Below are 55,678 nucleotides of genomic sequence, written 5' to 3'. Positions count from 1 at the left end.
ACCGTGCTTGGGGAGGCCGGTGCGTATTCGCTGATGCGCAGGTTCACCTCGCCTTCATCGGTGAATTTGATGGCGTTGTTGAGCAGGTTGATCAGGATTTGCTTTAACCGGTTGCTGTCGCCATTTAAGACGGGTGGCGTTTGCTCAGGCGCATCGGCGATACGCAATGTCAGACCTTTCTGCAGAGCCAGCGTTGTGAACATGGCGCGCAGGTCCAGCAAGGTTTCTTGCAGTTGGAATGGGCGCTGTTCCAGTTCAAGCTCCCCGGCTTCAATTTTTGAAAAATCAAGCACGTCGTTGATCAGTGCCAGCAAGTTTTTGCTGGAGGCGTTGATGGTGGCCACATCACTGCGTTGTGTGTCGGTCAAGCCATCCAAGCCCAGCAAATAGCTGGTGCCGATGATGGCATTCAACGGGGTGCGAATTTCATGGCTCATGATGGACAAAAAATTGCTCTTCGCATGGTTGGCCGCCTCAGCGGCCATGCGGGCTTCTTGTAGCAGTTTTTCCTGATGTTTTAGTGTTGTGATGTCGCTTGCTGTGCCCCTTAGGTACACCGGTTGCCCATTGGCGTCTAGCACTCGCTCCCCACGTGCCAGCATCCAACCCATGGAGCCATCACTGCGGGTAAATTGCAGTTCAATTTCATATGGGGTGCCATCTTCTACGGCGCTTGCAATGGCGGGCTCCAATCGTTGCCAGCTCTCTGGGGTAAAAATGGCGGCTTGTTGTTCAAGGTTCAGTGCAGGTCCTTTTGGGTCGGCGCCAAACATTCGGTAAAGCTCTTCTGACCATTCCACGTGTTGCTTGTTGATGTCGAAGCGCCAACTGCCGACCTTGGCGATTCGTTGAGCCTCTTTTAGGTCGACTTGGGATTGCCTTAGCAAGGTAACGTCCTGGTTCAGACCCACAACGTGGGTTGCAGCTCCAAGCTCGTCTCGTTCAAGAAAAGCGTTGGCCTGAATGTAGCGAATGCTGCCGTCGGGTAAAATGATACGGAACTCCGGGTCATATAGACCTTTGTTCTCGAGGAGGTTTTTCACACGGCTTTCAGCCATTTCTAGGTCGTTTGGGTGAACCCTGCTAGCCCACATGCCGTAATCCACTGCTTGCGACGTAGCCAGATGTGGAATGCCATAGAGTTCAAACATTCGCTCATCCCAAATAAGGGTGTTGTCGCGCAGGTCCCAAATCCAAACCCCAAGCGACGCGGCGCGGGTGGCCTTAAAAAGCCGTTGGCCTGATCGCTCCGCCAGTTGCGCCAATTCCCGGTGCCTTGCTTCGCTTTCTGACAAGCGTTTGGTGCGCTCTTCAACTTGCTGTTCAAGCCCCATGCTGTAGTGGTCCAGCTTGCGCGCACCCCACAGCAGCAGGCCCATCACCGTGCCGCTTAAGGCCAGCACCAGTGCACCAGTTTGCCGCCAGCCCGCTTCAAACGGCTGCATGCTCAAGCCCACCGAGAGCCAAAAGGGTGAAGTCGACAGCTTTTGATATACGTAGAGCCGTTCAATGCCGTCCAGTTGCGAGGCGGCTTCAAAAACAAGCTGGTGTTGGTCGGGTGAGTTGCCCAACAGCTCTGTAACTTTGGTGGGTACTTTTTTATTGCCTACGCCTAAGGCATCGCCTTGGGCGGGTGGGTAGCGCACCACCTGTGACAAATCGTCGGTGCGAAGGTTGATTACCCCGTTCTCGCCCAGCTCAGCCATCTCAAAGCCCATGCCCAGCCGCTCGGTGGGCAGTATGGCAATCACCATGCCCTGAAAATCACCCTGGCTACCCACCATGGGCCGCGCCATGATGATGGACCAGGTGGCATCCAGTTTGGCGGGTACCGGGCCTTCGTACATCAAGCCGCGTTCGCCGGCAATGGCGCGCTGGTAAAACTTGCGGTCGATCAGGTTGGGCAGGTTTTGCTGCTCATCCCGCGCCTTGCCCGTGTTTAACAGCTGCTCCCCCTTGGCGTTGGCTACCACAATTCGAAGGGCCACTTGGTAAAAGGGCAGCTCGCGGCGTATCTGGCTTTCCAGGTTGTACAGCGTGTCTTGCGATTTGCTGGGGTAGTCGCGGTAGCGCTGCGCCAAAATACTCAGCAGGGTGTTGATGTCATTGAGCGACGATTCAATTCGCGCGGCCGTGATTTCTGCCGTGTTGGCGGCATTGTTTTTGAGCAGCGCATAGCCCTCTTGTTTGTGGTGCCACACCAACGTAAAAGCGAGGCCGGCAATGGCCAAGCCAGACAAGGCCGCCAAAGACAGAAAAGAAAATTTTCTTCGAAGGGCATTGGGTATCATCCGGCTACGGTACACCTTTTTGAGGTTGGGAATTGAAAGAATAGATTTAAAAAACCGGCTGTGCTTTTAGTTAACAATTGTTGAACAAGCCCCGCGTTTGTGGGGCAGGTCATGGCTGGCCTGGTCGGTGTTGCTGGCGATAAGTTTTTGGAGTTTGGGCGCACCAGCGCTTAAAGCTGCGGCTAAAATTGGATGGGTCTTGAAAACCCACGGCCAGGGCCACTTGGTCCACCGGGGTGTCGGTGTTGGCCAGCAACCACTGCGCTTTCTGCCTGCGAAGTTCATCGGCGATGGCCTGGAAGCTGGTGTGCTCAGCGGCCAACTTTCGCATCAAGGTGCGCGGTGTAAGGTGCAATTGCTGAGCCACTTCGTTCAAGGTTTGGCCAAGGCCCTGCGGTGAATTTTCGAGTAGCACCCGAACCCGGTCACGCAAGGTCTCCCCGGCGCACACGCGGTGCAGGGCCAGTTCGCATTCGCGAAGGTGCATGGCCAGTGCGCTGGGGTCGGCAGCCAGGCTTGGGGCCTGGGCAATGTCAGCCTGTATGCTCACCCGCAGCGTGGGCGCATCAAATTCGTTGCTTGCCGCCACGCGCTGGTATTGCGTGTGCCAGGGGGGGCGCGCAAAAGGCCATTGCACTTGCAGGTGGGCTTGTAGTTCTCGTCCAGTCAGGGTGCTAAACAGTTGCAGCAGCCCAGCCACCAATTGCCCATACAGGTACTCGGCCATGTCGCCCAGTGGGGTGTGCGGCACCAGTTCAATGGTGTGTAGTTCGCCGGTGTCAATCACAATGTCAGCCAGGTTTTGTCGCAGTCTTGCGAACTGCTTCAGCAGCACCACTGCATGGGCCAGGTTGGGGCTGGCCATCATGGCGGCACCCAACACGCCATGGGCGGCCGCTTGGGTTTTAAAGCCCACTTCCAGCCCAAGCCAGGGGCACTGGGTTAATTGCATGCCTCGCAGGGCGAGGGCGCGCATGTCGTTGGCCGATACAAATTGGTTACCAAGGTGCAGGGTTTCCCAGCTCAGCGTAAGGCCTTCGAAAATGGCCTGGCGCGAGTGCCCCTGGCGTTCCAGCTCTGCACACAGCAAACGCGGGTACACGGGGTGAAGCGCTGCCTGGGTGAGCCAAGGGACAGGGGGCATGGGCAATGTTTGCTCAGGGCAAAGGTTTGTCAGTAAATGACGAATTTATGCCACAAGATGGCGTGGTCTTGCACCTGTTTTTTTTCTATTCTGAAAAAAAATCACAAGGAGACCCCCATGAGTGCCTGCCTGCCCCCGGTCAACCAACCCGTGGCCTACCGCGACAGCAAAAAATACCTGTGGCTGTTGTCGGTGATTGCCCCTGTGGCCGCACCTGCTGGCCCATTGTTGTACATGGCCACTGGCAACACCACCTGGCTATGGATATTTTTGGCCCTGTTTTATGTGGGTTTGCCCGTGCTGGACTACCTGTTTGGCGCTGACCGCCAAAACCCGCCAGAGTCTGCCGTGCCCCAATTGGAGGCCGACCGTTATTACCGCTGGACCATTTACGCCATGGTGCCCGTGTTAACCGCCTGCTTTGTATTCAACATTTGGTTTTTGGCCACCCACAGCTTGCACCCCGTGTATTGGCTGGCCGTGGCTGTGACCACCGGCAGCATGCTGGGCTTTGGCCTGAATGCCAGCCACGAGTTGGGCCACAAAAAGCGCAAGCTCGACCAATGGTTGGCGCTTTGGACACAGTCGCTGGGCGCGTATGGTCATTTTTCGATTGAACACAACCGTGGGCACCACCGCGATGTGGCCACGCCTGAAGACCCCGCCAGCTCCAAAATGGGTGAGAACATTTACCGCTTTGCGCTGCGTGAATTGCCTGGTGCCTACCTGCGAGCCTGGCGCCTGGAGGCCGAGCGGCTTGAGCGCAAGGGCTTGAGCGCCTGGCATTGGAGCAACCAAATTTTGCAGGGCTTTGCTTGCACGGCGTTGGTTCACGGGGCTTTGCTGGCGGTCTTGGGTTGGGCTGCGGTGCCCGCCCTGTTGGTGGTGTGTTTGTGGGGGGCGTTTCAACTGACCTCGGCCAATTACATTGAGCATTATGGTTTGCTTCGACAGCGCCTGGCCAATGGCCAGTATGAGCGTTGCCAGCCCCACCATTCCTGGAACAGCAATCACTTGGTGAGCAATTTGGTGGTGTTGCAGTTGCAGCGCCATTCCGATCACCACGCCAACCCGGCCCGTGGCTTCCAAAGCCTGCGTGACTTCCCCGATGTGCCCAGCTTGCCATCGGGCTACTTTGCCATGTTTTTGCTGGCCTATGTGCCTGCGCTGTGGTTTGCGGTGATGAACCCCCGCTTGGTAAAAACCGTGCAGGGCCGAGCCAGTCACATCAACTTCTTAGACAGCAAACGCCAGGCGCTGGTTGAGCAATATGGCTTGAAAGACTAAGCCGTTTTTGCCCCGGTCACGCCGGGGCCTTACCCTGTGCAGTGTCAGCACCCCGTCAGTTTGAATCCGTAGCTTGCCAAAAAAAGTAATAAAAACATAAACCTACTAAAACACGGCAAGGCAGGGAGACAACACAATGGGACAGTGGTACACCGGGTCAGCATTGACCATGGTTTCAGTCAGTATTGTACTGGGAGGATGTTTCGGGGGCGATTCTGCGCCCTCCAGCAGTGCATCAAGGGGCACGCCCACGCAGCCCAGTGAGCAGCCCCCCGCGGTGGTTCAAACCTCCATACCCAGGGCGCAGTGTCGCCCGGGCGATCAGCCCGAAACCGCTTTGCAAGGCCAAGTGCCTTTGGCCCAGCGCCTGGCCGGTTTTGCGGGCACCCATTGCAACATGGACCTGGTGGGGCAATACGAGGGCGAAGGCACCAGCTGGATGCATACCTCTTACAAACACTGCTCCTACTATGGCCAGGCTTTTGCCGCCACAGCGGTGACTTCGCCTTCGGTGCCACGGGCCAGCCTGCGACGGCCGGGCACGGTGGTGATGGATGTCAGCAACTCGGCTCAGCCCAAAGACGTGGGCAGGCTGACCAGCATTTCCATGCTCGACCCTTGGGAGTCGCTGAAAGTGAATGTGAAGCGTGGCTTGCTCGCAGCGGTCAATGGCACCAGCTCGGGCGGTGGGCCTGAGTTTGATGTGTACAGCATTGCAGCCGATTGCACCCAGCCACAATTGCTCTACAGCGGCCCGCTGGCCGATGACACGGTGATTGGCCACGAGGGCGAATGGGCGCCCGATGGCCTGACCTACTATGGCGGCGACCTCAACCAAGGGCAGTACTACGCCATCGATGTGTCCAACCCCTCGGCCCCTGCGTTTATTACCAAGTTCACCCCACCGGTGGGGGTGCATGGCTTGTCGGTCAGCCCGGATGGCACGCGGGGTTACGTCACGTTGTCGGGCACGGCCCGCAACGAGGGCAACAACACCAACGGCTTTGCCATTTACGATTTCACGCCCATTGCAAAGCGCCTGCCCGACCCCACGCCCAGGCTGTTGGCCGAGGTGTATTGGGCCGATGGTTCGGTGGCACAGCACACCATTCCAGTCAAAATTGGTGGGCGCGATCACCTCATCACCGTGGATGAATTGGGCTCAGACGGTGTAAACGCGGCCGCGAGCCGCATTGTGACCTGTGGCACTGACCGCTTGCCCTTCGGCATCCCCCGCATTTTTGATGTCAGCGATGTGAACAACATCAAGTTGTTGTCCAAGCTGACGCTTGAAATCAACCAACCCGAGAATTGCCCCGAAGCCTCGCAAGACACCGCTGGCCTGGCTTTGTTTGGCTACGACAGCCACTACTGCCAGGTGGACAACCCGGAAGACGCCAAGGTGCTGGCCTGCGGCTATTTCAATTCGGGGCTGCGGGTGTTTGATATTTCCAAACCCAATGCCGTGCGGGAAATTGCCTACTTCAACCCCGCGATGCGACCAGGACAAAAGGGTGGCTCCACTTTTAACGTGACAGGCAACTGTTTTGGGGCAGATTGGACCTCTTCACAGCCCCGCTTTGTGCTTGACAAAAACGAGATCTGGTTCACCTCCCAGTGCGCCGGTTTCCAGGTGGTAAAAATTGACCCGGCAGTATGGCCCCGTTAAACCCCAGGCTTTGGGCCATTCCTTTGTTGTGCTTTGCCTTGGGTTTGGGGCTGGGCTGGGGCATGGCCACCTTCCTGCCCCAGTGGGTGAAACCCGCTGAACCACCTCCAGCCCAGCCAAGCCTGGACATCGACCTTGGCTATGCCCAAAGCATGCTGGTGCATCACCAACAGGCTTTGGTGATGGCAAGCCTGATTCTGGAAGAGGTGGAAGGCAGTGAGCCTTCACCAGTGCAAGGCTTGGCCAAGCGGATTCGGCAGGCTCAGGCACTGGAGATCGAGAATATTCGCGGGTGGTTGGCGGGCCAGGAAGAGGCTGGGCTGCCTCCGGATGGCGACCTCATGGGCTGGATGAAGCGGCAGCGCGACCAATTGAATGTGAACGAAACCCTTTACCTGGCGCGCTGTGAAGCCAGCCCATTGGGCATGGCCGGGTTGGTGGATTCTGCCAGCGTTAAAAAGCTGGGGCGTCTTGAAATACCTCTGCCTCAACGTGAGCAAGAGTTTTTAAAACTGATGATTGAACATCACGAAGGGGCGGTGCAAATGTCGACCTTGCCCGCCCGCGCGGCCACCACCAGCTTTATTCGGCACATGGCCAAGCACGTGCTGCAAACGCAAAGCCAAGAAATTTTGCAGATGCGACGCTGGTTGCAGGCGGCTGGGCCAGGGTCTTAAGCGGCTCTGGCTTGCGTGCTTCGCGTTAAGGCCAAACCCTTTTGCAGCAACAGCTTGGCCTTTTTTTCGTCGCCAAACCCAAATGGGGCCTCGGGGGCTTTTTCGTACAACAGCCCCAAATACAAGTGGGCCAGACCATCCTTGGGGTTTAGGTTTAATGCGGTTTCAAGTGCCTGCCGGGCGCGTTCCAGCAATTGCAAGGCGCACAATCCACCCAGTTGGCGCGCATAGCCCGAGAGCACAATGCCCAGCCAAACATGCACTTTGGCGTCTTGCGGGTGTTGGTGTGCAAGTGCTTCTGTGGTTTCTGCCAAATGGCCCAACAAGGCCATGCGCTTTTGCCCGTGTGGCTCGCGAAGCGCCTCTGCCCAGGCGTTTTGAATGGATTCAAGGCAATCGTTGGGTGCAACAACATGTCTCATGCTGAACTCCTGCAGGGTGGTGTTGCCTGTGTTCGGCAACTGGAATAGTTTTGCTTTTAACGGCCCTGCAGGGCTGAGGGAATACAAACCCTTGAATTGGGTTTACATGGGCATGTCCAGCGAGCCCACGGATTTGGGAGCCACCACCACGCCCCAGGGCATGTGGCCTTCGGGGATTTCTTTCACCAGTTCGCCCGTGGCGTAGTTCAACACCAGCACATTGTTGCTGCGGCCGCAGGCCACAATCAGCTGTGTGTCATCGGGTGTAAAGCTGAAGTGCCAGCAACGCTCGCCCACGGGCATCTCGCGTTTAAGCATCAGGGTTTGAGCATCAAACACCTGGATCATTTTGCCTCGGGCCAAGGCCACCACAATTTCTGATCCGTCGCGCGTGTAAGTGACCCCATAGGGCACCTCGCCTGTGGGCGCCTCGCGAATCACGTTGTAGTCTTTGTCCAGAATCAGCAGTTTGTTGCCATATTCCAGCGTGACCACAAAGCGTTCACCATCGGGCGAACGCTTGATTCCCCGTGGGCGAATGCCATACTCGCGGGTGTCGATCTGCTTGATTTTTTCGCCGGTTTGAATGCTGTGCACCGACACGTTTTCATCGGCCTCGTTGGTCACAATGATGTGCTCGCCGTTGCCAGAGAATTCGATGCCTTCGGTCTCAAACCCGGCGGTGATTTCTTTCACTTTTTCACCCGTGGCAAGGTCGATGATGGCCACCTGCGCTGGCAGCTCATCGCCTTCCTCGCGCTCTTTTTCAATGGCCTTGGCTTCAGCAGAGCCCGGTTTGGGCGGGGGGCCGCCCTTGGAGGCGGGCTCGTAGGCCACAAAGGCCCGGTTGCCCAACACCCTCACAAACTCTGGGTTAATGCCCACGGGCACCCGGCGCACCACCTCGCGCGTGGCGGTGTCAATAATGGCGAGGTCTTTGGTTTCTTTCACGGCCACCACCAGCAGCTTGCCGTCTTCGCTCAAGCCCACGCCACGGCCACCTTCGCCCACATTGATCTCGCCCACCTTGCTGTAATCGGCCAGCGAATACACCGTTACGGGGCCGTTTTGGTGGGTTACATAAAACACGCCGGGGCTGGTGGCCTGAGCGCTGGTTTCCTGGGTGGTCTCGGCGGGGGCGCTTGCTTCGGGTGCCACCACGTCGTTTTGTTTTGAACAGGCGCCCAGCCCAACGGCCAAGGCCAGCATGGTGGCGGAGCACGCCCAGCGCATTGAAGTCATTTCACAATCTCCTGCAATTTTTATTCTAAAAGTAAACCCGGTGTGCCCATGTTGTCTCGGGAAAACTTCCTGAAATATGAACCGTCATTGTGACAGGTCATCTTGGCAAATCCCTCCAATCGCTGATTTGCGCGCCTTTCAATGTATTTTTTGAACCTTTGTGACGCTTGGGGTTCACTAAACTCTGAAGTGTTGATGAATCGACTTCCTTTTGTAACAAAGCCAAAGCCCATGAACATGCCCGCCTCAAAAACCAGTCGTGTAGTGCCCAAGGTGGCCTTGTCTGCCTCCATGGGTTTGGCGGCGTATTGGAGCTACCTCTACTTTAGTCAAACCAAGCATGTGTTTTGCCCGGCCTACAAAGCCTTGATTGATGAGTCGATGGAGTGCGGCGCAAGTACAGCACCATGCGATGAATTGACCGAATTGCGCCTGCAGGTGGCCCCGGGCATCGAGCTGGAAGGCTGGGTGCGCTTGCCTGCCGGTCAGGGCAACCCAGGCGACCGGGCGCCCTGTGCCATTTATTTTGGTGGGCGCAGCGAAGACGTGCGGTGGTTGCTCAAAGAGGCCCGCGGTTTTAAAGATTTGCCCTTGGTGTTTTTTAATCACCGCGGTTATGGCAAAAGCCAAGGCAAGCCCGAAGAGCGCCACCTGGTGGCCGATGCACATGCCATCTACAAATGGGTGGCGCAACAGCCTTGGTGCAACCGTGAAAAGATTTCGGTGATTGGTCGAAGCCTGGGCACTGGCGTGGCCATGCAACTGGCCGCCAGTGCCCCCATCCACAAGCTGGTGTTGTTTACGCCCTACGACAGCCTGGTGAACATTGCACGGCGCAAAGTGCCCCTGGCCCCTGTGTCGCTTTTGTTGCGCAGCAAATTCAAAAGCCATGAGTGGGCCACGCAGGTGCACAACCCCACGTTTGTGCTGCTGGCCGAAGAAGACCCCGTGGTGCCGCACAGCTCATCTCTTCGCTTGGTGCAGCACTTTGCCGTTAAACCTTTGGTGGCCACAGTCAAAGGAACCAACCACGTCAGCCTGCCGCACGATGTGGATGCACAGGGCCTGGTGGCGCAGTTTTTGTTGGCCTAGTCGGCCCCAACCCATTGCCTGTATTCGCTGGGCGTTTTGCCCGTACGCCGTTTAAAAGCCCGGGTAAAGTTGGCCCGATCCTGGTAGCCCACGCGTGCGGCAATGTCGTCGACCGTCAGCCGGGTGGTCTCCAGCAGCAGGCAGGCGTCACGCTGCACCACCTCGCCCAACAGCTCAGTGAAGTGTTTGCCTTCAAGCTGCAATTTGCGCTTCAAGGTTCTAGGTGACACGTGCAGGCTTTGCGCCACTTCGTCCACACTGGGGTAGTGGCCGTTTCTGCAAATCATTTGGTTTTTAACCCGCGTGCCCCAGTTTTCACCAAAACCCAACAAAGCCATTTCCTGCTCGCATTGTTCAATCACCATGTGCGCAGTGGCCGCATTGGCGGTGGGCAGGGGCAGGTCGGTCCAGCGTTTGGGTATGCGAATTTGATTGCCCGGCGCATTAAACCTGCACTTGGGCAGGCTGCTTGCAAAGCTTGCGTAATAGGGCGGCTGGGGCCAGTCAAACCACAGCTCAATGCCGCTTTGTTCGCGGTGTTGGCCCGTGGGGTCAAACAGGTTTTCAAACAAACGCCACACCTCCACCATAAAATTTTCTATGGCGAATTTGCGCACCGGTTCCAGCGGCATGGCCTCTCGCACATGGCAGGCCAAGGTGTGCTCGTCCTCCGTGGTGTCTATGGTGTAGAAGGGCACCTTGGTGGGCAAAAACCGAATGCCCAACTCAAGTGCTTCGCGCAGGGTGGCGCAGCTCATCAGGCCAAATCCAATCATGCCCGCCTTGGTCAGGCTGCTTTGCAAACCTATGTCGATGGCAATGTGCTCGCTTTGGAACAAGGCAAGCAGGTTCATCACAATCTGGCCATGCTGCGCAGCCGGTATGCGTGCGCCGGGTACTTGCAATTGCGCCAGTGAAAGCTCCGTGCCATGCAGCACCTGGGCTGCACCAAAGCCACGCTGCACCGCATAGTTCACAAAAAACAGCGGGTAGGCCTGTGCAACGGTGGTTTGCTCCAGGCGGCGGGCTGCAGGCGTTTGGCGCATGGTCGGATAATTAGCCCACGAAGCCCGGCACGGGCGGCACATTGCCCGGGTAGGCCCAATAGGCCAGCACGGCACCGGCCACCAGCAATTGCACGGCGTTGATGGCCACGCTAAGCCTGTGCTTGGCATTAAAAGGAGCGGCGGCTGTTTTATCGCCAGCCAATTCGCGGTCGCGCAGTGCGTTGATCTGCGGCATCAGCACCTGCCGCGTGTACACGCCGGCCAGCCCCACCACCGCGGTGGGCAGCAGCACCCAAATATTGGCCCCGGCCAGTGCCGCCAGCACGGTCCCCAACAGACCCAACACCACAATGTAGAGGTAATACCAAGGAAACACTGCCCGTATAAACGGCCCAGCGTGTTCCATGGGCAGTTTGGTAAACACCAGCGGCGCAAACACCGCAGAGAACATCAACATTCCGCCAAACAAGGCGCCCAGCGCCAGGGTTGTTGCCACATTGAACCAATCCATACATCACCTGCTTTAAAACAACTGCAAGCACCCATTATGGCCCAAAATGACTCCAAACTCGTCCCCCACGGCCATCACTGGGGGCGCAGCTGCTCACCTACACTAAGCGTCATCCTTTCCAACTCTGAGAACAACACACCATGGCTTCCACCCCCAACCTTGTTTTAGAAGTGGCCATTGTCGGCGCCGGCGTGTCTGGCCTGGGCATGGGCATCCAACTGCTGAAAGCGGGCGAGAAAAATTTCCGCATCTTTGACAAAGGCCACGATGTCGGCGGCACTTGGCGCGACAACACTTACCCCGGCTGCGGTTGCGACGTAAAAAGCAGCCTGTACAGCTATTCATTCGAGCCCTGGGCCGAGTGGAGCAATAGCTACGCCAAGCAGGGCGAAATTTATAAATACCTGCGCCACTGCGCCACCAAATACGGTGTGTACCCCTACATCCAATTCAACACCAGCGTAACGGGCGCCAGCTACGACGAGCAAACTGGACTGTGGAGCATCACCACCGACCAGGGTCAAACCGTGCAGGCCAAAAATGTGGTCACCGCCGTGGGCCCGTTTGCAGCGCCCAAAATGGCCGAGTTTAAAAACGCAGGCGCTTTCAAAGGCAAAGTGATTCACACCGCCGCTTGGGATCATTCGGTGGACCTGAAAGGCAAGCGCGTGGGGTTAATCGGCACGGGCGCAACCGCTGTGCAGGTGGGGCCAGCCATTGCTGACCAAGTCAGCCAACTGGTGGTGTTTCAACGCACCGCCAACTGGATCATGCCGCGCCCCGACCGCCGCATCGAGGAGCGCGAGAAAGCCCTGTACCGCAAAGCACCCCTGAACATGAAGCTAAACCGGCTGGGCGTGTATTGGTTTAACGAGATCACAGCACCGTTTTTGATCTTGAAGTACGACGCCTTCAAAGCCCAGCCCGAAAAAATGGCCAGCAGCTACCTGCGCCGCAAGGTCAAAGACCCCGAGCTTCGCAAAAAGCTAACGCCCAACTTTAAGTTTGGCTGCAAGCGCGTGCTGGTAAGCTCCGACTGGTACCCCACCATGCAAAAGCCCAATGTGCACCTGGAAACCACGGGCATTGAGCAGTTCACCGAGAAGGGCATACGCCTGGCCGATGGCACCGAGCACGAGCTGGACGTGGTGATTTACGCCACCGGCTACGAGGTGCGCCACACCGGCTCACCGATTGATGCCAAAGGCATTGGCGGGGCCAGCCTGCACGACAAATGGAAAAACGGGGCTGAAGCTTACCAGGGTATTACCACCGCAGGGTTTCCAAATCTGTACTGCTTGGTGGGGCCATTCACCGGCCCGGGCCACACGTCAGTCATTGCCTATGCCGAAGCGCAAATCAACTATGTGATTCAAGCGGTAAAGCTTCGCAACGCTCGCAAACTGAAAGCCATCGAGGTAAAGCCTGAAGTTGAGCAGGCCTTTGTGAAGGTGATGGACAACCGCAGCGAGCACACCGTGTGGAAAAGCGGCTGCGCCAGTTGGTACCTGAGCCCCAACGGGCGAAACAACACCCTGTACCCCGGTTTGAATGCCGAATACCGGCTGCGCATCGCTCGATTTAACCCAGCTGACTACCGTTTGGTGGGCAAAAGTGGCAAAGAGTTAAAGCCCAGGCTGGCCGACCACCTGCGCACGGGTGTGCAGGCTTTGAAGGTGATGTAATTACTGAAAAAGAATAGCCTCGAGGCGTGCCTGCACATCGTCGACCACCCATTGAGGCACGCCCTCTTTTTTGCTGGCTTTACGGGCGCGCCAGTCGAGTGCTTTTAATTGGTGACAGTGCACAGCGCCCTGCGTGTGGGTGCCGCTGCCCATCAGTGTAACCACGGTGCCAAAGCTGCGCTGGCTTGCGGCCACACCCTGCGAGATGGGGCACATCATGGCCAGACCCAACTGGTTGAAAGGCTTTCCACTGACCACCAAGGCATAGTGGGGACCTTTCATTTCCTGGCCAGTGGCGGGGTCAAATTGCAGGTGAACAATATCACCGCGACTTGGTACGTAGGCCATCAAACCTTCTCCTGTCCAAGGTCGGGTATTTCGTCCCAGCCTTTGACCATGGGCAGCCCTTCAGTTTGGGTTTCTTTCAGCAGGTCGCTTAGTTTGTAGTGGGGGCGCGAAGGTACCTCCACCACCATTTTTTTGCCGCTCATTGCCAGTTCCACTTGCGAGCCTTCCTTCAGATTGTTGAGGTTTACAAAAGCCTTGGGAATGGTCATCACCAAGGAGCCACCCGCTTTACGTAAAGTTTGTTTCATGCAGGTTCCACCTATATTTCACGATAGATAAATCACAAACAAAGTAGAACAAAAATAAAACAAAGTCCAGGCCCGAAATAAGCCTTGATTTGTGCATCAAGGTTTGTCACATTGTTAGTCAACCCACGCAAATGCACATGCGTTTAGCGAGGGGCTAACACAACGACATACATTTGCCATGGCTTTGAAGAAACTTCACATTTCAGAGGTTACCCACCTGCTGCGCACCCGTCGCCGCGAGTTGGGCCTCACCCAAAAACAGTTGGGCGAATTGTTGGGCATCGATCAACGCACCGTGTCCAGCCTGGAAAAAAATCCAGGCTCTATCAGTGCCAATCGCTTGTTCAATGTGCTCAGTGCTTTACAAATTACGCTGTATGCGTCATCGGATGCCCGGGACGAATCCAGCATGTCGCGCGTCACAGTTGACCAACTGTTCCGCAACGCAAAAATTTTGTAAACGCTGGCTTATTCGACCGAAAAACTGGAGCCACAACCACAGGTGGTTGTGGCTTGAGGGTTGTTAAACACGAAGCGGGCACTCAACGTGTGCTGCTCGTAGTCAATTTGTGTGCCTTCCAGGTAGGGGGCGCTGAAGGGGTCCACGTACAACTTGATGTAGGGGTTAATTTCCACCTCAATGTCGTCATCGTTTAGCTCTTTTGCCATGTCGATTTTGTACTCAAAGCCAGAGCAGCCGCCCCCCTGCACATACAAGCGAATCATGGCTGGCTTGTGCATGTTGTCACGCAAATCCAAAATGCGCTCTTGTGCGGCATCGGTCAAAGTGATGTTGCAAGTGGGGGTGTGTACGTCGGCTTGGCTCATGTCAAATCAGTTGGGTGGCCGCCTTTTCGGTCTCGCAGCTAGAAATTTTCCAACCGCCCTCGGCGCGTTTTTCCAGCACGTAGTATACGTTCCACAGGGTTTTGTGGCGGTCGGTCATCTGCAGCACGTGTAGAGCGTTGGCTCCATCGCTTTCAAAGCGCACAAAGCGCACTGCATCAGGCCGGTACACCACATCGTAGCCCTCGCGCACCATGTTCATGAAGGTGGCCGCGTCGCCAAACATGGTTTGAATGTTGGGGGTGGCGTAAGAAAATGCCTTTTTGCCGTCGTTGGCCTTGAAAGCGGCCAGTTGAGCTTCAATCACGGCGCGGGTGTCGCGTTGGTCTTGCTCGGGGTTGGCCAGTGCGCTTTTGGTAAAGGCAGCCGCCAGGCCAATGGTAAAAATCAAAATCCAAAGCTTCCAGATTTTTTGCTGAAAAGCCCGTTCCCGTTCCAGGTAACGCTTGCTACTGGGGGGCTCTGCGGGGCGATCGTTCGATGAACTGGGCATGCCTGCATTCCTGTACTACCAAGGAAAAATGAGTTTGCATAAAAAACAGGCGCTTTGCAACTGGGCCAGAAGCGAGGGTCGGCTTGACCTCGGAGCACCATTGCTTTTAAATAGAAGCGGTGTGGAGCATATCCCGTCTGCATATCCCACTCCATTAACCTCGGGTGTTTCATGGCCAAATCAACAGTGTTCACAAGCAGCCGCTCTCAGGCGGTTCGTATTCCCAAAGCCTTGGCGCTGCCAGCCGACGTGAAGGTGGTGGAGGTGGTGGCAGTTGGGCGCACGCGCATCATTTCGCCCGCTGGCGAGGCATGGGTGGCGTGGTTTGAGGGCCCAAGCGTCACAGATGATTTTATGCAAGACCGCGATCAGCCAGGCATGCAAGATCGGGAAAGCTTCTGATGCTTAAGTTCATGCTCGATACCAACATTTGCATTTACACCATTAAAAACAAACCCCCAGAGGTGCGCGAAAAATTTGAAAAACATGCCGGGCAAATGTGCATTAGCAGCGTTACCCTCATGGAGCTTGTTTACGGTGCAGAATGCTCTTTGAACCCCGATCGAAACCTAGAGGTGGTCGAAGGATTTGTGGCCCGTCTGCAGGTTCTGGACTTCGATCATCATGCAGCCGTGCATGCGGCACAATTGCGAGCGGAACTAAAAAAGGCTGGCCAACCAATCGGTGCTTACGATGTGCAGTTGGCTGGTCACGCTCGAAGCCGCGGCTACATCATGGTCACCCACAACCTCAAGGAATTTGCCCGTGTCCCAGGCTTGCGGCACGAAACCTGGATTTCATGAATGTTTCAAACTGTTAAATATTACAGTCACAAAACTCTCACCGGGCTGTAACACATCCTCCTCACAATCCCACGGGTTTAACACGGAGGTAGTGATGTCCAACATGTCTCAAAAAGAGCTGGAAATTCTGTCCAGCCCCACATTCCAAGAAATCATCAACACGCACCTGGACAACCCGGGTCGCCGCACCATTTTAAAAGGCTCCATGGGCGTGGCCGCCTTGGGCTTTTTGGGCCTGGCCGGATGTGGTGGCGATGGTGTGGCCGCTGGTGCCAGCGGCACCGCACAGCTCAGCGCCGTGGGCTTTAGCTCCACCCCGTTGAGCCTGGCCGACTCGGTGCAAGTGGCCCCGGGCTACCAGTTTCAGGTGCTGTATAAATTGGGCGACCCCATTGCCAACGGCATTGCAGACTACGCCAACGATGGCAGCGATGCGGCCAACAACCCTTCCGAATTCCAGTTCCGCAGCGGCGACCACCACGATGGCATGTACTTCTTTGGTTTGGGCGCCAACAACACCTGGGACCCGAATGTGAGCGACCGGGGTCTGCTCGTGATCAACCACGAAGCCATCACCCCTTTGTTTTTGCATGCCAATGGCCCCACCAGCACGGGCGGCGTGCGCAACGCCAACGAGGCCTTGAAAGAAATGTACATTCATGGGGTGTCCGTGGTTGAAGTGCGCCGTGGCAGCAATGGCCAGTACAGCGTGGTGAAAGGCTCTCCATTCAATCGCCGCGTGCACACCTTCACCGACATGGAAATCAGCGGCCCCCTGCGCGGCGTGCCAGCCATGGTCACCAAGTATTCGCCCAACGGCACCCGCACGCGCGGCACCATCAACAACTGCGCCAGCGGCTACACCCCTTGGGGCACCTACTTGGCCTGCGAAGAAAACTGGGCAGGCTATTTTGGCAACACCAACAACACCGGGCGCAGCAGCAACGACCAAGCCTCCATGCGCCGTTATGGCGTGCGCACCAGCGGCGCTGGCCGCGAAGGCTGGAGCACCGGCAGCGATGTGGGCCAGGTGGGCGAACCCTTTGGCCGCTGGAATGTGGCCATTGCAGGTGCCACCGCGGCGGATGACTATCGCAACGCCCATTTCACCTACGGCTACAACGTTGAAATCGACCCTTTCCGCCCCAACAGCACCCCCAAAAAACGCACCGCCATGGGTCGTTTTGCCCATGAGGGCGCCTGGGTGGGCCCCGTGGAAGCTGGCAAGCCCGTGGTGTTTTACATGGGTTGTGATTCCCGTTACGAGTACATTTACAAGTTTGTGTCCACCGCCAACTGGGACCCCGCCGACATGATGGGCGGCCTGCAAGCAGGCGACAAATACCTGGACTTTGGCAAACTGTACGTGGCGCGTTTTGATGCCGACTTCACCGGCGATTGGCTCGACCTGGCCACGGTGGCCAACGGCACCGTGGTGAACACCGTGCGCGGCAGCGGCTCGCTGTCCACCGCGGCCATCACCTACACCGTCACCGATGCCAACGAGCAATTCCTCAACACCCGCTTGATTGCTGACATTGCAGGTGGCACCCCCATGGACCGCCCAGAATGGGGCGCCGTGAACCCTCGCAATGGCGAGGTGTACATGACACTGACCAACAACACCAGCCGCACCACGGCAGACCCAGCCAACCCGCGGGTGTACTTCGACCGCGACGACGATGGCGATGGCATTGGGGATTCGGGGTCTCGCGGCAACGTGAACGGCCACGTCATTCGTTGGCGTGAAGACGGCCGCAACCCCGCTGCGGTTGGCTTTGCATGGGACATCTACCTCTTTGGTGCCGAAACCGACGACCTCACCAACCCCAATGTCAACATCTCTGGGCTCACCGCAGACAATGTGTTGTCCAGCCCCGATGGCTTGTGGTTCTCTCAAAAAACTGGCGTGCTCTACATTCAAACTGACGATGGCGCCTTCACCGACACCTCCAACTGCATGTTGCTGGCCGCTGTACCCGGTGAAGTGGGCGATGGCAGCACCCTCACCGTGGACAACACCAAAGCAAATGGCGGCGTGGTGACCACCCGTGCGGGCAACGTGGGCACTCTGCGCCGCTTGTTGGTGGGCCCGGTGGAGAGCGAAATCACTGGCCTCACCGAAAGCCCAGACGGCAAGGCCCTGTTTGTGAACATTCAGCACCCCGGGGAGGACACCGGTAACCTGACCGCCGCACCCACCAGCGCATGGCCCTACAGCCTGCCCGGTGGCGGCTTCGGCAACCCACCCGCGGGTGTAGTGCCCGTGGTGGGCAACCGCCCACGGTCGGCCACCATTGTGATCACCCGCGTGGATGGTGGCTTGGTGGGCCAGTAAGACGGGTTGCAGACCCTGGGCGAGTGCGCCTGGGGTTCTGTTGATTCGGGTTTTTTAGTTTCGGTCTTTTTTAGTCACCCCACTCGGTTTTAAAGCCCTGTGGGGTGAATCCTTTTTTGGGTGTGGCAGGTAATAAATCAAATAACCTGCTGGAGTGTAGGTCGTGCGCTGTTCGTGTTCTTCCCCCGTTTTGCCCTTGGCGGCCCTTGGTTTGGCCATGGGTTTCGTGTTTGCCGTGCCTGCGCAAGCGCAAATTCGTTCTGCCAAACCGCTTGCCCCCGTGGTGGCCGAGTTGCAAGACGCTGTGCCCATGCGCTGGATTGTGAACACCGGCGGCCTTGGCCCGGCAGAGCCGACCAGCGCCCAGTTGCAAAAGCAAATTCAAACCGCCGTGGGCGTGCCTGTGCGCGTTTTGCGCCCCATGCTACAGCCCGGCAGCGTGTTGGTCGAATTTCAGGATGTGCCAAAGCTTGGCCGGCTTCAAAGTGCACAGGCTGTGATGCAGGCGCTCAATGCCTTGCCCGGTGTGCGTTTTGCTAGCCCCGACCTGCCCCTGCGGCGCACGGCAGTACCCACCCCCAATGACCCGGTGTACAGCAGCAACCAGGCCATCTACATGGACAGCAATGCCTACGCCAGCCTGGGCATGCGCGGTGTGTGGCAACAAACCCGCGGCAGCAGCGGTGTGGTGTTGGCGGTGCTCGACAGTGGGGTGTTGTTTAACCACCCCGAGTTGCGCGGGCGCTTGTTGCCCGGCTACGACTTTGTTAGCCGCGCCACCCCACCCACGGGCCAGACCGAAACAGGCCGCGTGTTGGACAATGGCTCAAATGATGGCGATGGCCGCGACCCCGACCCGTCTGACCCCGGCGATGCGCCCCCACCTGGCTTTGCGTGCACCGATGGCAGCACAGACAGCTCCTTCCACGGCACCGCTGTGGCCTCGGTGGCGGCTGCGCAAAGCAACAACGGCACTTTTTTAACGGGCATGGACTGGAATGCAAAGGTACTGCCAGTGCGGGTTTCGGGGCGGTGTGGCATTGCCACCAGCGCCGACATTGTGGACGCCTTTTACTGGGCCAGTGGCTCGGGCCGTGTGGACCCCATGATCGGCTTCAACCCAAATCCAGCCAAGGTCATAAACCTAAGCTTTTCGACCAACACGCCTTTGTTGGGTGGGGGGGGCTGCACGGGCAGCGCGGCGGCCTCACTGCGGCAAGCCATTGGCGATGCGGTGGCGCTGGGGGTGAGTGTGGTTATTTCTGCGGGCAACAACCAAGGTGGGGCGGTTGAGTTTCCGGCCAGTTGCCCCGGTGCGATTGCAGCCAGCGCGGCCTTGTCCACTGGCCAACTGGCCACCTACACCGCCAAAGGCAGCACCGCCGAGGGGGCGCTAACCATAGCCGCGCCGGGCGATGCCAATGGCCGCTATGCGGGTGCCAGCAACCCCGGCTTGCCCAATGGGCAGCCCAACAACAATGCGCACAGCGCCGCATTGTTTGCAGGCACCAGCTTTTCTGCGCCCATGGTGGCCGGCACCATCAGCTTGCTCAAGGCCGTGCGGCCAACCTTAAGCCCAGCCGAAGTGGCCAACCTGTTGCGCAGCAGCGCCCGGGCCTACCCCGCCAACGCCGACTTTACGGGCACCTTGCTCGGCGGGGTTAGACGCACAGCCTGCACCCCGGCAAGTTGTGGCGCGGGCCTGCTCGACCCGCTTCAGGCGCTGCTGCAAGCCCGCGCCTTACCCAGTGCGCCACCCGTGGCCAACGTGCCCCAATCGATGGCAAGCACGGCCAACGGCGGCTTAAGCCTGGATGCCAGTTTGTCCACCAACAGCAATGGTGGTACCGCCAACCTAAGCTTTGCCTGGCAGCAGGTGTTTGGCAACCCCCTTGCTTTGGCTGGCACCACCAGCAGCACGGTGCAGGTGCTTGGCGGATTGAACAACAACATTGCCGAGCTGCAACTCACCGTGACCGACACCGCCACCAATCGCAGCAACACCGGCTTGGTGCGATTGGTGGGCACAGGTGCCAATGAGCAAACCTTCACCCAGGGTGGGGGAGGACCGCCAGTGGCTGGCTCCGGGGGAACGTCCACGGGCGCTAGCGAAACAGCGGGAGGCTCTGCCTCCAGTGGCGGTGGCCCCAACACGGGTGGAGGCGGTGGCGGCTCGCTGGCTTGGCTGGGGCTGCTTGCTTTGGCTGGTTTGGTGGGGGGGTGGCGCTTGCGCTAGCGGCATGGCTCGGCGTTTGTGTATTGTTATTGGGATAGAATCGCTGAAGTTCTGGTCATATCCCATTCAATAACAAAGCACTTTACGCACCCCATGACCACAGAAATCGAGCACAAGCCTTATTCCGTCCGTTGGGAATACGCCTGCGTGGCCGGCATTCTGGCCATTTGGGTCACCATGCTGTCTCTCAAAATCGGTGTGGGCCTCATTGCCGGCCTGGCAATTTTTGCGCTCACCCGGTTCACCAGGCGTGGCTTTATTCGCCTGCTTCAGCCCCACATCAACCGTTTCAAAGGCCGTTATTTAAGGGCTTTGTTTGGCTGGCTGCCCACGGTGCTTACGGTGGGGGTGGTGGCCTTGGCGGTGTTTCTGATTGGCGTGGGGTTTAACAGCGGCGTGCGCTTTGTGGTGGCCACCATGACCCAACAAGGCCCCCAACTGGTGGACGAAGCCCTGCGCAACCTGAACACGGTCACCGCCAGCCTGCCCGATGCCGTGCGCCAGCACATACCGGGCAAACCAAGCGACCTGTACAAAATGCTGACCAAGGAAGAAGGCGACGTGATGGGCTACGTGCGCAACTTTGGTGGTGCCAGCTTTTTTATTTTTTTGCAGTTGGTGTTTGCGCTTATTTTGGGGGTGTCGGCCGCACTCATGAGCAGCGCCGTGCCCACCCAAATGACCACTGCCGTCAAGCCCTTGGCCAATGCCTGGCTGGCCGCGCTAGAAAACTACGTGCGCAGTTTCACCCTGCTCATGGGCGCGCAGGTGTATGTCAGCATCTGGAACACCTTTTGCACAGCCGTGTTTGTTTACGGCATTCTGCCCACCTTCGACGTTATTTTGCCCTTCCGCGAGCTGTTGCTCATGTTCACCGCCGTGGCCAGCCTTATACCAGCGGCGGGCAACATCATGGCCAACACGCTGATATTGGTGCTCACCATTCGCTATGGCGTGCTCGTGGCCCTGGGCTCAGTGATGTACCTCTTCATCATCCACAAGCTGGAATATTTCATCAACGGCTTCATCATTGGCCGCAATGTGCGCGCCAGCGTACCCGAAATGCTGATCGCCATCATTCTGGGCGAAGTGGCCTTTGGCCTGCCCGGTCTGATTACAGCGCCGGTTACGTATGCATTTCTTAAAATGCACTGGCAGCGGTGGGGGTGGGTTTGATCGACCAAAATCACTCGAAAAAGCCCGTGGTGGTGAGGCTGGCCGGTGGCCTAGGCAATCAGATGTTCCAGTATGCGGCGGGTCTTGCGCTCGCCACTCGACTGGGTGCGCAGTTGCACATTGATACGCGTGAATACGAATCGTACACCCTGCATGATTTTGGTTTGTTGCAGTGGAATATCAGTGCGACGGTTGCGCCTCCTTACATTCTTTCCCAGTGTTCAACGCTTCGAATTCGTTTGGGTAACAAAATTCCATTGTTGTTAGGGCGCTGGCTCTTTTTCAAAGAACCCTCTCTAGCCTTTGATCCAGCCTGGCTTGAATTAAGAGACGGTAAATGGCTGCTTGGGTATTTCCAAAGTGAAGCATACTTCATGACTGTAAGGGCGAAACTACTGAAAGAATTCACCTTGCGAGACCCGCTAGGTGAAAGAGCGCGGAAGTACTTAGAAGCAATTCAGCGCTGCGTAGCAGTGGCAGTTCACGTGCGTCGTGGCGATTACATAAGCAACTCTGCCACACTTAGAATTCACGGCGTTTGCAGTCCACAGTATTATCAGCGCGCCATCCTTTCAATACAGAACAGGGTCAAGCTTGCGCGCTTCTTTGTTTTCTCCAATGACCCAATGTGGGCCAAGGCCAATATTGACTGGCCGGAAGCAACCGTGTTCGTTGAAACTGAAGATGGCCGGGCTGCCGTGGATATGGCCTTGATGGCAGCCTGTCAGCATCACATCGTCGCAAACAGTTCCTATAGTTGGTGGGGGGCGTGGCTTTCGCAAGCTGATCAAGGCATCAAGATTGCGCCAAAACCTTGGTTTGATGACTCTCGTTATAAGGAGCAAACTCTCGTGCCCACTCAATGGGAGCGAATTCAAAAGTGAAGGCCCCCTTTTTTAGCGTCATCATGCCTATTCATCGTTGGCATGAATTGCTACCGTTGGCAATTCAAAGTATTTTGAAGCAAACCGATTCGGATTTCGAGTTTCTAATTGCTGCAAACGGTCCGGCCTCTTTAGAGCTTGAAGAGCAGCTGACCCCCTTTGTTAAAAACGATGCGCGTGTGCGCATTGTCTCCACGCCAATGCCGGGATTAGTATTTGCCCTTAATTTGCTGATCCAACAGGCCCGAGGGGCTTATTTGGTGCGTATGGATGGGGATGATTTGTCTGAGCCAAATCGTTTGGAAACCATGCGTCACTTTCTTTTGCAATACCCTGAGACGGATGTGTTGGGCTCTAATTACCTCATGATCGATTCTCATGGAGACATAATCAAAATATCGAGTCTGCCGGAATTCAATTCGACGATTCGTCGGCTTTTACCGTTCAACTGCGTCCTAGCTCATCCCACTGTGGCCATGCGCACCTCCTTGGTTCTGTCATTGCAAGGCTACATGTATGGTCATGCTTCTGAAGATTACGATTTGTGGCTGCGTATGTTGCGGCGTAGACCAAAGGTTGTATTTCACAACCTAAGGGAGGCTGTTTTTCGTTACCGCGTGCATGCCGGGCAGTCTACTGGAGCCGACCGCATTGGCCTGTTCGTGGCCCACGATATCGGGCTGCGCTTGCGCGAATTTTTGCTAACCGCTAACCCCATGTTTATCGTCGGAATCTTTCGTTCGCTGGTGCAACTCGTGGTACGAAAAGTGCAGGCCTGGACAGGAAAACGCGCATGAATACGCCCGTCAAGCCTTCAATTGCGCTTATCACCACCACAGTATTGCAGGTAAAGTTTTTTCTCGTACCACATTTGAATGCCCTGGCTGAGCGCTACGAAGTCACCCTGATCTTAAAAAACGATTTTCCCGAGATTCTGGACAGTCTTCGTTTACCTGTGAGGTTTCATTTCGTTCCCATTGAGCGAGCCGTGTCGCCCAAGCGGGATTTGCGAGCATTGTGGTCTTTGTTTTGGTATTTGCGTAAAGAGCGTTTTGTGTTGGTGCATACGGTCAATCCTAAAGCAGGATTATTGGGAATTGTGGCAGCTTGGTTTGCTCGTACGCCCATTCGTATTCACACCTTTCAAGGCGAAATTTGGGCCAACAAAACTGGGTTATGGCGCCAAATCCTTCGGGGTATGGATTGGCTGGTGGGTCGCTTAGCCAGTCATCTAACTGTGGTTAGTGAATCGGAGAGACAGGTGTTAATTCAAGAGGGGCTGATTTCGGCCAGAAAGTCCTGTGTATTGGCGCATGGGTCAATTGGCGGTGTCAATCTTGAATTGTTTAAGTCAGATCAACAACTTCGGGTTTCGCAGCGTGCCGCCTTGGGCTACCGAGAACAAGATGTTGTATTCACTTATTTGGGCCGTTTGACTCGCGACAAAGGTTTGTTGGAGTTGCGCGAAGCATTCGGTGCGCTTGCGGCGGTGCACCCTCAAGCGCAGTTGCTCTTGATTGGCCCAGACGAGGATCAGATTGTGGAGCAATATCAGCCGCTGTGCGCCGCATACCCTGGTCGCGTACAATTTCAGCCCTACACCGCAACGCCACAGCTAGCACTTCAAACCGCGGATGTCTTGATGTTGCCAAGCCATAGGGAAGGATTTGGTGTCGTGATTATTGAAGCTGCAGCGCTGGGCATTCCGGCCATTGGTAGTCAAATTTATGGAATTTCTGACGCTATGGTTGATCATGACACCGGTTTGATGTTCCCCTGTGGAAACATCGAAGCCCTGCGAGAATGCATGCAACAGTTACTCAATGTAGACCTGCGTCGCCGTTTGGGGCTTGCAGCTCAAGTGCGCGTGCGTCGTGATTTTGACCAGCGAATGGTCGTGCAGGCGTTTTTAGAATACTACCAAGAGTTGCTGAGGGGGCGTTTGTGAGCAATCACTGGTTCGTCTTATGCCTCTTTGTGGGTGTCTTTGCCGCGGCTTTCACAGGTACTGGTTTGGTGCGTCAATATTCATTGCGCAAAGGTGTGATGGACAACCCCAACCACCGCAGCTCGCATGTATACCCCACACCCCGTGGCGGAGGGGCTGCGATTGTGTTCGCATTTCTGGTGGGTTTGCTAATTCAACAACTGTGGTTTGGTTTCAACGGGTTTTTAATCACGCTGATGTTAGGCGCATTGGCAGTAGCTGCCATTGGTTTTGTAGATGATCATCGGCACGTCCCAGCCCGAATCCGCTTTCTCATCCATGTATTGGCTGCTACGGTGGTCGTGTTGGCTGTGCCCAGTCCAGTTGAGCTTGATCTCGGTCTGGCCAGTCTTTATGTCACAGGCATGTTGCTTCCGTTGGTAGCGCTTGGTGTTGTGTGGTTATTGAACCTCACCAACTTTATGGATGGGATTGATGGAATCGCCGGGGTGCAAACCTGCGCTGGCTGCGGTTTGGTGGCTTTATTGCTTTTGACCGCCGGCGCGCCATCAGATCTGTTTTGCCCACCTGTGCTGCTTGCTCTGTCCTCGCTTGGTTTTCTCTGTTGGAATTTTCCGCCAGCCAAAATTTTTATGGGCGACGTGGGTAGCGGTACGCTAGGCTTGCTGTTTGGTGGTCTGGCCTGGTGGCACGCCAGTGCCGATTCGAAGTGGTTGTACGTGTGGCTTATTATCCTCGGAGTGTTCGTTGTGGACGCCACGTACACTCTGTTGCGGCGAGCTGCGCAAGGAGAAAAATTGAGCCTGCCACACCGGTCGCACGCCTATCAGCATGCCACCCAGCGCTTGGGTTCGCATCGCAAAGTCACTCTCGGTGTGCTGGCCATCATTCTGCTATGGTTGGCGCCTTGGGCCGCCTTGGTTGCATTTTCCGTTCTCAACGGTATGCTTGCATTGCTAATCGCCTATGCACCCTTGTTGGCTTGTGCCGTGTATTTGCGCGCTGGGCAAGCGGATTCCTTTAAATTTAATCACTCATGAGTCAAGCACCTTCTTTTTGGAGCAAGTTTTCCGGTGCAAGGGGCATGGCAATCGCCTTGCCACGAACCGCCAAGCAGTTTCTGTTGATAACGGTCGACTTCTTTGGGCTTTTCTTTGCCGTATGGGCTGCGTATGGGCTGCGTGTGGGGGAACTCCCAGTGCTTCCTTTGTGGCAGATTTTGTTGTTTGCTGCAGCTCCCGCATTTGCCATCCCAGTGTTTATGCTCAATGGCTTATACCGGTCCGTGATTCGGTATGTGGGTGAAAAAGCCCTCTGGACCATTGTTAAATGCATGTTTCTTGCAACCTTGCTGTGGGCGAGTTTGGTGTTCTTTCTCGATGTTCAGCGATTTGAAGCAGCGCCACGATCAGTGCCCATTTTGTATTTCATGTTGGGAACGTTGTTGGTGGCAGCGAGTCGTTTTGGTGCACGCTGGTTGATCTGGCTCCCGGTGCGTCGAGTCAACAGTTCTAGGCAAGTGCTTATCTTTGGCGCCAACGAAACCGGTATTCAACTCGCAAATTCGCTGGGGCAGGGTAAAGAAATGTTTCCTGCCGGTTTTGTGGACGATAACCCCAGTTTGATTCACAAAGATGTATCGGGTTTCCGCGTGTATCCCCCAGAGCGTTTACCCTTCCTGATCGATCATTACGAAATTGCCGACGTTATCGTGTGTCTACCCGACGCATCCAGCGCCCGCCGCCGCGAAGTGGTCGCTATGCTTGAGTCGCACCAGCTTAAGGTGCGGATCTTGCCTCCCCTCGCCGATATTGCCTCGGGCAAGAATTTGGTGAATCTGGTGCGCGAAGTAGATGTGGGCGATTTACTTGGCCGTGACCCTGTGGTTGCCGACCCAGCTTTATTGGGCAAGTGCATATACAACAAGGTGGTACTGGTTACCGGTGCAGGGGGCAGCATCGGAAGTGAACTTTGCCGACAAATTGCCCTATTGGGGCCATGCAAACTGGTTTTGTTCGAGCAAAGTGAGCCAGCACTTTATCAGGTACACCGTAAACTTTTACAGATGGGGACTTGCGAGGTTGTTCCGGTACTAGGTTCTGTAGTGGATCAATATGCGGTATCCAACCTTTTTAAAGCACATAGCATTCAAACGGTATATCACGCGGCGGCGCACAAGCATGTGCCTTTGGTGGAAAGCAACATCAGCGAGGGCGTAAAAAATAACGTGCTGGGCACCCAAAATTTGGCACGTCACGCCTGGCAGGCTTGTGTTGAAAGTTTTGTGCTAATCAGCACAGACAAAGCAGTGCGCCCAACCAATGTCATGGGCGCCACCAAGCGTTGGGCTGAGCTGGTGCTTCAGCAAGAATATGAGCAATCTATCCAGCAGGCCCAGCTCAATGGAAGTAACGGCACCGTGTTTTGTGCCGTGCGGTTCGGCAATGTGTTGGGGTCCTCAGGCAGTGTCATTCCTCTCTTTCGCGAGCAGATTCTGGCGGGTGGCCCAGTCACTGTGACACATCCCGAAGTGGTTCGTTATTTCATGAGTATTCATGAAGCAGTTGAGTTGGTCATTCAGGCGGGTAGCTTGGCCAAAGGCGGGGAGGTGTTTCTTCTGGATATGGGCGATAGCGTCAAGATCGTCGATTTGGCGCGCAATATGATCCAGCTGGCTGGTTTTCAACCCTTGGATCCTGTAACGGGGCAGGGCGATATTCCAATTCAGTTCAGTGGTCTTCGCCCGGGGGAAAAGCTCTATGAAGAATTGTTGATTGACAAGGAAAACGCGCAACCCACCAGCCACAGTAAAATTATGTCGGCTCATGAGTCGTTGTTCAGCCAGACCGAGTTCCAAGTATTGCTGGAAGAACTGCTCAGTTGCATCGAGCAAAACCAGATCGATCGAGCCAAAGCGCTGTTACTTAAGGTGGCTTGTCAATGAGTGCTGCAGGCCCTTCGAGTCATATCCAGCGCCCGATTCTCTACCACCTGCCAGCTTTGCTTCTGGCCTTGACTACGTTTTTTATTCCCATCAAACCAGCGCCAGCAAACTTATTTCTCGTTCTCACGCTGTTCTCGGTATTCTTAACAACCACGCACCGCTCTCAACTTCAAAAAACCTTGCTCAGTGCAGTGGGTTTGGCGTCGCTGGGTTTTTTTGCAATGTTAGTGATGTCGCAACTGTATTCAAATAGCACCTGGGCCGACGCGGGTGACTATCTATCGAAATACGCCCGGCTGGCTTACATCCCTTTTCTTGCGGCCGCCGTGCTAAATAGGCATCATGTTATTTGGGTGCTGGCCAGTTTTTCAGCTGGTATGTTGCTCACCCTGTTGCTTAGCTTCAGCATAGTAATTCATCCCGAGTCCTGTGACTTGTTAATGCTTCGAGGTTGCGGACCACAGTCCAACCCGACTGTATTCAAACTTCACATCACGCAGAACTATTTCATGGCGTTGGCCGCAGCTTTGTGGGCTTATTTTTTTCTTTTGCTGCAGGCCCGACCTCAAACTCGTACGTGGTCGCTTGTTGCGCTTGTGTTCGCAGCGCTGGCTTTGATGAATGTCTTGTTCATGGTTGACGGGCGAACTGGCTGGGTGGTCGTTGGTGTGTTGCTAAGCTATCTGTTTTATCAACGCTTTGGCTTGAAGGGTGCATTGGCGGGCGCGATAGTTACCGTATTTCTGCTGGTCTTGGCCCTTGTGCTGGTACCTGCTTTGCAACAGATTTTCGGAGCTGCCTTGCAGGAGTTTCACACATGGATGAAACACGGCGTAGCGGAGGGACGAAGCGGTATGCGCCTCACCTATTACACTCACGCGGTGCAGGCGATTGCCGAAAAACCTTTATTCGGTCACGGCCTGGGCGGTGTGCGCCATGCCCTGAACTTGGCTGCGCTAAATGACCCCAACTTTGCATTAAACAATCCGCACAACCAGTATTTGTTGTTTGGTGTGCAAATTGGTCTGCTTGGCCTCGCGATGTATTTAGCTTATTTGGGTTTTCTTTTCCGAGCTTCCATGCAGTTGCCTGTGGGTCGCAATTTGCCGACAGCTTTTTTACTCACCTTCGCCGTGGGTAATTTGTTTAATTCGTTTCATTTCGACATGAGTGAAGCCATGTTGTTTATGGTGAGCACCGCATTGGTGTGTTCAGGTTGTGCTGGTTCGCTTAAGGGGGCTACACGTGTCTGAAGGTGTGTCGATTCAAATCGTTTTACCTAACTTTAATTCGGTCAAATACCTTGCACGCGTGATCGATTCTTTCCTGGCTCAGCAATATCCCCACAAAAAACTTTGGATTGTGGATGGAAAGTCGAGCGACGACTCCCATGCCGTGATTGAGCGCTATGCAAAAAAGCACCCTGAAATCGAATGGATAAACCAAGCCGACAGCGGTATTTCCAACGCGATCAACCTCGCTTTGCCTCACATCGATTCGGATGCTATTTGGGGGTACCTGGGTTCAGACGATATTTTGTTGCCCGGCGTTTTTGAACAAGTGGCTCAGGCGTTTAAACTGGAACCGAGTTTGGACGGCCTTTACTTTGATTGCTACAGCTTCACCCCGGGGCGCAATATGCTTTACCAGCGTTGCCCCGACCTACCTTTCAGCGTTCGTTCTTTGATAAAGCACGGCACTCTGGTTGGTCTACAGAACATTTTTGTTCGAGCCGATCTGGTCAAGCGGTTTCAATTCAATGAACAAGCCCGTTACGGCATGGATTACGAGCTTTACTTGCGCTTGGCCGCTAATGGTCATCAGGTTTTTATGCACAAACCGGTTGCGTCTACGATCAATATCGCAGATGGCAATATTTCTACCGTATTCAGCGCCAAGGCCAATCGCGAGGCCCTGAGATTTGCTCTTGGTATTGCAGGGCCAAGTTTTTTACTGGCTTGGCGCTACGTAAGGCACTGGTTGATGTTGGTACTGCGAAGGGTGGTCAAGCGCCATGGTTAGGCTTGCCTCTTACGTTTCCTCGGGTGTGTTCAACAACGATGTGTTTAATCGCCAAAGTCCTAACAATCGAGACCACGGTTTTGAAGCCACTATTTTGCTAAAAGACTTGTTTGCTCAGCACGGCATCGAATTAAATACGCCCGATGTAAATGCCGGGAAGCTCGTGGAATTTGAGATCCATCTGGATGCAAGAGAGACTCCCTTTTCGGGGCCGAAGTACCTCATCAAACTAGAGACTCCCGCCATTCACAAAGCCAACGCCAACCCCCGGTTGTTGACCAGTTACCGCAAAATTTTCACCTGGAACGATACGCAGGTTGACGGTCAGCGACATATCAAACTGAATTTCCCGAATCTGCTGGAGCACTCGCCGTTTGTACCGTTTGCTCAACGCACCCGATTTTGCTGTGTTATTGCGGGCAACAAATCGGTGGCCAACCACGATGACCGTGAGTTGTATTCCGAACGGGTTAATAGCATTCGCTGGTTTGAACAACATGCACCCAGCGAGTTTGATTTATATGGCACGGACTGGAATTTTCCACCACCACCACCAGGCTTGTTAGGCAAATTGCATACCCGCTTTTGGCGTGTTTTCGCCCCTTGGCTCAAATTCAAGTTTTTTCCGTCCTACCGCGGGCGTGTTGCCTGCAAAAGCCAAGTACTGTCGAACACGCGTTTCAGCCTTTGTTACGAAAACGTACGTGATGTTCCGGGCTATATCACCGAGAAAATATTTGATTGTTTTCTTTCCGGCTGTGTACCGGTTTACTGGGGCGCCAATAACATCAGCGATCATATTCCTGCGGATTGTTTCGTCGACCGGCGCCACTTCAACACCACTGCAGAGGTTTATGCACACCTTCGCCAAATGGACGATGCAACCTACACTGGGTATCAAGAACGCATTTCGAGTTTTCTAGGCAGCTCGCGGGCCAAGCCTTTTGGTATCCATGCTTTTGCGAGCACGATAGTGCAGCACATCACAATGGAGCATCCCCTTGAAGGCTGACATCCTATGGGTGGCAGGTGGGCGACTGGTGGCCGCTTTGGCCACGCTGGTGGCTATACGAGTGGCCACGACCTTATTGGAACCCAATGAGTATGGTCTATTTACCGTACTCGCGACTTTCCAGATGTTTTGTGGTCTGTTTCTGGTCAATCCCGTGGGCCAATACATCAACCGGCACACCCACGAGTGGGGTGACGATGGCACCCTGTATGCCCGTTTGGCCCGTTTTCGTAGCTATGTGCTGGTTGTCGCAGCCATGGGTGCCTTGACCGCCGGCGTTTGGGCCGAAATGCGCCCCCCACTTTCCTCTTCCCAGCCTCTTGGCTACATGCTGGTTGTTTTTTTTATGGTTGTCGCTGCAACCTGGAATGCCACTTACGTGGTGCTGTTGAACATGTTTGGCCTACGGGCCTCCTCGGTGTTATGGGGGACGGGTACAGTGGTGCTGGGTTTGATGGCTTCTTCAGCTTTGGTACTTGTATTTGGTGGTGGGCTGTCCTGGTTCGCGGGGCAAGCTGCCGGCATGGCACTGGGTGCAATTGGGGCGCGGCGCATATTGTTCAAAAGTCGACCAAAGCCCGCAATTATGCCTCTAAAGCCTTTGCTTGAAGCTGGCGCTTTAAGGCATTACGTGGTGCCGCTTGCGGTGGCCACTGGGTTCATGTGGTGTTTGGTTTCAGGCTACCGCCTGGTCATTGATTGGCACTGGGGTCTCGCTGCATTGGGTACACTGGCAGTAGGGTTTACGCTGTCCACCCAACTGTGGGGCTTGGCTGAATCGCTTGGCATGCAGTATTTGTTTCCCTTGTATTACCGGCGCATTGCTAAAGCCGATAAAAAAGAGGGCGCTCAGGCTTTTTCCGATTTGTTGAACACTCTCGGCCCGGTGTACGTGGTGCTGGCGGCCGCCATATTGCCCTCGGCGGCTGCCTTACTCAAGGTCTTTGTATCGGCCCAGTACGCAAACGTGGTGCTTTTCCTGCAGTGGGGGGCACTATTTGAGTTTTGCCGGGTGGCGGGCAACCTGTTGGGTAGCGCCGCGCAGGTAGAGCGCCGTATGAATGTATTAATCTTGCCGTATTTGGCGGGCTCTGCAGTGCTGATCGTTGGATTACTGGCCCTGCGACAAAGTAATGCACAAATTGAAGATGCAGCCGCGTTGGTGGCGACCTCCGGTGCCGTCATGCTGGTTGTCATGGGATCACTCATGCGCTGGCGCCTACCCTATCGTTTTGATCCTGGACGTTGGGGTTTTGCAGGCATGGTGCTGGTTTGCAGTGTCGCCATCGTCTACAGGCTCGACTTTGCTGTTCAAAACATTCAAGAGGCGCTACTGCATGTGGCTGTTGTGGGGGTGTTCAGTTTGCTATGCCTGGTTGCTTTGTTGTGGAAAAACCCGGCACTCAGGCAGCTCATGGCAGTGCGCTTGTCCGATTCTGCACAATCTAACTAACTGCCGCACGCCCTCAGTACGTTCTTTAGGCTGTTCCACAGTCGATGTTTTACCTGGTCAGGGTGGTGCGTGTGCTCGGCCTCGGCCACTCCAGCGTTGGCCAATTTTGTGAATGCAACTTCGTCGCGCAAACGGTCAATCTCTAGGGCCATCTCTTGCTCACTTCGCACGGTGATGCCCCCCGCCATCAAGGGCAGGCAGCCAGTGGCTCGCGCAACAAACGGAGTACCCAGCGCCATAGAGTCCAGCACTGTTAGGGGTTGGCATTCAGTGTGAGAGCCGCTTAAAAACAGCCTCGCGTTTTGGTAGGCAGGCACCAGTTCGTGACTACTCAGGTCTTCTTTGAACTTCACCCACTTCGACTCAATGCCCAGTGAATTGGCCAAGCGTTCCAACGCACGCAGTTCGACAGTCGCCGACTGCCCATAAAAAGTGAGGGTTTCTCTGTTCTTGGCCTGGCTTTTCGCATAGGCACGAAGCACGAAATCATGGCCCTTGGTCCAGTGGTAGGCACCAATCGCGATAAGGCCTCGCCGCTTTTCCCAAGGCAAGTTGCTTGGCATGGAATTTAGAGTGTAGTCGGGCAGGGCGTTGGGTATCACATGAAACGGCACTTTTAGTCGTTTGGCCAGTCGAAGGTCGTCAAAACGACTGTCACAACCGTCTGGAGCAAGTACAAAAAAACCATCTAGTGTTCTCAGAATCCCTTTCAGCCTCCATGCGTATGGTCGCCACAAAACGTAGCGCGCCAAAGACCTAAACCAGTTCGTACTGGTCAGAATATTTGTCGCAAGGCCGTGGCTAAACATCACCTTTTTACCAGCGATGTCGCGCAGGTTATTTAACACAATGTCGGCAGCCCAGTTTTGCCAAGCGTTCATCAGGATTAAATCAAATCGGCTTTGCTTCAAGTATTGGGTGTAGCCACACACATCGCCTTTCAGTGGAGTGGCCAGAAAATTAGCACCAGTGACAGCAAATCGTTCAATTGAATATCCTTCGGGGTGTAGCAACGTTTCACGCCGTTCGCCGTGGGTCGCGATGGTTACCTTGACCCCACATTGGCCCAGCATCAAAGCTTGCAATCGCACCGCGTTGCCCAGTCCACTATTAAACGGGGGAAAGGTGGGCGTGGTAATCAAAATGTTCACTTTACGTCCTGCCTTTTCAGTTCAAGCCAAGCCAAGCGCAGTGCACTTTTTAGGGTAGCCAGGGTGGGGCGCTGTTGTTTCAATAGTTCTGCACCAAGTGTTTTGGCTTTTGCGCGGTGCAACGCTTTGGGCGATCTGGCGTAAAAACCGAACCACTTTTCACGCCAATGAGCCAGTGCTTCAGGGTACGCTTGTTGATCTTTGTGCAGATCAAGAATGTCACGTTCGGCTGCCCGCATTTTTTCAGGGTTACCAGTCAAATGGTTGTCGTGGCGGCGGTAATAGGCCAAAAATTCGTCCAAATACCCAATTTTTTGGGTTTTCGCAATTTCCAGCCACATGTACCAATCGTCAATGTAGTGCGCACCGTACTCAAACTGGGCATACACATCGGCGCGTATTAGCGCGCTCAAACCATTGATGTGAAAACGCCCGCACAGCAAGTCATCGAAGACATCACCACTGCGGCAATTTTCCCGAATGCGCAGCGTTTCGCGGGAATGTTCATCGACCTGAATCAGGTTGGAATGCACCATGGCGTACTGTGGGTTTCGCTCCATGAAATCCACCAGCCGCGCAAGTTTATTGAGATGGAAAAAATCGTCCGATGCCAATAGCGCCACATATTTTCCCGTTACAAGTTGCTTGGCCCGGTTCAGAGTGGTCACCACACCCGCATTGGGCTGATGCTCAAAGTAAAAACCATATTGGCGAGCCAAGTCAGCCAGAATGTGCGGACTACGGTCGGATGAACCATCATCAATCACGATGAGCTCAACATTGGGGTGGCTTTGGTTCAAAACACTGCGAACAGATTCCTCCACATAACGCTCATGGTTGTAGCTTGGCAACAGCACGCTGACCAAAGGCACATGTGAGCTGTTTGCTGGTGTCGTGCTTGTCATCGGGGTTACTGAGGCCTGAAGGTCTTGCAGGTTTGAATAACGTGGTTGATCATGTTTTCGGTCATTCCAGGCCAAAGCGGCAAACTGAAAACCTCGTTGTGAATGGTTTCAGTGATTGGAAGACATCCTGCCTGCAGGCCCATGTGCGCATACGTTTTCTGCAAGTGTGGTGGCACAGGGTAATGCACCACAGTTTGTACCCCATGATCAGCCAAATGCGCTATCCACCGCGCACGCTCCGGGCTGCGCACGACGAACAGGTGCCAAGCCGACTCCATACCCTGTGGTACGTCAGGTAGCACTAGTGCAGTGGCCTTAAGCTCCTTTTGGTAACGGTCTACAATGGCGCGACGCTTGGCTTGGTCGGCCTCGTAGTGGTTAAGGCGCACACGCAGCATAGCGGCTTGAATCTCATCCAGCCGGGCATTCAAACCCATTAATTCATGTTGGTACTTCACTTCACTGCCGTAGTTGCGCAGCATGCGCACTTTGCGGGCAAGCTCCGCATCGTTGGTGGTCACCGCACCCGCATCTCCCAATGCGCCCAGATTTTTTCCAGGGTAAAAACTGAAAGCAGCAGCTGTGCCCAGGGCCCCCGCCCGCACTTTCGCTTGCTGGGCTCCATGCGCCTGAGCGGCGTCTTCAATCAACGGAAGGCCGTGGCCGTCAGCGATTGCTTTCAGGGCCACCATGTCGGCGGGCACTCCGTATAAATGCACCGCCATAATGGCTTTGGTCTTTTCGGTAATAGCTTGTTGAACGCCGTCCGGGTCGATGTTGAAACCTTGCGGCTTCGGTTCCACCGGCACCGGGGTGGCCCCGCACTGGGTCACTGCAAGCCAAGTGGCCACAAAGGTGGTGGCTGGTACAATCACTTCATCGCCAGGGCCAATATCAAGCGCCCGCAAAATCAAGTGCAGAGCGTCCAGCCCGTTGGAAACCCCAATGCAATGCGCTACGCCACAGTAATTCGCAAATTCACTTTCGAATGCACTTAGCTCTTTACCTAGAACGTACCAGCCGGAGCGCATGGCACGCAACACAGCTTCTTCCAACTCCCCTTGGTATTGTCCGTTGACCGCTTTCAGGTCTAAAAAAGGCACGTTCACGTCAAATTCAACCTGTAAAAATCGTTTACCATCGTGTGGCCACCATAACTTTCCTTGAAGGCCACCAACCCCTCGTTTAGCACGTGGCCTTCCTGTTCGGTTGAAATTCCAAAGCTTAACCAATTCCGGTGGGCGTACTCGTGTTCGATCAGCTCCGCAATTAAACAGTCCAGTGCGCCAAAATCACGCCCCAAAGGGGAATTGGCCAAATACTGGGTGTGCACGGCTCGACCAAAATCAAATATCCAGCAGCCCGCCATCAGTTGTCCATCCAGAAAGGCGCCAAAAAGGCGAATTTCTTCTTCAAAGCGTTGCATCAGCAACATCATTTCGTGTGTGCTGTGTACCGGTTTTGCACCATGGCGGGCAAGTGTATTTTCTAGCAGTGCCAAAAAAGGCGCAGGGTCTGTCATGGCCCGAATTTCAACGCCAGTCTTTCTGCCTTTGTTGATGATCCATTGGCGACCCTTTCCCCACTTCGGCCGATTGGCCAAGTCCACCACTGTTGATGCGTCTCGCCTCACCAACTGCGCTCCCATGCGGCTTAATGCATACAGATCATCTTCACATGCGGTTCGGTGAAACACGCGTGGCACGGGCTTGTAAAGCAAGGTTCTTGCACCCCGTTGCGCATAGTGGCGTGTCATCTCTTCAAACAACCGCAGGCACTGGGTCTGCCCCACATTTTGATCTACCAGTAAGCCTCCAAATGTGAGGCCTCCATGGGTTTGAACCTCGTCTGCCACACGGTTCGCAGGTAAAACAGCGACCAACTGGCGCTTAGAGTTAAAAGCCAATAAGGAACAATCCTCAAATCGGTGCGCGTGGTAATCCATGAACCCGCGCTTGTGCAACAACGTTCCGTTCCTTGCCCGGTTGACGAATTCGTCCCAACGGGTTGAGTCTGAGGGCTCGTAGGGTTTCAGTTCCATATTCAAAATTAATTTTCGATATCAGCGACGGCCACACCGAATCCATCTAGACCCATGTTGTTGCCGTTGTAAAACATGTATCGCTTGTCCTTCACCGTCAATAAACTTGGGTAACACAGATGATTGCTGTCCCATCCCCGCCGGGACAGCGTCAGTTCAAAGGTCTCATCGTGGCGTTGCCATTGCACCCCATTGCTTGATAACGCTTTGCCCGGAAAATACTCACCCGTCGTGGTGCCCTTGGTGTAGTACATTTCAAAGCCCGTGAGGGTTTTGTACACCCGTGGCCTACCGATCCTGTATTCAGGTCGCCTCGGAGTGATGCACAACTGCCCATTGCGGGGCACTTCCAGTAAATCGGAGGCTTCGCAGTAACAAATCTCATACTGCGGGTAGGGTTTCCCGTCGATCATTTCCCAATTGTCGCCGCGTGCAAACCACAACTTCCAGCGGCCTTCGTCAAACATCGCGGTGTGCACCGCGCCAATGGTAGTTTGGCTTGCTGCTCGGCCCAAAATGGGTGCAGGGCTTACACGCTCAAAGTGCTCGCCCTTTGCATCGGCCAATGCCAAGCCAGTGAATGCCAAAAACTTCGCCTTCTTCACCAGCTGAAAACCCACGTAAAACATGTGCCATTGACCGTTGTGCCACACCACATCGCCCAAAATCACGCCGTTGTCGTCAAAGCAGCCATCTGTGCCAATATCCAGAACTGGTTGTTCAGAGACTTTCAACACCTCCAACGGATTGTCAGGGTTTAGGTCCACGTAGCCTATGCGGCTCACCCCTGCGTCATCGCGAAACCCGGCATAAACTCGAATATGGCCATCGGGGTGCAGCACGGGCGTGGGGGTTAAAGCCGAATGTTTGGCCCAATTGCTGGTGTGGTCACTGGTGCGAAACACCAACCCCAATTTCTGGAATTCCATTATTAAATGTCCGTATCCAGGCTGCTTTTTCCAGGAACAGGCCTGGCCGGGCTGCCAACCACAATGCGCTCGGGCTCAACACTTTTGGCGACTAGCGCCCCAGATCCTACCAGTGCAAGCGCACCAATCGTGATGTGGTCATTCAAGGTGGCATTGACCCCCAAAAAAGCGCTTTCCCCAATGGTGCAGTAACCAGATACCACCACATGTGAAGCCAAAAATGCGTGATCTTGAATCACTGTTCGGTGTCCGATGTGGTTGCCGCTCCACAGAATGCAGTTATTGCCAATGCTGACATAAGGTTGAATCACATTGTTTTCGAAAATAAAGGTGTTCTCACCTACTTTGGCGTTGCGCCAAACAAATGCATTCGAGCTTACGTAGCTTGCCAAAGTACAGCCACGTTCTTTCAGTTCAGTGTAAAAACGCTTTCTCACCGAATTCATCTTCGAGGCCGGAATAGCAACAAAAAAATGGTGATTGATCGCCGGAAAGTGGATTTCCAGTTCCTCGTAGGGGACCACGGGCAACCCTTCCAGGGTTTGATCTTTCAGGTAATCTTTTTCGACGGCAAATCCCACAACCTCGTAATCGGAATCGAAGGTGAAATATTGGTACGCAATCAGCGCAAATTCGCCTGCGCCAATCAACACCAGTTTCTTACTCATGACCGTGCTCCTTGCTTCACGCGTTCTAGAAATTCATCATGGTTGCGAATGTAATCGCTGGGGTCGTACAGTTTGCTGGCAAATACCACCAACACACAATCGTCCGTGAATTGGGTCATCTCGCGCCAAATCATCGGCCCTAAATAAAGCCCGGTGTTTGGCTGGTTTAGTTTAACTGTGTGGCGCTCCAAGCCGTTGTCCAGCACAAAATGGCAGCTACCAGAGACACACACAGCCACTTGCTCCAGATCAGCATGGGCATGAAAGCCCCTGTCAATGTGGGGTTGTGTTCCGTAAATGAAATACACCCGCTTCACCTCGAAAGGCAGCTCTTTGCCCACCTCGAGTGGTGTCAACCAACCACGCTCGTCGCCAATCGCTTTAAATGTCAGCAGTTTCGTATTTCTCATAACAACTTGGCCCAGTTCCCGGCGAATAGGTGTGCGGTGAGCCTCGCGTTTTCAGTGTCGTTCTTCAACCAGCGCCGCGGTGCTATAACCTGCTTGTCTGGGTGGGTATTTAGCCACGCGGCGGTCCAGCCAAAACCGCTGTTGCTCATCACAGTGTGTGTGCAGCGGCTCATTAGCAGCAGGTCTTCATGGTTGGCAAGCCCCTTCACCACAAGGCTTTTCATGCCCAGCTTAGGCTGGAGTGTTTCCTCTACCCAAGTTGGGTCGTCCGTAAACAGAAAGAACTGTGCGTTTGGGTGTTGCGCCGTTAGACTTTCCGTGGCCTGCAAAAAATAGCCAAGCGGCGTAATTTCGTGAAAGGTGCTTGCATGCGGGTTACTCAAAAAATCTCCTCGCCGTACATGCACCGCCACCGAATTGGGCATGCTATCGATCTTTTCCAGTAGGCGTTGCGCTTCTTCACAGAGCGCAATCACGGGCTGCATCTCGGTAAGCAAGTGTTGCCGGTACGCTCTGAAATATGCATCGCCTGCCCATTCCCCGGCCAAGTAAATGTTGTCGGGTAAACGTTCAAAGTCTTCAGGAGCCATGAAGCTGGTTTTAATCACCTTTCGCCCCGGTATACGCCAACTCGCGCTGCGTTCTAGCTTGTCAAAAACCCGGTTTAGCAGCGCTGGGCCCTGAATACTACGAATTTCCGCTGCACTGGCCTTTTCTGCCCGTATTGCGTATTTGTGAAGCTGGTATTCCCAGGGGGTATCTACATCGTTTCGTTGCTCAAACCAGCTTAGGTCCAGTTTAAGGGCGGTGCTATGTCGCAAAGCCAATGCGCGCCCCACGGCATACTTGTGCAACTGGCTGGCTAATCCGCCCACAATTCTAACGACGATCAAATCAGTTCCTCGTAACGTACAGGCTGGACAGCCCCAGCATGTACTTTGTAAAGTGCGTCGCAACGGGCCACTGTGCCAATACGGTGAGCCACGATCACAATCGTCAACCGCCCATGCAAATCTGCAATCGCTCCCATCACTTCATTTTCTGTGTCGTTGTCCAGCGCGCTCGTGGCCTCGTCCAGAACCAAGACTGTTGGTTCGTGGTACAAGGCCCTGGCAATGCCAATACGCTGGCGCTGTCCTCCAGACAAACGTACTCCCCGTTCTCCCACTGGGGTGTTTAGACCCTGTTCCAGTGATGCAACAAAGCTCCCCAGTTGAGCCATATCCACTGCCTTTTGCATTCGAGCAAGGTCAATCTCGGCGTCTGGTATGCCAAATGCAATGTTGTGTGCCAGGGTGTCGTCCGTCAGGTAGATATGCTGGGGCACATAGCCTAATTGCTTTTGCCAGCCGCGCACATTAGCGTGCAGTGATTGACCGTCGACTTCAATCACGCCTTCATTGGGTTCCAGCAAACCCAGCAGCAAGTTCAGCAGGGTACTTTTCCCGGCGCCGCTCTCGCCTACAATGCCCACGGTCTGCCCAGCCGCAATTTTAATCGATACACCATGTAGTGCCTGTTTACCTGCATCAGGATATGCAAAGCCCACATTGCGCAATTCAATACTACGTTCAAAGGAAACGGGATCAATCGCGTTATTCAGGCCTTGGTTTCTTTGTAGGGTTTCGCACTGTTGGAGTTCATCAAACAATACATTCAAGCCCGCATGGGAATAGCGTATGGACTGTAACGCGCCCATAATGCGATTGGCCGAAGGCACCAAGCGAAATGCCGCCACGGAGAACAAGCCAAACAGAGGGATAAGTTCAGCTGTACTGCGCCCTGCAAATTGCGAAGCCAGCACGGCTACCCCCAAGGTCAACATGGCCACAAACTCTAGTAAAAGGCGCGGCAGCGATTGCATGGCGGTTTGCAACTCGCCAACGCGGGCGCTTTCGGTGTTGTGTACCGCGTATTGATCGATAAAAAACTGTTCGCGCCCACTGAGCTTTACTTCCTTCGCCCCGCCTAGGCCCTGTTGAATGTGTTGTATACGTAGACCCTCGTGGTAGTGGCGGCGTTCGCCCCAGCCATGCACCATTTTGCGTGTTAGCCGGTAAAACGCCAAGCCGCTCAAGCCCCCCACCAGAATGATGAGTAAGGCCCCTGCAGGTTCCACTGCCAGCAACAACACCCCAAGGCCCGCCAACACTAGCAGCTCAGTGGCTAACACCAAGGCTGGTAATACCGCCCCAAAGGTAAACTGATTGGTTTCGTTAATCGCATTGCGTATTAGCTGGGCTGAGTTGCGCTGCAAATGAAACGAATAGGGCTGAAGTAAATACCCCTTGAACAAGCGGGCCGATACGTCGGCTTGTAGGCGAAAAGCGAACGCAGCCTGCCTGTAGGCCAACCAAACCAAAAAAAAACCTTTGATCAAAAAAAGTAGCACCAACACAAACACAGCCAGCAAACCTGGGTGTATTTGCATGGATTGCGCCCATTGCACTGCTGCATGCACCCAGGGGTGTTGGTTTTCGGCTTGGCCCTGCAACACCGACACCACTGGTGCCACGCTGCCAATGCTTAGGGTTTCAAGGCCCGCGCCCGCAAGCATGGCCAGCAATAACACCACCGTGTTACGGCGCTGCGCTCTAGAAAGCAAGCTGGCAATCTTTTTCATCGGGTCACCAGGCTGGTTAAATAGCGACCATAGGCGTTTTTCTCCAGTGGCTTGGCCAGCTTTAGCACTTGTTCATTGCTAATCCAGCCTTGAGCGTGAGCAATCTCCTCAGGGCAGCTCACCATCAAGCCTTGTCGTCGTTGGATGGTGTGAATGAAGGTGGCTGCATCCAGCAAGCTGTCATGCGTACCCGTATCCAACCAGGTGTAACCGCGGCGCATCACCTCAACCTTTAGTTCACCACGCTCCAGATACAATCTGTTCAGATCCGTAATTTCAAGTTCGCCTCGGGATGATGGCGTCAGGTTTCTCGCCATATCAGGGGCTTTTGCGTCATAAAAATACAAACCTGTTACTGCGTAATTGCTTTTTGGGTTTAGCGGTTTTTCCTCAATGCTAGTGGCGTGGTGATATTCGTCAAAGCCCACCACCCCATAGCGCTGAGGGTCGTGCACGTGGTAAGCAAACACGGTGGCCCCATGCTGCTGTTTGCCAGCGTTGTGAAGCAATTCGGCCAGTGCGTGACCATAAAAAATATTGTCGCCCAAAACAAGGCAACTTTGGCTACCTGCTAAAAATGGCTCAGCAATTGTCAGCGCCTGAGCAATGCCCTTGGGTTCAGCCTGCTCAGCGTATTCAAAATGCATACCCCATTGACTGCCGTCTCCCAGAAGCGCTTTAAAAAGGGGTAAGTCCGCCGGGGTGGAAATTATCAATACTTCTTGAATACCAGCCAGCATTAGCGTGCTCAGAGGGTAATACACCATGGGCTTGTCGTACACCGGCATCAGCTGTTTAGATATCGCCATCGTAACCGGGTACAGCCGGGTTCCGTTGCCACCAGCCAGCAAAATGCCTTTTCTCTTTATCATCAAGCAGTTCCAGAGTAAACATATTCAAAGCGGGCGATGATAACCCGTTCGCGGTTTTGTGTCAGCCGCGAAAACCAAGGGTTCAGCAGCGGTTCAACAAGTTCCTTATGGTATCTGCAAGCAGGCCGTTGTCTGTGGTCAAGCTCGAATGGAAAATAAATTAATTCCATCACATATCAGCCCCTTTTTTGCCTGCCCTGCGCCACGGTGCTAGGGTGGGGTTTATGTCAAACCACACAGGTTAAAACCGTGTTCCGCATCTTGCCAGCCTTGGTGTTGCTGCTTTGCCTTTCTCCCCGGTCGTCGGAGGCTTTCGTGTTCAGAAAAATTGTGTACTGCTCGCCCATCGAGGGTGTTGTTCATTGGCAGGGTAAGCCTTTGGCCAATGTGCTGGTAACCCGCCAGCTACACAGTGGAGGTTTCGACAGTGGCAAATTCACCGACTCCACTACGACCAGCGGCGCTGGTCAATTCAAGTTTGCGGTTGTTCAAGAGCGACGCCTGTTCAGCCCCGATTTGTTGTCTGCAAACCCCAGAGTCAGTCAATTTTTGATCGTGAGGCATCAAGAGTTTGATTACTTGGTGTGGAGTTTCGACAAGCTCAACTTCAATCTGGGGAGCGAGGCTGTCGGCGGGACACTGAAGATTGACTGTGATCTTTCAACATTTGAGCCGGGTTCTGATTTGCGTGTAGTGCGCTGCAAAAACAATGGAGTAAGACAATATGAATGAATTAAACCCAACGCAAATCCATGATCTCTCCCGGATTGCTTACAACTCACAGTCGGCTGAAAAATGAATGCCAACCACGTGCACCGCGTGGCCAACGAGGCCGACGTGGTCACCATGGTGCCTTGCTACCCCTTTGTGCACTCGCCCTACGTGCACGGCACCTACCTGCTCGATGGTGGCTGGCTCAAAATAAACCCCATGGTGCACAGGCTTGGCGATGGCTATGCCAGCATGCTGGGCGCGGTGATGGCTTACCTGGGGCGCTCCTCGGTGGTATTGGCCAACGCATCGGCGGCCACCATACGCTGGGTGTTTGGGCTGCTGGACCAGTCGGTCACCACCATGGATATTCGCCGGATAATTCGTGGTCCAAATATTTTTTGGCTTTATGCAAAAAGTGGTTGAAAGTTTGCTTTTCTCTAATTTCCAAACCGTCTGTACCGAGCAAAATTTGCTCCAATCGAAGTGGTTCGGTTTTGGGCTCGATGATCAATTTTGGATACAACGCAGCAAAAGGCTCCTTGCTGTATTAGGCCAGATGATATAAACGTAGTTTAATAGGTTTATTTTATTAAAATTAACTCACATGAGGCTGCTATGCAAACCTACAACATTCACGAGGCTAAAACGCAGCTTTCTAAACTGGTCGAAATGGCGGCCAAGGGTGAATCGTTTGTGATTGCCAAGGCAGGTAAGCCAATGGTGAAGGTGACTGCACTAGACACACCTGAATCGTCGCAAATGAAGCGATTCGGTTTTATGGCCGGGGAGATCAAGGTACCAGAAGACTTCAACACCATGGGTGCGGATGAAATTCAACACCTGTTCGAGGGCCAAGAGTGAAACTGCTGCTGGATACCCATCTGCTAATTTAGGCAGCGCAGGGCATTGAGCGGTTGCCAGCGGGTGCTCGTGTACTGATGGCCGACCCGGAAAATGAATTGCTCTTTAGCGTAGCGAGCATATGGGAAGTTGCCATTAAAAGCGGGCTAAACCGGCAAGATTTTCAGGTTGATGCGCGTATGCTACGCAGGGGTCTAATCGACAACGGATATGTCGAATTGCCGATACTCAGCGAACACGCGGTTGCAATCGATGCTCTGCCCTCAATTCATAAAGACCCGTTTGACAGACTGCTGATTGCTCAAGCAAGGGTCGAGGGAATCATATTGCTGACCGACGACTCGACGGTAGCCCAGTATCAAGCCTCTATAAGGCTCGCTTGACCCCAATCTTTCAAGGCGCAATGGTGGTCAATCGAATTCCTACGGTTGCTGCCTATTGCACATAGCCGCGCTGTTCCTGAACAAACTGCCCATAGAGCAAGTCTGCAACTTCCCTTGTGGCATCAGAAAGCAGGTCGTTGTTGGTGGTCAGCGCTGTCTAAACCGTCAATTTGTTTGCAGCGCCAAGTAGCCCATTGAGTATGCTGTCAGCAGTGTGTATTGGAAATTCCTCGGGCAACATGGTGCGCACCGTGCGCACCACATCTGGAGTCTTCTCAATCAAATTGTCCAGTACCGCTTCAACACCCTGACCGTTTGGAGCCACCACACCATGTTCCGTTCCCACAGCCACCCAGTGCCTGCGCACAATATCTTGCATGTTCCAGTGCGGGTTTTTCGACCGCACGGCCATGGCCATCTTCGCCTTGAATGGCGACAACTGGTGCGCACCGTTGCCAATGACTGGGTAGGCTGAAAGCACATCGTACAAGGGGGTCAGTTCGTAAGTTCCACTTCGCCGGATGAAAATACTGAAGTTCTTTGCATGCCCGTCGGTGGCGCGAAGCATCCAGAAAAGCACCTGCGCCTGAAAAAACAAGCGCCGGTCACGATCCGGGTTTTGAGACGTTGCCAGCAGATTCATGATGCTACGAATGCCCGGGCCACCGTCGGATTCGTATTTCAAATGCGGTGGTGTTGCTGTGGCCTGGCACATGTCTTCCTGCGGCAAACGTACCAGCCACCTTTGACCCTTTTCATCGGTTTGCCACTGGCGGTCAAAGCGCTCCACAGCCAGTACTTTTATGTCCTCAAACTGAAGGATTTGCGTGGGTGCAACGGGCAAGCCAAATGCCTCCAGAATTTTCGAGCACAGCCACTCGTTTTCAACCGAGTCGCGCATATCTACTTTCAGGTTGCCAACCAGGCCCAGTGGAAGTTTGAGTATGTGCGTTGTCGGTGTCGATCCATGTGGCAAACACCATCGCTCATTCAGCCACACCAGTGCAGTCTTCTCCTGCGCGCCTGCAATCGATATGCGAAAGTCAGTGTCACCTTTTTCCGGGTTAACCAGGGTATTGGGTGATAAGGTGTGGCGAAGCAATTGCGCAATTTCAGCCTCTTTCAGCGGGGTCGCCCGTACCTCTTTAATACCTTCGGGTGGGTTTGCATCTGGAAGTATTTGAAGGGCGCCCACGCAATCGCGTCCTATTTCTGCCAGCAAAGGGAACGCCTGTGTAGAACCCACCTTAAACTGGCGTGCCACGCGTTCGCGAATTTCCTGGCTGTCGGGCAATAAATTCTCGAAATAGGTGCGCACCGCATCGCTTTGATGTGGTGGATTGCCCGGTGTAAATGGCAGCGACAAAGACAATGGGCGCCCTTGCCCCGAGGCTAACCAATTGTGGTCGTACTGCAGGGTTTCGCCAGCGTGGGGACGCGTGCTCCAGGTGCCCACCAATTCACCATTCATCCACAAATACAGGGTTTGTTTGTGATTTCGTCGCCCCATGCTTCACCAATCCTGACTGGTTGGTGGGTTTGGAGGACTAAATTCATTCGCCTTGCGCATCACCAGCTCTACGCCCAGAATGCTCAGAAGTGCCAGCAATCGGTCGGCACTCACTTTCTTTGCATTTCTTTCCAGGGCCGACAAGGTTTGTTGGGTAATGCCCAAGCGAATCGCAACTTCAGACTGGGTCATGCCAGCTTGCCTGCGAAAGGATTGAAGCAGTGAACCCAGTTGGTCTGCAGTGCGCAATGGAAATTCGTTCATACAAATTTTGAGCTGTATCTTTAATTTACAAATTCTATTGTGTAAATTTTGAATACGCAAAAAAATTTGTATTGCATGAATGCATCATTGCATGTAACCCCTAGGAGTTACACCCCCAGCCCCTTTTTTGCCTGCCCCGCGCCACGGTGCTAGGGTGGGGTTTATGTCAAACCACACAGGTTAAAACCGTGTTCCGCATCTTGCCAGCTTTGGTGTTGCTGCTTTGCCTTGCTCCCCTGTCGTCGGAGGCTTTTGTGTTCAAAAAAATTGTGTACTGCTCGCCCATCGAGGGTGTTGTTCATTGGCAGGGTAAGCCCTTGAGCAATCTGGTCGTGACCCGAGAACTCTACAGCGGCGGATTTGAAGGCGGTAAACACACTGACACTGCTATTACAGCTAAGGACGGCTGGTTCAAGTTTGATGTTGTTCAGGAGCGCAGGTTTTTAAGACCAGATCTGTTGTCGGCAAATCCAAATATTTCTCAGCTCTTGTGGCTTTTGCACGATGGGCAAAGGTATGCAATTTGGTCTCACACCAAATATGACTTTACCGAGAAAAGTGAAACAAATGCGGGAGTCATCAGAATCGATTGCGACCTATCCGCCTACGAGCAATATGACCACGGCCGGATTGTCCGATGCCAACACAAAGGGAATATCTAACATGAATCAATTAACACCCGATCAAATTTATTTACTCTCTGATGGCGCTTACAAAGCCAAGGGAAGGGACTTGGCTGCGCTGAAAGATCAGTTGGGAATCTCGATGCCATTTATTGATTTGAATTCTTTGAAACTGATCACCGCCACCTCAGGCCTGATCACCCCGGTATCCAGCGGCTTTGGCTTCATGGCGCAGCTCAACGGCGGGCGCTCTCGCGAAATCGTAATCGCCACCCGCGGCACGCAATCTTTGCCCGATGTGGGCACCGACCTCAACACCATTCCCGCCCCCGGCCCCACCGGGCACTACATCCACAAAGGGTTTGGCACCACCTTCAAAAGCTATGTGCGCCAGCTCAATGAATTCATCAAGCTACAAAACCTGGGCTTCACCCCCAGCGCAGTGCACTGCATGGGCCACAGCCTGGGTGGTGCGTTGGCCAACCTCAATGCCGCAGCGTGTGCCGAGCTGGGCTTGAACTCTTACCTGTACACCGTGGCCTCGCCCCGCGTGGGCTTGGTGCCTTATGCCGAGCACCTGAGCAAAAAAATGAATGCCAACCATGTGCACCGCGTGGCCAATGAGGCCGACGTGGTCACCATGGTGCCTTGCTACCCCTTTGTGCACTCGCCCTACGTGCACGGCACCTACCTGCTCGATGGCGGCTGGCTCAAAATAAACCCCATGGTGCACAGGCTTGGCGATGGCTACGCCAGCATGGTGGGCGCAAGCTGGCAGCAACTGCAAAGCACAAGCCGGGGCAAGCAACAGCACCTTGAAAACTCCATGTACCCGGCCCACAACAAAGGAGCAGGGCCCTTTGAGCAACTCATCAAAGTGCCCGGTGCCATGTTCAGCGGCCGAATGCTCAAACTCATCAACATGGCCATACACGACATGCTCAGCCGACTGGGCGCGCAAAGCCTCCTGAGCGTAGGCCACTATGGCTCGGGCGCATTCACGGTACTCGATCAAATGTCAGAAATTCTGGCCCGCTACGCCCAGGCCAGCCTTCGGGCCAAAAAAGAGGTCGCTGGCATGCTGGGGGCGGTGATGGCTTACCTGGGGCGCTCCGCGGTTGTGTTGGCCGACGCATCGGCGGCCACCATACGCTGGGTGTTTGGGCTGCTGCACCAGTCGGTCACCACCATGGCCAGGCAGGCGCTGCAACTGTTGGCGCGCTAACCTCGCGGCGCAGCTTCTATTGCATTTACGGTGAATAACACCCATAATCGCCGCATAAATGGCGGAGATTAAATGTATATTTGGCAGCAAAGCGATTGGCCCAACTGGAGTTTTGATTTGGCAGCACTGGCAGGCCCAATCGCAGAGGTTAGCCGAGCTCAGGGTCTTTTGCTGGGTCGCCTGGCAGACGTTGGTCTTTCCCTACGTGACCAAGCCAGCTTGGCTGCCTTGTCAGAAGATGTTCTTAAAACCAGCGAGATTGAGGGCGAAGCCTTAAACGCAGACTCCGTGCGCTCTTCCATCGCTCGGAGGTTGGGCGTGGACATTGGTGCCTTGGCACCCATTGACCGTCATGCCGAAGGTGTGGTCGACATGGTTTTAGACGCAACCACCAATGCCAAGGCTGCGCTCACACAAGAGCGTTTGTGCAGTTGGCATGCGGCCTTGTTTCCAACCGGTTATTCCGGGATGTCGAAAATCAAGGTAGGCCAATGGCGCGATGATACTGCAGGCTTGATGCAGGTCGTCTCTGGCCCCATGGGGCGCCAGAAGGTGCACTTCGAAGCCCCTCCTGCAGACCGAATTCCCGCTGAAATCGGTAAATTTTTAGCTTGGGCCAACGGTCCGGAAAGCGAGCCGCCTCTACTTAGGGCCGGGCTCGGTCATCTGTGGTTTGTCACGCTGCACCCTTTTGATGACGGTAACGGCCGCATTGCCAGAGCCGTGGGGGATTTGCTGCTTTCTCGTGCCGAGTGCAGCCCGCAGCGCTTCTACAGCCTGTCAGCCGAAATTCAGCGAAAGCGCAAGGCCTACTATGAAATGTTGGAGCGTACGCAAAAGGGCACATTGGATGTAACCGAGTGGCTGCTGTGGTACTTGGAAACCTTGCAAGGTGCAGTTGACCAAGCGCAGCTTACACTTAATTCTGTGCTGGCCAAGTCCCGCTTTTGGCAGCACTGGTGCGCTGTTCCGCTTAACCAGCGGCAGATAAAACTGCTGAACAAATTGCTTGATGGCTTTGAGGGCAAGTTAACCACCAGCAAATGGGCTGCCATTGCCAAATGCTCGCAAGACACTGCATTGCGAGATATTACTGACCTGCTTGCTCATGGCGTGTTGATCAAGTCACCTGCCAATGGCCGAAGCACCAGTTACCAGCTGGCTGCCCTGCCGCAATAATTCGCAACGCCCACAAGCACACAGAGCCATCATTGCGCGCAGAAAAATTTGATTTTCACGCCACCCAGTCTTCGGTTGGCAGTTCGGCCACCCTCGCAAACGCTTTTGTGTTGTGCGTTACTAGAGTTGCGCCCACGGCCAAAGCATGGCATGCAATCCACAGGTTATTTCCTCCGATGGGGGTTCCTGCATCTTTCAAGCGTGTGAACTGTTTGGCGTAGTGTTCGCATATGGCCGTGCCCTGGGGGTAGAGTACCGGATCTTGCCTTGTCAGTAGTTCCAGCCGTTGAAGAGTATCGGCCTTGCGGGTGCTTCGCTCAGCGCCTTTTAGCAGTTCTGCCCAGGTCACAAAGCCCATGCTTCCAGCGCTGCCACAAATTCGCTGTCAATACTGCCCAATGCCTGAATACGTAATCAGTATTTAATCGTCCTGGCAACGGCCTTCTGGGCAGTTTGTCTAATCCCCCCCCTCATTTGTGGAGGGGGTATATTTGCCCCCTTGTTTGTGCAAATGCAAAATACCCAAAAGGCGCAGCATTTGTAAGTATTGCCTTTATTTTTCAAGGGTATTTTTTCATATATTGCGGGTTCTAAACGCCCCGGCACCCCCAATTCAAGGGGCTTTGGCATAGGTTGTGGTTGGCAAGGCCCAAGGCCAGCAACAGCCCCACAGGTGCCTTTCTACCCCAATGGTGCTATATTGGTTACCCCTGTGGAAATTCATTAAACCGCCATGTTGCGGTAGCACAATACAACAAGCATAAATATCCAACCCACAGGGCATTGCAGTTTTAAAGCATTACAGGTTTATTGCCGGGCGCCCTTGGCTTGGCCATTACACGCAGCTAAACACTTGCAAGCAAAAGGAGCACTATGCACACCTTCGAAGCATACCTATCGTTGTGGCCAGCACTGCTGGCAGGCGCTTTGGGTTCATTCGCCTGTTGTGTGCTGTTGGTCGCCACCAAGCAATGGCACGGCGCATTCAGTATGGATTCTGCACAGGGCGTGCAAAAATTTCACACCACCCCAACACCCCGCGTGGGCGGTTTGGCGCTGTTGGCGGGGGCTTTGGCAGCGTGGTTGGCCATGGCCAGTAGTTCGGGGTTGGCGCTTGCCGAGCAAACCACCCAACTGCTGGGCCTGCTTATGCTGGGTGCTTTGCCTGCCTTTGCTGCTGGCCTGGTTGAAGACATTACAAAAAAAGTCAGCGTAAAAACCCGCCTGCTGGCCACCGGGGCCAGTGGTCTGTTGGCAGCACTGCTTACGGGGTACTTTATTCACACCGTGCACATTCCCGGGGTAGATTGGTTGCTTGCACTGGCCCCAGTGGGTGTTTTGTTCACAGCGTTTGCAGTGGCGGGCATTGCCAACAGCGTAAACATTATTGATGGTTTTAATGGCCTGGCCAGCGGTGTGGTTGTGCTTATGCTGCTTACCCTGGCCTACATTGCCATGCGCGCTGGCGATCCCGTGGTGGCCAACCTGGCCTTGGTGGGCGCGGCCATTGTGTTTGGTTTTATGTTGGTGAACTACCCGCGGGGCTACATATTCCTTGGCGATGCCGGTGCTTACACCTTGGGTTATTTTGTGGCCATGCTGGCGGTGGCGCTGGTGGTGCGCAACCCGCACGATGTATCGCCCTGGGCCATGTTGCTGGTGTGCGGCTACCCATTCATCGAGACCATGTTCAGCATTTACCGCCGCATTAGCCGCAAACGCCGCCACAACCCCGGTGCACCCGATGCCAGCCATTTGCACAGCTTAATCTACCGCCGCGTGGTTAGCCGCCGTTTGCTGCCCGGCGCACCCGCTTGGCAACGCAATGCTTACACATCCCCATTTTTGTGGGTGTATGCCTTTGTGCCCATGCTGGGCGCCATGTTTTGGCCTCAAAGTTTGGGCATGGTGGTGGCTTGGTTGGTACTCAGCTTTTTTATTTACCAGCGCATGTACAAGCGCATGGTTCGCTTGGGTATTTATTTTCGCAAACGCAAATCGGCCTAAATGCGCCTAAGGGGGGCAGCTTGCCCCTCGGTTTGGTTTATTTTTACGCAGTTACTCCATTTACTTCCGGGTTCACAATGCAAGGGTTTACCAAAGCGCTGTTGGCGCTTGTTGTTTCGTTTGTTGGCTTGGCTGGTGTTGCACACGCCCAATCCCAAAGCAGCAGCCAGCAACTTCCTTTCCCCTTTTCCAATGCGCCCAGCGCCACCGCCCGCCAAGGGGGCGAGGTGCCAGTCATGGGAGGGGCTTCCCAAGGCGGCATGGGCGCAAACCCCTTTGCTTCCATAAGCCAAACACAAGCCAGCGCGGCTGCACCCGTTGCAGATCAAGCTCCCCAGCCGCTCAACGCCAATAAACCCCTTACTCCCTTCCAGCAATTTGTTTTAGAGGCCACTGGTCGCCGTCTGCCCAATTTTGGTGACTCTGCGCTGCAAAAAGAACTTCCCCGCGACCGTGGTAATCAGCCTGTGGCCACCGATTACGAAATTGGCCCCGGTGACGAAATTAATATTCGCGTGTGGGGTGCCATCAACATCAATACCCGCGCTGTGGTAGACCGCGAAGGCCAGCTCAGCATACCCACCGTGGGCACCTTCCCAGTGGCCGGGGTACGTGCCAGCGGGCTAGACGACTTTTTAAAAGCCGAAATGGGCAAGGTGTATAAAAACTTCAACCTAAGCGCCAGCCTCGGCAAACTGGGTGGGGTAAACATTTATGTGGCTGGCCAAGCCCTGTTGCCCGGCATGCACACTGTTAGCAGCACCAGCACGCTGGCTTCAGTGCTGTTTAACGTGGCCCAGCCCGGCATCAACGGCAGCTACCGCAACGTGCAACTAAAGCGTGGTGGGCAAACCGTTGCCAGTTTCGACCTGTATCAACTGCTTCGCGAAGGGGTGCTCACTGGCGACCGCAAATTGCAAAGCGGCGATGTGGTGTTTGTTGGCTCTGCAGGCCCGCGCGTGGCGCTTAACATTGAAGGCCCAGCCGCTGCAATTTTTGAGCTAAAGCCTGGCGAAACCTTAAGTGATGTGTTGGCCTTAAGCGGTGCAGACACCACACTGCTTCGGCAAGACACGGTGCTGCTCGAAGGTTTTAACCCCAGCAACCCCGCCGCCCCGCGTGCGGTGGAGCAGTTGGCTTACCAACGTGCTGTAAACGAAGTAAAACTAAAAGACGGTGACATTGTGACGCTGTTTGCCGTGCGGCGCGAATTTGCCAACGCGGTTACGCTGAAAGGCGCTGTGGCAGACCCAGCGCGCTACCCTTACATGCCGGGCATGACCGTGGCCGACCTTATACCCAATACCGATGTGCTTATTCAGCCTTCGTACTTTAAAAAGAAAAACGCACTCGTGGGTGTGGTTGAAGAAGCCGAGGAGCAAGAAAAAAACACCGCGCCCAGCAACCTCCAACAAGTGCTGGCCAAAGAGAACAACCCCGATTCCCGTATCGAGGTCATTCGCGAAACGGTTCGTTCCCTGGTGGATCAAATTAACTGGGAATACGCTGTAATCGAGCGCTTGGACAAACGCGAAATTAAGCCCTTGGTGGTGCCATTCAATTTAAAAAAGGCCATGGCACGCGACCCGCAGCACAACCTGGTGCTGCAGCCTGGCGATATTGTGACGGTGTTTAGCACCAAAGATGCAGATATTCCAAAATCCCGCAAAACCGCCTTGGTGAAGGTGGTGGGCGAGGTTAAGTCCCCGGGGTTTTACCAGGTGGTGCCCGGCGAAACCCTGCGCGATGTGTTGGTTAAAGCAGGTGGCCTAACCGAAGACGCTTATTTGTTTGGTACGCGCCTGATGCGCAAAAGCATTCAGCAACAGCAAGAGGAGCAATACCAACGCGCCTTGGAACAAGCCGAGCGGCTGTTGTTGGCCGCCAGCAATTCCAATGCGGCCTCAGCCTTAAATGCCGCCGATGCAGCCAATGTACAAGCCCAAACGCAAAAGCAACAGCTTTACCTGGAGCGGCTTAAAACCCGCCGGCCCGATGGGCGCGTGGTGCTCGACGTGCCTCCCAAAGCCATGGCCATTGCAGAGCTTCCCCCCTTGGTGTTGGACGATGGCGACACCATCACCATACCCACAGTGCCGGGGCAGGTCGGTATATTCGGCAGTGTATTTACCCAAGGCGCGTTCGCCTACGAGGGCGGCAAAACCGTGTTTGATTACCTGAACATGGCCGGCGGCGCCGCCAAGAGCGCAGACGATGGCTCTATTTTTGTGCTGCGCGCCAACGGCACGGTAGACAGTGCCCAGCAAGGCTGGGTGCCGTTTGTAAGCGGCTTGCATGGCCGCCGTGCCTTGCCCGGCGATGTAATTTATGTGCCAGAAGATTTCGAGCGCGTGTCGTTTATGAAAGGTCTGCTCGATATTTCGCAAATTTTCTACCAAGTGGGCTTGGGGGCTGCGGCCATCAAGGCCATTCAAGATTAAGGCGGGGCGCAGCATGAACACACCCCAAACCCCAACCCCCCAGTTTGACTATGCAGAAGAAGACGAAATCAGCCTGCTAGAGCTGGGCACCACCCTGGGCGAAGAAAAAAAGCTCATCTTTGGCCTTCCTTTTGTGGCCGGCATTGTGGCCATTGTGGTTAGCCTGTTGCTTACCCCCATTTACACCGCCAAAACCACTTTGCTGCCCCCCCAAAGTGGCGGCGGTGGCGCCGCTGCCGCCCTGGCCAGCCTGGGTGGCTTGGCCAACCTGGCCGGTATTTCTGCCGGTGGCACCACGGCAGACACCGTGGTGGGCATGCTTAAAAGCCGCAGTATTAAAGATGCGGTCATCGACCGCCTTGGCCTAATAGAACGCTATGAAGCCGAAATGCGGCAAGACGTGTACTTAAAGCTAGATCAGCTTGTGCGCGTTAGCAGCGACAAAAAAAGCAATTTGATTACGCTAGAAGTGGACGACGAAGACCCCGCCTTTGCCGCCCAAATGGCCAATGTGTATTTTGAAGAACTGCAAGCCTTAATGACCCGTGTGGCGGTTACCGAGGCCCAACAGCGCCGGCAGTTTTTTGAGCAACAATTTGCCCAAGCCAAAGACGAACTTGCCAAGGCAGAGGTGGCGCTTAAAGAAACCCAAGAACGTACTGGCCTGGTGGAGCTTAAAAGCCAGGCCGAGGCCACCATTGGGGCTGTGGCCCGCCTGCGGGCCGAAATTGCACAGCGCGAGGTGCAACTGGCCGCCATGCGCACCTTTGCCACGGCCGAAAATGCAGACTACCGCCGCGTGGTGGCTGAGCTCAATGGTTTAAAGGCCGAACTGCGCAAATTGGACAAAGGCGCAGAGGGCAGCGAGCTTGGTTTGGTGTCTGCTGGTAACCTGCCCGAACAAGGCTTGGCTTATGTGCGGGCCCTGCGCGAGGTAAAGTACCAAGAAGCCATATTCGAAATTATGGCCAAGCAATTTGAACTGGCCAAGGTGGACGAAGCCAAAGACGGCGGCAACGTGCAGCAGCTAGACGCTGCCACCCCGCCCGAGCGCAAAAGCAAGCCCAAACGCGCCATGATTGTGGTGGTGGCGGTGCTGGCGGCAGGCTTTTTGGCGGTGCTTATTGCATTGCTTAAAGGGGCCATGCGCAACGCCAACAGGGACGAGCAGCAGCAAAGCCGCTTACAGGCCTTTAAACGCGCATGGGGTTTTAAGGCATAAAAAGGTTGCCTGCGCCCCATGAATATGGGGTGGTTTAATTCATGTATTTGTTGTACTGTTTAGTTCGTGCGCATTTATTATGAAATTCCTACCCTAGGGAGAACAAGATGAAGAAATTTTTGGCGATTATTTCCATGCTGGCATTCAGCGGCGTGGCCATGGCCCAGTCTGAAGCTGGCGGTGCAGCCGCTGGTAGTGGTGGTGCCGGTGCTGGCGCGGGTGGTGCCGCCGCTGGTAGCGGCGCAGCCGGTGCAGGTGCTGCAGGCGCTGGCGCAGCGGGTGCTGGTGCCGCAGGTGTTGGCGCTGGAGTGGCCGGCGGTGTTGCGGCAGGCGGTTTGGCTGTGGGCACCCTTGCAGCGGTAGCTGTGGGTGTGGCTGCGGCGGTTGCCATCACTAACGACGACCAGACTGCCACCGCCACTGCCACTGCAACAAGCACGCAGTAAGCTATACACGCTTGGTTGTTGCAAAAGGGCCCGTTGTGGGCCCTTTGTTTTTTATTCTTTTACTGGTTTTGTATTTTATTTAATCACTCAATGTTTGTTCCTTATGCGGCGCAATTTACTTTCACTGCTGTTTGCCATGTTTTTCATCTCTGGCTGCACCAGCTTGGGCGGTGCGGCTGTGGGTGCTGCACAGGCTTATTGGAACACCCGCAACCCACCCAGCTACGCACACGTGCCCTTGCAGCCCAACATCACTTACCTAGAGGTACACGCGCCCAGTAGCAGCGCGCTCATGGTGCTTGCCGAGGTATATACACCGCAGCCCAGCGGCAGCGCTGTTGCCCCCAGTGTAGAAACCTGGGTAAGCGGTAGTGGCGAACTGCTACGCACACAAAGCGGTTTTGTGGTGGGCAGCGCTGGGGTGCCTTATTTGCCGCAGGTGGCGCAAACCGAGTGGGCCGGCTTTGGTGCGCCATTAAGCTTGGCAGTGCACATGCCTAGCACTGGTGTGCATGGTTTAGCGCTGCAATGGAATGTGGTTGATGTGCCCGGCGCTTTGCTCAACAAACCAAGCCCCTTGCTTAAGCGTGCCCAGCAGGTGCAAGGTTTGCAATACAAGGCTTGGCAGGCCAATGCCACCGACGGGGGCAACGCCCCCAATGCCACACAACCCATATTTCAATTGGTGGCCACCCACCCCAACACCCGCAACCTGGTGTATGGGCAGTATTGCGTAGGCGGTTTGGCCCAAGGCCAATGCATAGAATATTTGCTGCGTACCGCAGCCAGCAACTTATAAACACATTGATGAAGCCTAGCCTTATTTATATGGCGGTGTTGGCCGCGCTGACCACACCCACAGCAGCCCATGCAGCACCGCCTGCATCTTCTGCCCAAGCAACGCCAGGCAGCCCAGCCAGTGGCGGCACCCTTGCCACCCCGCAAGCTGCAATACAGGCCGGTGAGCGTTTGTCGGTTTACCTGCGCCGCAATGGCTTGCTACCCAGCGTGGCCAATGGCCAGCAAACCTATTTGCCTGCGCTTAGCTTGCAGCGGCAAGCGCTGCTGCCAAAGCAGCAGCTGGCCCGCACCCAGTTACTTACCTTATTAAAAACTAACAACTCAACACAGGGTAGTGCCTACACCCAGTTGGTAGAAAGGCTGCCCGCCACTGGCCGCCTGGTGCTGCCAAACACCGATGCAGACTTTTTGGCCCTTAACCCCCAGCTAGACCCCAAGCTGCAACCCGGTGATGTGGTGCACATACCCGCTCAGCCAAACCATGTGCTGGTGGTGGGCGGTGCTGGCCCCTGCCCAGTGGCTTACCAAACCGGTGTAGAGGCACATGCCTATGTGGCCCAATGCATTCGCAATGCCCCATGGTGGCAGCTGGGGCAAGCGGTAGACCAGGTGTGGCTGGTGCAAC

55 protein-coding genes and 1 pseudogene (1 of these 56 cut by a window edge) are annotated in these 55,678 nt (G+C 54.8%); 33 read left to right on the top strand and 23 right to left on the bottom strand.

Annotated elements, in window-relative coordinates; genetic code table 11:
• On the bottom strand, positions 1–2,291 hold the 5' portion of the coding sequence (locus tag ACEQU8_RS13130) for an ATP-binding protein (protein ID WP_370264200.1). The gene continues 1,099 nt to the left of window position 1, outside the view; the window shows 2,291 of its 3,390 coding nt (coding positions 1–2,291); its start codon is at positions 2,289–2,291; its stop codon lies off the left edge, out of view.
• 109 nt (positions 2,292–2,400) lie between these two features.
• The gene (locus tag ACEQU8_RS13125) at positions 2,401–3,435 is read right to left on the bottom strand and encodes a helix-turn-helix domain-containing protein (RefSeq protein WP_370264199.1); all 1,035 of its coding nucleotides are present in this window, start codon (positions 3,433–3,435) and stop codon (positions 2,401–2,403) included.
• A 117-nt stretch (positions 3,436–3,552) separates the two neighbouring features.
• On the opposite strand from ACEQU8_RS13125, the gene ACEQU8_RS13120 reads away from it, so the two are divergent.
• From ACEQU8_RS13120 to ACEQU8_RS13110, 3 genes are all read left to right on the top strand, one after another.
• The gene (locus ACEQU8_RS13120; RefSeq protein ID WP_370264197.1) at positions 3,553–4,722 is read left to right on the top strand and encodes an alkane 1-monooxygenase; all 1,170 of its coding nucleotides are present in this window, start codon (positions 3,553–3,555) and stop codon (positions 4,720–4,722) included.
• Positions 4,723–4,891: 169 nt separating this feature from the next.
• Positions 4,892–6,391 carry an LVIVD repeat-containing protein gene (locus ACEQU8_RS13115; RefSeq protein ID WP_370264196.1) on the top strand — a complete coding sequence of 500 codons (1,500 nt, stop codon included), beginning with the start codon at positions 4,892–4,894 and terminating at the stop codon, positions 6,389–6,391.
• Positions 6,379–7,068, top strand: a complete 690-nt coding sequence (locus tag ACEQU8_RS13110) for a DUF305 domain-containing protein (protein WP_370264195.1) — start codon at positions 6,379–6,381, stop codon at positions 7,066–7,068. The genes ACEQU8_RS13115 and ACEQU8_RS13110 overlap by 13 nt, the downstream gene beginning before the upstream one ends.
• Here the strand turns inward: ACEQU8_RS13110 and ACEQU8_RS13105 are convergent.
• Together ACEQU8_RS13105 and ACEQU8_RS13100 are read right to left on the bottom strand one after the other, a co-directional pair.
• Entirely contained in the window at positions 7,065–7,490 is a 426-nt protein-coding gene (locus ACEQU8_RS13105; protein WP_370264194.1) for a hypothetical protein, read from the bottom strand. The two genes, ACEQU8_RS13110 and ACEQU8_RS13105, sit on opposite strands and share 4 nt — an antisense overlap.
• 102 nt (positions 7,491–7,592) lie before the next feature.
• Positions 7,593–8,732, bottom strand: a complete 1,140-nt coding sequence (locus ACEQU8_RS13100; protein WP_370264192.1) for a cytochrome D1 domain-containing protein — start codon at positions 8,730–8,732, stop codon at positions 7,593–7,595.
• A gap of 231 nt (positions 8,733–8,963) precedes the next feature.
• Here ACEQU8_RS13100 and ACEQU8_RS13095 point away from each other — a divergent pair, with 231 nt between their 5' ends.
• The gene (locus ACEQU8_RS13095; protein WP_370264191.1) at positions 8,964–9,824 is read left to right on the top strand and encodes an alpha/beta hydrolase; all 861 of its coding nucleotides are present in this window, start codon (positions 8,964–8,966) and stop codon (positions 9,822–9,824) included.
• Here ACEQU8_RS13095 and ACEQU8_RS13090 read toward each other — a convergent pair.
• Positions 9,821–10,870, bottom strand: a complete 1,050-nt coding sequence (locus tag ACEQU8_RS13090) for an AraC family transcriptional regulator ligand-binding domain-containing protein (RefSeq protein WP_370264190.1) — start codon at positions 10,868–10,870, stop codon at positions 9,821–9,823. The genes ACEQU8_RS13095 and ACEQU8_RS13090 overlap by 4 nt on opposite strands.
• Positions 10,871–10,880: 10 nt before the next feature.
• On the bottom strand, positions 10,881–11,342 hold the full coding sequence (locus ACEQU8_RS13085) for a DUF4149 domain-containing protein (protein WP_370264189.1): 462 nt from the start codon (positions 11,340–11,342) through the stop codon (positions 10,881–10,883).
• A gap of 140 nt (positions 11,343–11,482) precedes the next feature.
• Between ACEQU8_RS13085 and ACEQU8_RS13080 the strand changes: the two genes are divergently transcribed.
• Positions 11,483–13,027, top strand: coding sequence for a flavin-containing monooxygenase (locus ACEQU8_RS13080; RefSeq protein WP_370264187.1), 1,545 nt, complete (start codon positions 11,483–11,485; stop codon positions 13,025–13,027).
• Here the strand turns inward: ACEQU8_RS13080 and ACEQU8_RS13075 are convergent, their stop codons facing one another.
• Together ACEQU8_RS13075 and ACEQU8_RS13070 are read right to left on the bottom strand one after the other, a co-directional pair.
• On the bottom strand, positions 13,028–13,375 hold the full coding sequence (locus ACEQU8_RS13075; RefSeq protein WP_370264186.1) for a type II toxin-antitoxin system PemK/MazF family toxin: 348 nt from the start codon (positions 13,373–13,375) through the stop codon (positions 13,028–13,030).
• The gene (locus tag ACEQU8_RS13070; protein WP_370264185.1) at positions 13,375–13,623 is read right to left on the bottom strand and encodes an AbrB/MazE/SpoVT family DNA-binding domain-containing protein; all 249 of its coding nucleotides are present in this window, start codon (positions 13,621–13,623) and stop codon (positions 13,375–13,377) included. Before ACEQU8_RS13070 ends, ACEQU8_RS13075 begins: the two co-directional genes overlap by 1 nt.
• A 178-nt stretch (positions 13,624–13,801) precedes the next feature.
• Between ACEQU8_RS13070 and ACEQU8_RS13065 the strand changes: the two genes are divergently transcribed.
• Positions 13,802–14,083 carry a helix-turn-helix domain-containing protein gene (locus ACEQU8_RS13065; RefSeq protein WP_370264184.1) on the top strand — a complete coding sequence of 94 codons (282 nt, stop codon included), beginning with the start codon at positions 13,802–13,804 and terminating at the stop codon, positions 14,081–14,083.
• An 8-nt stretch (positions 14,084–14,091) separates the two neighbouring features.
• Here ACEQU8_RS13065 and ACEQU8_RS13060 read toward each other — a convergent pair whose 3' ends face one another.
• Positions 14,092–14,451 (bottom strand): HesB/IscA family protein, encoded by a 360-nt coding sequence (locus tag ACEQU8_RS13060; RefSeq protein WP_370264182.1) that lies wholly within the window; start codon positions 14,449–14,451, stop codon positions 14,092–14,094.
• A 1-nt stretch (position 14,452) separates the two neighbouring features.
• On the bottom strand, positions 14,453–14,962 hold the full coding sequence (locus tag ACEQU8_RS13055; RefSeq protein WP_370264181.1) for a DUF4864 domain-containing protein: 510 nt from the start codon (positions 14,960–14,962) through the stop codon (positions 14,453–14,455).
• Positions 14,963–15,133: 171 nt separating this feature from the next.
• On the opposite strand from ACEQU8_RS13055, the gene vapB reads away from it, so the two are divergent.
• From vapB to ACEQU8_RS12985, 14 genes are all read left to right on the top strand, one after another.
• Positions 15,134–15,364, top strand: coding sequence for a type II toxin-antitoxin system VapB family antitoxin (vapB, locus tag ACEQU8_RS13050; RefSeq protein WP_370264180.1), 231 nt, complete (start codon positions 15,134–15,136; stop codon positions 15,362–15,364).
• A complete protein-coding gene (gene vapC / locus ACEQU8_RS13045; RefSeq protein ID WP_370264178.1) occupies positions 15,364–15,765 on the top strand; it encodes a tRNA(fMet)-specific endonuclease VapC in 402 nt (133 codons plus the stop codon). The genes vapB and vapC overlap by 1 nt, the downstream gene beginning before the upstream one ends.
• 94 nt (positions 15,766–15,859) lie before the next feature.
• A complete protein-coding gene (locus tag ACEQU8_RS13040; protein WP_370264177.1) occupies positions 15,860–18,103 on the top strand; it encodes a PhoX family phosphatase in 2,244 nt (747 codons plus the stop codon).
• 217 nt (positions 18,104–18,320) lie between these two features.
• A complete protein-coding gene (locus ACEQU8_RS13035; RefSeq protein ID WP_370264176.1) occupies positions 18,321–20,339 on the top strand; it encodes a S8 family serine peptidase in 2,019 nt (672 codons plus the stop codon).
• Between the two features lie 93 nt (positions 20,340–20,432).
• Entirely contained in the window at positions 20,433–21,515 is a 1,083-nt protein-coding gene (locus tag ACEQU8_RS13030; protein ID WP_370264174.1) for an AI-2E family transporter, read from the top strand.
• Positions 21,512–22,399 (top strand): alpha-1,2-fucosyltransferase, encoded by an 888-nt coding sequence (locus ACEQU8_RS13025; protein WP_370264173.1) that lies wholly within the window; start codon positions 21,512–21,514, stop codon positions 22,397–22,399. The genes ACEQU8_RS13030 and ACEQU8_RS13025 overlap by 4 nt, the downstream gene beginning before the upstream one ends.
• A complete protein-coding gene (locus ACEQU8_RS13020; protein WP_370264172.1) occupies positions 22,378–23,196 on the top strand; it encodes a glycosyltransferase in 819 nt (272 codons plus the stop codon). The genes ACEQU8_RS13025 and ACEQU8_RS13020 overlap by 22 nt, the downstream gene beginning before the upstream one ends.
• Positions 23,193–24,347 carry a glycosyltransferase gene (locus tag ACEQU8_RS13015; protein ID WP_370264171.1) on the top strand — a complete coding sequence of 385 codons (1,155 nt, stop codon included), beginning with the start codon at positions 23,193–23,195 and terminating at the stop codon, positions 24,345–24,347. Before ACEQU8_RS13020 ends, ACEQU8_RS13015 begins: the two co-directional genes overlap by 4 nt.
• A 68-nt stretch (positions 24,348–24,415) precedes the next feature.
• The gene (locus ACEQU8_RS13010; RefSeq protein WP_370264170.1) at positions 24,416–25,387 is read left to right on the top strand and encodes a glycosyltransferase family 4 protein; all 972 of its coding nucleotides are present in this window, start codon (positions 24,416–24,418) and stop codon (positions 25,385–25,387) included.
• Positions 25,384–27,291 (top strand): polysaccharide biosynthesis protein, encoded by a 1,908-nt coding sequence (locus ACEQU8_RS13005; RefSeq protein ID WP_372521248.1) that lies wholly within the window; start codon positions 25,384–25,386, stop codon positions 27,289–27,291. The genes ACEQU8_RS13010 and ACEQU8_RS13005 overlap by 4 nt, the downstream gene beginning before the upstream one ends.
• On the top strand, positions 27,288–28,544 hold the full coding sequence (locus ACEQU8_RS13000; RefSeq protein ID WP_370264167.1) for an O-antigen ligase family protein: 1,257 nt from the start codon (positions 27,288–27,290) through the stop codon (positions 28,542–28,544). Before ACEQU8_RS13005 ends, ACEQU8_RS13000 begins: the two co-directional genes overlap by 4 nt.
• Entirely contained in the window at positions 28,537–29,313 is a 777-nt protein-coding gene (locus ACEQU8_RS12995) for a glycosyltransferase (protein ID WP_370264166.1), read from the top strand. Before ACEQU8_RS13000 ends, ACEQU8_RS12995 begins: the two co-directional genes overlap by 8 nt.
• Positions 29,306–30,325 carry a glycosyltransferase family 10 domain-containing protein gene (locus ACEQU8_RS12990; protein WP_370264165.1) on the top strand — a complete coding sequence of 340 codons (1,020 nt, stop codon included), beginning with the start codon at positions 29,306–29,308 and terminating at the stop codon, positions 30,323–30,325. The genes ACEQU8_RS12995 and ACEQU8_RS12990 overlap by 8 nt, the downstream gene beginning before the upstream one ends.
• On the top strand, positions 30,315–31,778 hold the full coding sequence (locus ACEQU8_RS12985) for a lipopolysaccharide biosynthesis protein (RefSeq protein WP_370264163.1): 1,464 nt from the start codon (positions 30,315–30,317) through the stop codon (positions 31,776–31,778). The genes ACEQU8_RS12990 and ACEQU8_RS12985 overlap by 11 nt, the downstream gene beginning before the upstream one ends.
• Here the strand turns inward: ACEQU8_RS12985 and ACEQU8_RS12980 are convergent.
• Genes ACEQU8_RS12980 through rfbA form a run of 10 tightly spaced genes read right to left on the bottom strand, consistent with a single transcriptional unit; the run spans position 31,775 to position 41,374 of the window.
• Positions 31,775–32,929, bottom strand: a complete 1,155-nt coding sequence (locus ACEQU8_RS12980) for a glycosyltransferase family 4 protein (protein ID WP_370264162.1) — start codon at positions 32,927–32,929, stop codon at positions 31,775–31,777. The two genes, ACEQU8_RS12985 and ACEQU8_RS12980, sit on opposite strands and share 4 nt — an antisense overlap.
• Positions 32,926–33,834, bottom strand: a complete 909-nt coding sequence (locus tag ACEQU8_RS12975; RefSeq protein ID WP_370264161.1) for a glycosyltransferase family 2 protein — start codon at positions 33,832–33,834, stop codon at positions 32,926–32,928. Before ACEQU8_RS12975 ends, ACEQU8_RS12980 begins: the two co-directional genes overlap by 4 nt.
• A gap of 5 nt (positions 33,835–33,839) precedes the next feature.
• Positions 33,840–34,943, bottom strand: a complete 1,104-nt coding sequence (locus ACEQU8_RS12970; RefSeq protein ID WP_370264160.1) for a DegT/DnrJ/EryC1/StrS family aminotransferase — start codon at positions 34,941–34,943, stop codon at positions 33,840–33,842.
• Positions 34,940–35,875: a GNAT family N-acetyltransferase gene (locus ACEQU8_RS12965; RefSeq protein WP_370264159.1), complete on the bottom strand. Its 936-nt coding sequence runs from the start codon at positions 35,873–35,875 to the stop codon at positions 34,940–34,942. The genes ACEQU8_RS12970 and ACEQU8_RS12965 overlap by 4 nt, the downstream gene beginning before the upstream one ends.
• An 8-nt stretch (positions 35,876–35,883) precedes the next feature.
• Complete coding sequence (locus tag ACEQU8_RS12960; RefSeq protein WP_370264157.1) at positions 35,884–36,804, bottom strand: hypothetical protein; 921 nt, start codon at positions 36,802–36,804, stop codon at positions 35,884–35,886.
• Between the two features lie 2 nt (positions 36,805–36,806).
• The gene (locus ACEQU8_RS12955) at positions 36,807–37,472 is read right to left on the bottom strand and encodes an acetyltransferase (protein WP_370264156.1); all 666 of its coding nucleotides are present in this window, start codon (positions 37,470–37,472) and stop codon (positions 36,807–36,809) included.
• The gene (locus tag ACEQU8_RS12950; RefSeq protein ID WP_370264155.1) at positions 37,469–37,882 is read right to left on the bottom strand and encodes an FdtA/QdtA family cupin domain-containing protein; all 414 of its coding nucleotides are present in this window, start codon (positions 37,880–37,882) and stop codon (positions 37,469–37,471) included. The genes ACEQU8_RS12955 and ACEQU8_RS12950 overlap by 4 nt, the downstream gene beginning before the upstream one ends.
• Positions 37,879–38,775 (bottom strand): alpha-1,2-fucosyltransferase, encoded by an 897-nt coding sequence (locus ACEQU8_RS12945; RefSeq protein WP_370264154.1) that lies wholly within the window; start codon positions 38,773–38,775, stop codon positions 37,879–37,881. The genes ACEQU8_RS12950 and ACEQU8_RS12945 overlap by 4 nt, the downstream gene beginning before the upstream one ends.
• Positions 38,772–40,505, bottom strand: a complete 1,734-nt coding sequence (locus ACEQU8_RS12940; protein ID WP_370264152.1) for an ABC transporter ATP-binding protein — start codon at positions 40,503–40,505, stop codon at positions 38,772–38,774. Before ACEQU8_RS12940 ends, ACEQU8_RS12945 begins: the two co-directional genes overlap by 4 nt.
• Complete coding sequence (gene rfbA / locus ACEQU8_RS12935; protein WP_370264220.1) at positions 40,502–41,374, bottom strand: glucose-1-phosphate thymidylyltransferase RfbA; 873 nt, start codon at positions 41,372–41,374, stop codon at positions 40,502–40,504. Before rfbA ends, ACEQU8_RS12940 begins: the two co-directional genes overlap by 4 nt.
• A 318-nt stretch (positions 41,375–41,692) precedes the next feature.
• Between rfbA and ACEQU8_RS12930 the strand changes: the two genes are divergently transcribed.
• The 4 genes from ACEQU8_RS12930 (at position 41,693) to ACEQU8_RS12915 (ending at position 43,335) form a co-directional block, all read left to right on the top strand.
• On the top strand, positions 41,693–42,109 hold the full coding sequence (locus ACEQU8_RS12930) for a DUF6795 domain-containing protein (protein WP_370264151.1): 417 nt from the start codon (positions 41,693–41,695) through the stop codon (positions 42,107–42,109).
• Between the two features lie 63 nt (positions 42,110–42,172).
• A complete protein-coding gene (locus ACEQU8_RS12925; RefSeq protein WP_370264150.1) occupies positions 42,173–42,514 on the top strand; it encodes a hypothetical protein in 342 nt (113 codons plus the stop codon).
• A 192-nt stretch (positions 42,515–42,706) separates the two neighbouring features.
• Complete coding sequence (locus ACEQU8_RS12920; protein WP_370264149.1) at positions 42,707–42,952, top strand: type II toxin-antitoxin system Phd/YefM family antitoxin; 246 nt, start codon at positions 42,707–42,709, stop codon at positions 42,950–42,952.
• Positions 42,953–43,029: 77 nt separating this feature from the next.
• On the top strand, positions 43,030–43,335 hold the full coding sequence (locus tag ACEQU8_RS12915; RefSeq protein ID WP_370264147.1) for a type II toxin-antitoxin system VapC family toxin: 306 nt from the start codon (positions 43,030–43,032) through the stop codon (positions 43,333–43,335).
• Between the two features lie 157 nt (positions 43,336–43,492).
• On the opposite strand, the gene ACEQU8_RS12910 is transcribed toward ACEQU8_RS12915, so the two are convergent.
• Together ACEQU8_RS12910 and ACEQU8_RS12905 are read right to left on the bottom strand one after the other, a co-directional pair.
• A complete protein-coding gene (locus ACEQU8_RS12910; RefSeq protein ID WP_370264146.1) occupies positions 43,493–44,845 on the bottom strand; it encodes a type II toxin-antitoxin system HipA family toxin in 1,353 nt (450 codons plus the stop codon).
• A 3-nt stretch (positions 44,846–44,848) separates the two neighbouring features.
• Positions 44,849–45,109, bottom strand: a complete 261-nt coding sequence (locus ACEQU8_RS12905) for a helix-turn-helix domain-containing protein (protein ID WP_370264145.1) — start codon at positions 45,107–45,109, stop codon at positions 44,849–44,851.
• A 188-nt stretch (positions 45,110–45,297) separates the two neighbouring features.
• Here ACEQU8_RS12905 and ACEQU8_RS12900 point away from each other — a divergent pair, with 188 nt between their 5' ends.
• The 3 genes from ACEQU8_RS12900 to ACEQU8_RS12890 all read left to right on the top strand — a co-directional run bounded on the left by ACEQU8_RS12900 (position 45,298) and on the right by ACEQU8_RS12890 (position 48,136).
• The gene (locus ACEQU8_RS12900; protein WP_370264144.1) at positions 45,298–45,771 is read left to right on the top strand and encodes a DUF6795 domain-containing protein; all 474 of its coding nucleotides are present in this window, start codon (positions 45,298–45,300) and stop codon (positions 45,769–45,771) included.
• A gap of 1 nt (position 45,772) precedes the next feature.
• Positions 45,773–46,957, top strand: a complete 1,185-nt coding sequence (locus ACEQU8_RS12895) for a lipase (protein WP_370264142.1) — start codon at positions 45,773–45,775, stop codon at positions 46,955–46,957.
• A gap of 72 nt (positions 46,958–47,029) precedes the next feature.
• Complete coding sequence (locus ACEQU8_RS12890) at positions 47,030–48,136, top strand: Fic family protein (protein ID WP_370264141.1); 1,107 nt, start codon at positions 47,030–47,032, stop codon at positions 48,134–48,136.
• Between the two features lie 55 nt (positions 48,137–48,191).
• Here ACEQU8_RS12890 and ACEQU8_RS12885 read toward each other — a convergent pair whose 3' ends face one another.
• Complete coding sequence (locus ACEQU8_RS12885) at positions 48,192–48,494, bottom strand: PIN domain-containing protein (protein WP_370264140.1); 303 nt, start codon at positions 48,492–48,494, stop codon at positions 48,192–48,194.
• 515 nt (positions 48,495–49,009) lie between these two features.
• Between ACEQU8_RS12885 and ACEQU8_RS12880 the strand changes: the two genes are divergently transcribed.
• The 6 genes and pseudogenes from ACEQU8_RS12880 to ACEQU8_RS12855 all read left to right on the top strand — a co-directional run.
• Positions 49,010–50,143 (top strand): glycosyltransferase, encoded by a 1,134-nt coding sequence (locus ACEQU8_RS12880; RefSeq protein WP_370264138.1) that lies wholly within the window; start codon positions 49,010–49,012, stop codon positions 50,141–50,143.
• Positions 50,144–50,220: 77 nt separating this feature from the next.
• Positions 50,221–52,584, top strand: coding sequence for an SLBB domain-containing protein (locus tag ACEQU8_RS12875; protein WP_370264137.1), 2,364 nt, complete (start codon positions 50,221–50,223; stop codon positions 52,582–52,584).
• Positions 52,585–52,597: 13 nt separating this feature from the next.
• On the top strand, positions 52,598–53,806 hold the full coding sequence (locus ACEQU8_RS12870; protein WP_370264136.1) for a GumC family protein: 1,209 nt from the start codon (positions 52,598–52,600) through the stop codon (positions 53,804–53,806).
• Positions 53,807–53,913: 107 nt separating this feature from the next.
• Complete coding sequence (locus tag ACEQU8_RS12865) at positions 53,914–54,252, top strand: hypothetical protein (RefSeq protein ID WP_370264135.1); 339 nt, start codon at positions 53,914–53,916, stop codon at positions 54,250–54,252.
• A gap of 136 nt (positions 54,253–54,388) precedes the next feature.
• Positions 54,389–55,051, top strand: coding sequence for a hypothetical protein (locus tag ACEQU8_RS12860; RefSeq protein WP_370264133.1), 663 nt, complete (start codon positions 54,389–54,391; stop codon positions 55,049–55,051).
• 8 nt (positions 55,052–55,059) lie between these two features.
• Positions 55,060–55,678 (top strand): annotated as a pseudogene (locus tag ACEQU8_RS12855) (hypothetical protein); the annotation flags it as partial.

Origin of the sequence: Limnobacter sp., assembly GCF_964228395.1 — a bacterium.
GTDB lineage: Bacteria > Pseudomonadota > Gammaproteobacteria > Burkholderiales > Burkholderiaceae_B > Limnobacter.
The sequence above is the reverse complement of the archived record's forward strand: the minus strand, read 5'-3'. Positions and strand labels throughout refer to the sequence as shown.

What these genes read in the sequence shown, in the direction of transcription:
- ACEQU8_RS13020 (WP_370264172.1), top strand. Translation starts at nt 22,378, where the DNA reads ATGGGAGCGAATTCAAAAGTGAAGGCCCCCTTTTTTAGCGTCATCATG.
- ACEQU8_RS13065 (WP_370264184.1), top strand. Translation starts at nt 13,802, where the DNA reads ATGGCTTTGAAGAAACTTCACATTTCAGAGGTTACCCACCTGCTGCGC.
- ACEQU8_RS12880 (WP_370264138.1), top strand. Translation starts at nt 49,010, where the DNA reads ATGCACACCTTCGAAGCATACCTATCGTTGTGGCCAGCACTGCTGGCA.
- ACEQU8_RS13040 (WP_370264177.1), top strand. Translation starts at nt 15,860, where the DNA reads ATGTCCAACATGTCTCAAAAAGAGCTGGAAATTCTGTCCAGCCCCACA.
- ACEQU8_RS12960 (WP_370264157.1), bottom strand. Translation starts at nt 36,804, where the DNA reads ATGGAATTCCAGAAATTGGGGTTGGTGTTTCGCACCAGTGACCACACC.
- ACEQU8_RS13090 (WP_370264190.1), bottom strand. Translation starts at nt 10,870, where the DNA reads ATGCGCCAAACGCCTGCAGCCCGCCGCCTGGAGCAAACCACCGTTGCA.
- ACEQU8_RS13125 (WP_370264199.1), bottom strand. Translation starts at nt 3,435, where the DNA reads ATGCCCCCTGTCCCTTGGCTCACCCAGGCAGCGCTTCACCCCGTGTAC.
- ACEQU8_RS13015 (WP_370264171.1), top strand. Translation starts at nt 23,193, where the DNA reads ATGAATACGCCCGTCAAGCCTTCAATTGCGCTTATCACCACCACAGTA.
- ACEQU8_RS12965 (WP_370264159.1), bottom strand. Translation starts at nt 35,875, where the DNA reads ATGGAACTGAAACCCTACGAGCCCTCAGACTCAACCCGTTGGGACGAA.
- ACEQU8_RS13060 (WP_370264182.1), bottom strand. Translation starts at nt 14,451, where the DNA reads ATGAGCCAAGCCGACGTACACACCCCCACTTGCAACATCACTTTGACC.
- ACEQU8_RS12955 (WP_370264156.1), bottom strand. Translation starts at nt 37,472, where the DNA reads ATGAGTAAGAAACTGGTGTTGATTGGCGCAGGCGAATTTGCGCTGATT.
- vapB (WP_370264180.1), top strand. Translation starts at nt 15,134, where the DNA reads ATGGCCAAATCAACAGTGTTCACAAGCAGCCGCTCTCAGGCGGTTCGT.
- ACEQU8_RS13000 (WP_370264167.1), top strand. Translation starts at nt 27,288, where the DNA reads ATGAGTGCTGCAGGCCCTTCGAGTCATATCCAGCGCCCGATTCTCTAC.
- ACEQU8_RS12920 (WP_370264149.1), top strand. Translation starts at nt 42,707, where the DNA reads ATGCAAACCTACAACATTCACGAGGCTAAAACGCAGCTTTCTAAACTG.
- ACEQU8_RS13080 (WP_370264187.1), top strand. Translation starts at nt 11,483, where the DNA reads ATGGCTTCCACCCCCAACCTTGTTTTAGAAGTGGCCATTGTCGGCGCC.
- ACEQU8_RS12990 (WP_370264165.1), top strand. Translation starts at nt 29,306, where the DNA reads ATGGTTAGGCTTGCCTCTTACGTTTCCTCGGGTGTGTTCAACAACGAT.
- ACEQU8_RS12975 (WP_370264161.1), bottom strand. Translation starts at nt 33,834, where the DNA reads ATGACAAGCACGACACCAGCAAACAGCTCACATGTGCCTTTGGTCAGC.
- ACEQU8_RS12895 (WP_370264142.1), top strand. Translation starts at nt 45,773, where the DNA reads ATGAATCAATTAACACCCGATCAAATTTATTTACTCTCTGATGGCGCT.
- ACEQU8_RS13070 (WP_370264185.1), bottom strand. Translation starts at nt 13,623, where the DNA reads ATGAAACAAACTTTACGTAAAGCGGGTGGCTCCTTGGTGATGACCATT.
- ACEQU8_RS13120 (WP_370264197.1), top strand. Translation starts at nt 3,553, where the DNA reads ATGAGTGCCTGCCTGCCCCCGGTCAACCAACCCGTGGCCTACCGCGAC.
- vapC (WP_370264178.1), top strand. Translation starts at nt 15,364, where the DNA reads ATGCTTAAGTTCATGCTCGATACCAACATTTGCATTTACACCATTAAA.
- ACEQU8_RS12890 (WP_370264141.1), top strand. Translation starts at nt 47,030, where the DNA reads ATGTATATTTGGCAGCAAAGCGATTGGCCCAACTGGAGTTTTGATTTG.
- ACEQU8_RS12910 (WP_370264146.1), bottom strand. Translation starts at nt 44,845, where the DNA reads ATGGGGCGACGAAATCACAAACAAACCCTGTATTTGTGGATGAATGGT.
- ACEQU8_RS13095 (WP_370264191.1), top strand. Translation starts at nt 8,964, where the DNA reads ATGAACATGCCCGCCTCAAAAACCAGTCGTGTAGTGCCCAAGGTGGCC.
- ACEQU8_RS13075 (WP_370264186.1), bottom strand. Translation starts at nt 13,375, where the DNA reads ATGGCCTACGTACCAAGTCGCGGTGATATTGTTCACCTGCAATTTGAC.
- ACEQU8_RS12925 (WP_370264150.1), top strand. Translation starts at nt 42,173, where the DNA reads ATGAATGCCAACCACGTGCACCGCGTGGCCAACGAGGCCGACGTGGTC.
- ACEQU8_RS13110 (WP_370264195.1), top strand. Translation starts at nt 6,379, where the DNA reads ATGGCCCCGTTAAACCCCAGGCTTTGGGCCATTCCTTTGTTGTGCTTT.
- ACEQU8_RS12915 (WP_370264147.1), top strand. Translation starts at nt 43,030, where the DNA reads ATGGCCGACCCGGAAAATGAATTGCTCTTTAGCGTAGCGAGCATATGG.
- ACEQU8_RS13030 (WP_370264174.1), top strand. Translation starts at nt 20,433, where the DNA reads ATGACCACAGAAATCGAGCACAAGCCTTATTCCGTCCGTTGGGAATAC.
- ACEQU8_RS13100 (WP_370264192.1), bottom strand. Translation starts at nt 8,732, where the DNA reads ATGACTTCAATGCGCTGGGCGTGCTCCGCCACCATGCTGGCCTTGGCC.
- ACEQU8_RS12940 (WP_370264152.1), bottom strand. Translation starts at nt 40,505, where the DNA reads ATGAAAAAGATTGCCAGCTTGCTTTCTAGAGCGCAGCGCCGTAACACG.
- ACEQU8_RS13105 (WP_370264194.1), bottom strand. Translation starts at nt 7,490, where the DNA reads ATGAGACATGTTGTTGCACCCAACGATTGCCTTGAATCCATTCAAAAC.
- ACEQU8_RS12885 (WP_370264140.1), bottom strand. Translation starts at nt 48,494, where the DNA reads ATGGGCTTTGTGACCTGGGCAGAACTGCTAAAAGGCGCTGAGCGAAGC.
- ACEQU8_RS13035 (WP_370264176.1), top strand. Translation starts at nt 18,321, where the DNA reads ATGGGTTTCGTGTTTGCCGTGCCTGCGCAAGCGCAAATTCGTTCTGCC.
- ACEQU8_RS13005 (WP_372521248.1), top strand. Translation starts at nt 25,384, where the DNA reads ATGAGTCAAGCACCTTCTTTTTGGAGCAAGTTTTCCGGTGCAAGGGGC.
- ACEQU8_RS12875 (WP_370264137.1), top strand. Translation starts at nt 50,221, where the DNA reads ATGCAAGGGTTTACCAAAGCGCTGTTGGCGCTTGTTGTTTCGTTTGTT.
- ACEQU8_RS12865 (WP_370264135.1), top strand. Translation starts at nt 53,914, where the DNA reads ATGAAGAAATTTTTGGCGATTATTTCCATGCTGGCATTCAGCGGCGTG.
- ACEQU8_RS13085 (WP_370264189.1), bottom strand. Translation starts at nt 11,342, where the DNA reads ATGGATTGGTTCAATGTGGCAACAACCCTGGCGCTGGGCGCCTTGTTT.
- ACEQU8_RS12870 (WP_370264136.1), top strand. Translation starts at nt 52,598, where the DNA reads ATGAACACACCCCAAACCCCAACCCCCCAGTTTGACTATGCAGAAGAA.
- ACEQU8_RS13115 (WP_370264196.1), top strand. Translation starts at nt 4,892, where the DNA reads ATGGTTTCAGTCAGTATTGTACTGGGAGGATGTTTCGGGGGCGATTCT.
- ACEQU8_RS12950 (WP_370264155.1), bottom strand. Translation starts at nt 37,882, where the DNA reads ATGAGAAATACGAAACTGCTGACATTTAAAGCGATTGGCGACGAGCGT.
- ACEQU8_RS12860 (WP_370264133.1), top strand. Translation starts at nt 54,389, where the DNA reads ATGTTTTTCATCTCTGGCTGCACCAGCTTGGGCGGTGCGGCTGTGGGT.
- ACEQU8_RS13055 (WP_370264181.1), bottom strand. Translation starts at nt 14,962, where the DNA reads ATGCCCAGTTCATCGAACGATCGCCCCGCAGAGCCCCCCAGTAGCAAG.
- ACEQU8_RS12905 (WP_370264145.1), bottom strand. Translation starts at nt 45,109, where the DNA reads ATGAACGAATTTCCATTGCGCACTGCAGACCAACTGGGTTCACTGCTT.